Below are 56,423 nucleotides of genomic sequence, written 5' to 3' on the forward strand. Positions count from 1 at the left end.
GTGACGGGATAGGGCGCCGCCGGGCCCGCGCGCAGTAACGTGAACCATCCCGGCCCGGTCCGGCCTCGGGGATGGCGCGTGGCGCAGAATAGGAGCCCGGATGACAACGGCGGTAGTGGTCGGCAGCGGCCCCAACGGGCTGTCCGCGGCCGTCCGCCTTGCGCACGCAGGCCTCGACGTGACGGTGCTGGAAGCCGCCGATCGCCCGGGCGGCGGGACGCGCACCTCCGAACTGACGCTGCCCGGTGTGCTGCACGACGAGTGCTCGGGATTCCACCCGACGGGCGCGGCCTCGCCCTACTTCACCGCACTCGGCCTGGAACGGCACGGGCTGCGGTGGCTGTGGCCGGAGATCGACCTGGCCCACCCGCTCGACGACGGCCGGGCCGCCCTGGCGACACGCGGGCTGCGGCACGCCAATTCACTCGGGACCGACGCGCAGCGGTGGCGGCGCATGTTCACCCCGCTCGCCGCACGATTCGACGACCTCGCCGCCGACGTCCTCCGCCCGATGGCGCACGTGCCGCGGCATCCGGTGACGTTGGGCCGGTTCGGGATCCAGGCGCTCGCCCCCGCCATGTGGCACACGCGGCGGTTCTCCGACGAGCCCGCAGGCGCACTGTTCGCGGGCGTCGCGGCGCACGCCTTCGGACGGCTGGACACTCCGCTGAGCAGTGCCGTCGGCCTGCTGCTCACCGCCGCCGCGCACGCCGTCGGCTGGCCGGTCGCGGAAGGCGGCTCCTCCGCGATCAGCCGGGCTCTCGCAACGGAGCTCGCGGCACACGGCGGGCGGGTGCGCACAGGAATCCGCGTGGAATCGCTCGACGGGCTGCGGGATCTCACCGGCGCCGCCCCGGACGTCGTCCTGCTCGACACGGCTCCGGCCGGGGCGCTCACCATCGCGGGCGACGCGCTGCCGGTCCGCGTGGGCCGCGCACTGCGGCGGTACTCGTACGGGCCCGCCGCGCACAAGGTGGACTTCGCGATCGAGGGCGACATCCCCTGGTCCAACCCCGACTGCGCCCGCGCCGGCACCGTCCACCTCGGCGGCAGTGCTCGGGAGATCGCGGACGTGGAGGCCGCCACTGCGCGTGGGCGGATGCCGCGGCGCCCATTCGTCCTGCTGGGGCAGCAATACGTGGCCGACCCCTCGCGATCGGGCAGCACGGAGTCGGGAGCCGCGATCAACCCTGTCTATGCCTACGCGCACGTGCCGCACGGCTATGACGGCGGCGCAGGCGACGCCACCGAGGCGGTCATCGCCCAGATCGAGCGTTTCGCGCCCGGGTTCCGCGGGCGGATCCTGGCCACTTCGGTACGCGGCCCCGCAGACCTGGAGGCGCACAACAGCAACTACGTCGGCGGGGACATTGCGGCCGGGGCGCAAACGGCTGTGCAGACGGTGTTCCGCCCGCGGCCTGCCCTCCACCCCTACGCGCTCGGGATCCCGGGGGTGTACCTGTGCTCGTCGGCCACTCCGCCCGGCGCCGGCGTGCACGGGATGAGCGGCTACCACGCGGCCGAGGCGGCGCTCGCCTGGCTGCGTCGCCGGTGATCCGGACTCACCGCAGCGCAGAAAGAGCGGGACGGGGGACGCGACCGGCGTGTAACGTGACGCCCGGCACGCGCGGAACGGGGGGACGATGACGCACGCCGACGGGGAACTCGTGGTCACACAAGAGGCCATCGACACCATTGCGGGGGCATACGAACAGGCGGCTGTGGAGCTGCGGGAGCTAGCATTCCGCTTCAAGCAAAACTACGGCCGAACTCCCTGGGGCACACTGCCGTCGATACTGCAGCTTCAGAAGCTGTACGAGGAGCTTGCGATCGGCGAGACCGACTCGGCGGTGATCAGGTTCCAGGAGTTCGCCGATGAAGCCGACGCACTCGCGGCGTGGGTCCGCGAGAGCGGCGCCGCCATCCTCGACGCGGACCATCACACTGCCGCCGCCATCGCGCAGTCCGGGCCGGAGCGATGAAGCGGATTGGAGCCGCAGCGGCCATGGTCCTGCTAAGCGGACTCGTGGCCGGGTGCTCCGCAGCCGAATCGGCGGATGCGCAGGCGCTGACTGCGAATGAGGACGCTTACCCAGAGCCCGGCTTCTTCGACCCATGCGACGATGAGATGACCGCCTGGTTCGCCGAACGCGGATACCGGCACCCCGAGTACATTGAGCCCATCCTCGACGAGATCGGCAGCAACTGCAGCTACCGATCGAAGGCGGATACATTCGCACTCATGTCCCGCGGGTCGACTCCGGGAGACGGGATCGACCGGAGACTCCACCACCTTCTGGGCAAATCTGGACCCGTCTTCCAGACCACGCTCGCCGGCTACCCCATCGACATCGAGATCATCGCGTCTGGCCGGCAACGCCAGGACTGCCACGTAGTCGCCACCGTCGGATACGGCTATCTCGAAGTCACTGGCGGCCCCCGCAGCCCATTGCCGGACTCCTTCCCCCGCGACTGCGACGCCGCGCAGACTTTCACCACGATGCTGCTGCGCCACATGGACCAAGTCTGGTCCGGGTGACCGCCACGCCATCACACCCCGAACCGCGGCCGCCTCTTCTGCATCGCCGCCGCGACACCCTCGGCGGCGTCGGCGCTGTCTAGCAGCTCGATCTGCCCTTCGCGCTCGCGGTCCAGCGCCGCGTCCAGCCGGTCCAGTGCGGTCGCCGCTAGGGCTTTCTTGGTCAGTCCCAGCGCCCTGCGCGGGCCGGCCGCCAGCCGCTCGGCTGCGTGCTCGACATACGCGCTGAGTTCCGCGTCGGGCACCGTCCGCGTCACCAGCCCGCAAGCGAAGGCCTCCGCCGCCGGCAGCCGTTCGCCCAGCATCGCCATCTCGGCCGCCCGCGCCCGGCCGATCGCACCGGTCACCAGGGCGCTGGCCCCGCCGTCGGGCATCAGTCCGATGGTGATGAACGGCAGCAGGAAGTACGCGCTCTCCGCGGCGTAGATCAGGTCCGCCGCGCAGGCCAGGCCCACAGCGAAGCCAGCCGCGGGGCCGTTCACCGCGGCGATCACCGGCACTGGCGCGGACACCACGGCGCGGATCAACGCATTCGCCGCGTCCATCATCGCCTTCGGGTCACCGTCGAGAGTGGACAGGTCGGCGCCGGTGCAGAAGGCACGGCCCTCCCCCGTGAGGACGACGACGCGCACCGTGGGGTCGCCGGTGCGCCGCAGCGCCGCGCTCAGCTCCGCAATCACGTCCGAGTCCAGGGCGTTGAGGCGTTCCGGACGGCACAGGGTGATCCGCAGGATCCCGTCCGCGCCCAGCTCGGATCGCACACCGCCCGGGCCGACGGGGAACTCCCGCCCCGGACGATCCCCCGTCATCGGTGCACCACCTGGCCCGAGCCCCACTGCGTGCGCAGCTCGCGTTTGAGGATCTTGCCGGTGGCCGTACGAGGCAGCGCGTCGATGAACACGACCTTGCGCGGACATTTGAAGTGCGCGAGCCGTTCTCGCACCCAGGCGATCAGTTCCGACTCCGCCACGGCGGCCCCCGGCTTGAGCACTGCCACGGCGGTGACCGACTCGCCCCACTTGTCGTCGGGAGTGCCGATCACGGCGACCTCCGCGATCGCGTCATGCCGGTAGAGCACCTGCTCCACCTCGGCGGGGTAGACGTTCTCGCCGCCGGTGATGACCATGTCCTTCTTGCGGTCGACGATGTGGAAGTAGCCGTCCTCGTCCTCCCGTGCCAGATCACCGGAGAAGAACCACCCGTCCCGCAGCGCCGTGGCGGTGGCCTCCGGCTTCTGCCAGTAGCCGACGAAGATGCTCGGCCCACGCAACAGCAGTTCGCCCACCTCTCCCGCCGGCACGTCGCGCCCGTCCTCGTCGGCCACGCGCATCTGCACGTGCGTCACCGGCTTGCCGATGGAGCCGGCGTGGGCGATCACGTCGTCGGCTGACAGCACCGAGGCGACCGGCGCCGTCTCCGTCAGCCCGAAGCCCTCGGTGAACACCATCCCCTGCGCACGCAGCTTCTCGATGAGCGTCACCGGGCAAGGTGCACCGCCGGAGATGGTGTAGCGCAACGACTCCAGACCTCGCCCGCTGATTCCCGCGCCGGCGATCGCCGCCCACATCGCGGGCACGCAGAACGCGACCGTCGGCCTGAACTGCTCCACCGCGTCGAGCCAGCCTGCGGGGGAGAACGATTCGACGATCACCGCACTCCCGCCCAGGTACATCAGCGGCAGCGTGAAGATGCCGAACGCGCCGATGTGGAACATGGGCGCCGCCGTGAGCGAGACGTCTTGCGGGGTCAGCCCCAGGTCGACGCCCACGCTGTTGATCGCATTCCACAGGTGGTTGCCGTGGGTGAGCATGGTGCCCTTGGGAAAGCCGGTGGTCCCGGAGGTGTACATCAGCGACGCGACGCCATCGTGCGCCACGTCGACTTCGACGCGGGCCGGGTCGCCCGAGGCGACGAGCTCCTCGTAGGCAGAGGCGGTACCTGTGGATCGCGTGGCCGCCGAGGGGATCTCGATCAGCTCACGCACGTACGAGCCGTGCGCCGCCTCGCGGACGGTGCCGATCACCTGCTCGGATGCGAAGGCGACGCACGCGGCCGAGTCGTCGAGGATGTACCGGATCTCGGGGGCCGACAGGCGGAAGTTGACCGGCACGGCGATCGCCCCGAGCTTCGCCGCCGCGAACGCCACCTCCAGCAGGTGCGGGCTGTTGAACAGGACGAACGCGACCCGATCGCCCGGGCGCACACCCTTCGAGCGCAGCGCGTCGGCGAGCGCGTTCGTGCGCCGGTCCAGTTCCCCGTAGGGGTACCGGGCCCCCGTGTCGCCGTCGATCAGCGCGACACGGTTCGGGGTGCGCCGCGCGTGGATCGTGAGCCAATTGCCGATTCCGTGGTCCATCAACATCCCATCACCGAAGGTGCGCCCGACCCGCCGGCACACAGCGACCGGCGGCGTGATGCGGCCCACAGTATGCACGGCCCGGAACGAAAGCAAGCGTGAGTGCTTGTTTCGGGGTTGACGCCCCCGGGGCGACACAGGGGGCGCGGGCGACATCGGCGGCGCGGCGGCACACCCAGGACCGGGTATCGCCCCTCACCATTGCGCATCGGCGTGATCTGCCTTACAGTCTCATATGCAAGCAATTACTTGCATTGCTATTGCGGCAGCACACGCGGCGCACGGCGCCCCGATGAAGGGATCGAATCCATGTCGCAACTCAAAAAGACCATCGGCCCGATGGCCCTGGTGGCGGTCGGCGCCGCCGGGATCATCGGCTCGAGCTTCCTCTACCTGACCAGCGACTTCTTCGCCGAGTTCGGACTGGGCGGCACCGTGTTCGGCATGATCCTGGCGACAGTGTTCGCCGGGTGCGTGGCGCTCGCCATCAGCGAGCTCACTTCGTCATTCCCCCGGGCGGGCGGCGAGCTGGTCTTCAGCTACGTCGCGTTCAACCGCGGCACCGGGTTCATCGTCGGCTGGCTGCTCATCGGCATCTTCACCGGCATCGTCGCCTTCTACGTGACGGCCGCCGGATTCCTGGTGAGCACCGTGGCGCCGGGCATGAACTCGATACCGCTCTACAGCATCGGCGGCAAGACCGTGTTCCTGCCGGTGCTGGCGCTGGGCATCGTGCTCATGCTGTTCATGCTGGCGATCAACTGGTTCGGCGCCAGCCTGAGCTTCCGCCTGCAGCTGGTGCTGTTCCTCGCCATGGTCGTCATCGGCATCGTCGTCGTGGCCGTGGGCTTCGGAGCCGGATCCATCGACAACTTCTGGCCCATGTTCGACGCGTCCCTCGCCGACGGTTCTTCCCCGCTGTCGCAATCGGTGAGCTTCATCCTGCCGGCGCTCGGGTTCCTCACCGGGTTCAGCATCGTCGCCGTCATGGCCGAGGAGGCGGCGGTCCCGGCGGGGCGCATCGGCAAGATCGTGGTCGTCGCCGTGATGATCGCCGGCGCCTTCTACACCGTCATCTTCGCCGCGACCGGCTTCGTCCTGCCCTGGCAGGAGACGGCGGGGCTCGACAGCGGCACCATCGACGCATTCAAGGTGGCAGGGTTCCCCGTGATCTCCTGGGCGGCGTTCAGCATCGGCGTCATCGGCATCCTCACCACATTCATCGCCGTCTTCTCGTCCGTGTCGCGCCTGATCTTCTCGCTCGCCCGCGTGGGACTGCTGCCGCGGATCCTCTCGCGCGTCGACGAGAAGACGGGCGCCCCGCGGCCCGCACTGATCTTCACCGCGCTGGTGGGCCTGGGGCTCGGGTGGATCGGGCCTGGCGGACTCGTCTGGTTCCTCGACATCGGCGGCGTCAACGTGTCGCTGGTGTGGATCTTCACCGTCGGCGCCTTCTATCGCATGCGGTACAAGTACCCCCACCTGGAGCGTCCGTACCGGGTGCGGTTCGTGTGGGTCCCGGCCATCGGGGCGATCGTCGGCGCGGCGCTCATCGTCGTCAGCCTGATCCCCGGCACCGGAATGGAGCTGCGCTGGCCCGCCGAATACATCATGCTCGTCGCCTGGTGGGCGCTCGGCGCCGTGCTCTGGTTCGCCGCGCCGCGACGGCAGACCCCGGAGGAGAGCCTGCGCGGGCTGCTCGGCGACCACCACGACCTGCTGGCCGCCGCCGGGCGCGACCGTGCCCCGGTGCCGGCCGTTTCCGACGATTCCGGCCCCGACGCGGGGAACCGGCGCGATCAGCTGGTGGGCGAATCGTGAAGATACGGTTCCAGATACCGCACGACGAGCAGCTTGAGCTCGTCGAGCATGCCGGAATCCGGCGGCTCGGCGGCGAAGGCGGCGTCGACGATCTCGGTGATGGTGCGCACCACCACCGAACCGATCAGCCGGGCGCGTTCCTCGGTGAGCGCGGGATTGTGGGCACGCAGACCGCCGATGATCTTCTCGGTGGCGGACGCCGTCGACTCCTGGTCGATATGCCGCAGCTCCGTATCGCCCATGACGGCCTTGCGGATCGCCACTGCGGCACGCGTCTCCACGCGGAAGCGGGCGAGGCGGTCGATCACCTCCGCGAACCACTCGCGCCAGTCGGCGCCGGCCAGGTTCGGTGCCACCGCGGAGACGTAGGCGGCGCGCTCGTCCTCGAACCGCTGCGCCAGCTGCGCGACGATCGCCGTCTTGTCCGGGAAGTACGCGTAGAGGGTGGACACGTTCACCCCTGCCGCCTTCGCCACCGCATTGGTGTTGACGGCGTCCATGCCTCCCGCAACGAGGAGATCCGCGGTCGCATCCAGGATCGACGCCACGGTGCGCTTGGCGCGCTTCTGCGTGGGCACCCGCACCGGGGGCCGCTGCGCGGTGCCGGCCTCGCTGGTCATGCCGCTCCCTCCGCGCGTCCGTCCGTTCCGGGCCCAGCGTATCCACACGGATCGCCCGCGCGCACGGAAGGCGCGCGGCCATGACGGGCGCGCTCGCCGGACTCGTCGTCGTGGACCTGTCCCAATACATCGCGGGCCCGTACGCGACGATGCTCATGGCGGACGCCGGCGCCACCGTCATCAAGGTGGAGCCGCCCCGCGGCGACGCCACCCGCATGCTGGAGCCGCAGGTGCCGCGGGCGGACGGCGACGGCACCGTGAGCGCGTTCTACCTGCGGATGAACCGCGGCAAGCGCAGCGTCGCCCTCGACCTCAAGACGGACGACGGCCGGGACGCGCTCGCCGGACTGCTCGCCCGCGCCGACGTGCTGGTGGAGAACTACCGGGCCGGGGTGCTCGACGGGCTCGGCTTCGGCGCGGAGGAGCTCCGGGCGCTCAACCCGCGGTTGGTGTACTGCTCGGTGAGCGGCTTCGGCCACACGCCGTCGCCGCAGCGGGACCGCCCGTCCTACAACACCGTCGCCGAGTACGAGACGGGCGTGTGGCATCCCGGCGGCCCCGGCGGCCTGCCCGGACCGGTGGGCCCGCCCGTCGGCGACATGGTGCCCGCCCTGCACGCCCTCGCAGGCCTGCTCATGGCGCTGTACCGCAGGTCGGTCACCGGCGAGGGCGCGCACGTGGACATCGCCATGCACGATTCGATGCTCTCCCTCAACGAGCTGCGCAGCAGCACCGCGGTGTTCACCGGCTCCGACCGGCACCCCGACGGCCGCGAATACTTCTGCCCCTACGGGGTGTTTGCGGTGCGTGACGGGCACATCAGCCTGGACGTGACCACCGACCGGCAATGGCGCGGCTTCTGCGCGGCGATCGGGCACCCCGGGCTCGCCGATCGAGACGGCATGGACACCGGCCCGCGCCGCGCCGCCCAGTATGACGAGCACATCCGCGGGCCGCTGGAACACTGGCTCGCGGAGCGCACCCGCGACGAGGCGGCCGCGCGGTTCATCGCGCACGGGGTCCCCGTCGCCGTGCTGCGCACGTCCCGCGAGGCGCTGTTGTCCGCGCAGGCGGCCGCGCGCGGCATGCGCCTCAGCGTCGGCGAGGGCCCGGCCGTCGGGGGCTGCGAGGCCCCCGGGGACGGCGTCACCGTCACCGTCCCCGGATCACCGGTGCGCATCGGCGCGCTGCGGGCGCCCGCGGCCGATGCCCCGACCGCCCCGACTGGCTGCGGCACGGCCCCGCCGCTCGGCGCGGACGCCCGCACGGTCCTTACCCGCTACGCCGGCCTCGACCCCGACGCCGTCGACCGACTCTGCGCCGCCGGCGCAGCCGAAGGAGCACAGCAATGCCGTTGACCAGCGAGATGGCGGGCCTGCGCGGGCCCGCTGCCACCGACACCGTGGAGGACCGGTGGGTGATGAACTACGCCGCCTCGACAGGCGACACCAACCCGGTGTACTTCGACAACCGCGGCGCCGCAGCGCTTCCCGCGCATCCCGCCTACCTGTCGCACCTCGAGTGGGATGCCATCGCCCTGCTGCACGAGAAGCACCTGGGCGCACTCACCCCCGAGGAGCGGGTGCGCGGCGTGCACTCGTTCAACGCCACCCGCCTGCACCGGGCGGTGCGCGCCGGCGACACGCTCTCGTCGTCGGCGCAGGTGGTGGGCGTGGAGAAGCGGCGGGCCGGCGGGCGCATGACGCTGCGCATCGACACAGTCGACGCCGCCGGCGCCCCGGTCGCCACCTCGCACACCACCACCGTGTTCCTCGGCGTCGACGCGCAGGGCGAGACCGCTTCCGCGCCGACGGCGCTCGACACCGGCGGTTCCGCCGCTGCGCCGGCCGCGCCCGTGCGCACCGAAGACATCACCATCGGGCCGCTCGCGCCCTACGTGTTCTCGGAGTGCGCGCGCGACTACGGCGTCATCCACACCGACATCCGCGTGGCCACCGAGGCCGGGTTCCCGGGCCTGATCCTGCACGGCACCGGCACCATCGCGTACGCGCTGTCCGCGCTGACCAACGGCGAGGCGGGCGGCGACCCCACGCGCGTGCACGGGTTCCAGGCCCGGCTCACCGGAATGGTGCTGTGCCCATCGGTGATGACGCTGCGCGTGTTCGGCACGCAGGACGACGCCCCGCACGCCGATGCGGATTCTCCCGCCGCTTGCGATTCTCCCCGCACCATCCGCTTCGACGTGCTCGCCGACACCGGCGAGCGGGCGATATCCGACGGGGTCCTGCTGCTGGGGGCAGGGCGATGAACGCGGCCGGCGCCGGGCCGGTCCCCGGAACCGAGTACTTCGTCAGCGACTGGTTCACGCTCGACCGCGAGCACCTGGAGCAGTTCGCCTGGTCCACCTACCTCGATCCCGCGCACGTGGACCTGACCGTGAGCCGCAACAACCCGCTGGGCGCCGACCTGGTGGACGGGTTCTGGCAGCTCAGCGCGCTGCTGTACTTCCACTTCAAGTACGGCGTCCGCGGCGACGACGGCGAGTACGGCTTCAACTACGGGCTCGACCGCGTGCGCTTCCCCGCCCCGCTGACGCTGGGCCGGCGCATCCGCGTGCGCGCCGTCGTCGTCGACACCGCAAAGCGCCCCGACGGACTGCTCGTCACCACCCGCAACACCATGGAGATCGAAGGACAGGAGCGGCCGTGCATGGTCGCCGACCTGCTCCTGCTGCGCGTCTCCCCCGACACCGACGGAGAGGCCTCATGAGCGTTCAGCGCTGCGGCACGGTTCCGCATTTCGACACCATCCCCGAGTATCTGCGCCACTGGGCCGCCGCCACGCCCGACGCGCCGGCCGTGGTGCACGACGGCACCGTCGCCACCTACGCCGAGCTCGCCCGCAGCGTCGACGACGTGGCCCGCGCGCTCCTCGCGGCGGGTGTGCGCACCGGCGACAGGGTGGCCGTACTCTCGCACCCCACGCCGCACTACTGGCTCACTTTCCTCGGATCGCTGTCCATCGGCGCGGTGTGGCTGGGGCTCAACCCCAAGTACCGGCTGCCCGAGCTGCAGTACAACGTGGGCGACAGCCGCCCGACGCTGCTGTTCGGCATCGACGCGTCCGGGAGTACCGACCACCTGCCGGTGCTCCTCGCTCTCGCGGACGAGGCCGGGGTCGGCCGCCCGGTGATCCTCGGCGACGCGGCCCACGACGGCACCACCGCGTGGGCCGACTTCCTCGCGGCCGGCGCGGACGTCACGGACGGGGAACTCGCCGCCGCGCGGGGCGCCGTCACCGCGGACTCCCCCGGGCTCATCGTCTACACCTCCGGCAGCACCGGCCGGCCCAAGGGCGCGGTGCTGGGGCAGGGAGGGTTGGCCCGCAGCTTCGAGATCCAGGCGCTGCGCGCGCCCGTCGCCCCGATGCGGGTGGTGGCGAACCTGCCGATCAACCACATCGGCGGCGTCGGCGACCTGTGCTGCACGCCGCTCGTGCAGGGCGGCACCATCGTCTTCCAGGAGCAGTTCGATGCGGGCGCCATGCTCGCGGCGGTGGAGGACCACGGCGTCAACGCGTTCCTGCAGGTGCCCACCACACTCAAGCTCCTCACCGAGCACCCCGCCTTCGCCACCACGGATCTCTCGGGCCTCAAGTACGTCAGCTGGGGCGGCGGGCCGCTGTCCCTCGCGGTCGTGCGCCGCTTCCGGGAGCTCGGCGTGCACCTGGGCACCACCTACGGGATGACGGAGATCACCGGGTCCGTCTCCTACACCGCACCGGACGCCGGCGACGAGGAGCTCGCCGGCACGGTGGGCAAGCCCGTCGACGAGATCGACTTCCTGCTCGCCGACGCGCAGGGCCGCCCCGTGCCCGCGGGCGAGACCGGCGAGGTCCTGGTCCGCCATCCCGGGCTGCTGCTCGAGTACTTCGGCAATCCCGCGGCCACCGCCGAGGCCTTCACCGCGGACGGCTACTTCCGCACCGGCGACGTCGGATACCTGCGGCCCGACGGCAACCTGTGCCTGGTGGCCCGCACCAAGGAGATCTTCAAATCCGGCGGGTACAACACCTACCCGCGCGAGATCGAGCTGGTCCTCGAGGAACATCCCGCCGTGCGCCTGGCCGCCGTGGTGCCCGCGGCGCACCCGACGTTCCAGGAGGTGGGCGTCGCCTACCTCGAGACGGTGGACGCCGACGGGCACGGGACGCCCGTGGACCCAGACGAGCTCACCGACTGGTGCCGAGCGCGGCTGGCCAACTACAAGGTGCCCAAGCGGATCATCGCCGTGGACGCGCTGCCGCTGCTGCCGGTGGGCAAGGTCGACAAGATGGCGCTGCGCCGGCGGGCCGCCGAGGAGGTGGCGCCGCAGTTCGCATGAGTCCCCGGCTATCCCCGCCCCGCCGGCCCGTCCTGGATCCGCGCAAACGGCCGCGCCTCCTCCACCGCGTAGGCGATCTCGAGAAGCCGCGTCTCCGATCCCAGCGGGCCGGCGATCTGGATGCCGATCGGCGTGCCCTGCGAGCTGATCGCAAACGGCAGCGAGACGGCCGGATCCCCGGTGGCGTTCTGCAGGGGCGTGAACCCCACCCAGGCCAGCAGCCGCTCCATCGCGGTCTCGAACGGCAGTGTGGGGTCGATGTGCCCGATCCGCGGAGTCAGATGGCTCACCGTCGGCGTGAGCACCAGGTCGTAGTCGGCGTAGAGCTCCCGCGAGCGGCGGGCGGAGGCGCGTAGCCGGGCGATCGCCGCGGGCAGCCGGTGGGCGTGGCGCAACGTGTATCCGGCGAACCCGCGGGTGAGCGACTCGGTGCGGCGCCAGTCGAACGACCGGTCGAAGGTGCTCTTACCGGTGGCGTTCATGTAGAGGAACAGCAGCCCGTAGTAGGTCTTGAAGTCCTCTTCGAAGCTCGCCGGCACCGGCGCCGCGATCTCCTCGACGCGGTGCCCCATCGACTCGAGCAGCCGCGCCGCCTCCCGCACCGAGGCGGCCGTCTCGACGTCGGTGGGCGTGAACGGCGACTCGACCACCATCGCGACACGCAGCCGCATCTCGCCGGCGCGACTCACGTCGCCCACCGGCGGCAGGCTGTGCACGGGATGCAGGCGCTCGACCTCCCGCAGGTAGGCGGCGGAGTCGCGCACCGTGCGGGTGAGCACCCCGTCGGCCACCACCCTGACGGGCATGCGGCCGAACAGCGCGTCCTGCGGCACGCGCCCGCGGCTCGGCTTGAGCCCGACCAGCCCGCACGCGGCGGCGGGGATGCGGATCGACCCGCCGCCGTCGTTGCCGTGCGCGAAAGGCACCACGCCCGCCGCCACCAGCGCCGCCGACCCGGCCGACGACGCACCCGAGGAATAGTCGGTGCACCAGGGATTGCGCACGATCCTGCCCGGCGATTCGGCGCTGGCGGAGATCCCGAACTCGGACAGCTGTGTCTTGCCCAGACACACCGGCCCGAGCCGGCGGAACGACGCGGCGAACTCCCCGTCCGCCGACGCCGGCTGTGCGCGGAACGCCGACGAACCCTCCTGCGTGGGCAGGCCCACCACGTCCACGTTGTCCTTGATGAACGTCGGCACGCCCGAAAAGAACCCGCCCGCAGGCGATGACGCGGCCCGCCGGGCACGGTCGAAGTCGGCGCAGGCGATCGCACCCAGCGCCGGGTCGACGGACTCCGCCCGGCGGATCGCCGCCTCCACCGCCTCGGCCGCCGACGCCCGCCCGCCGCGGATCGCCTCGGCCACGCCGGTGGCATCGAGCTCCCCCAGCGCATCGTCGGCGAATGCATGGACGCGGTGGACGGGTGTCTGGGTATCGGTCATGACGTCACGTTAGCGGAGACCAGGCGGCAGTGGACGCCCTACGCGCGGCGGCCGCCTGGCGAGGTCTGCGCCCCGGTCGACGGCCGGCGCCGGGGTTGACCTTCGAGCCGGTCGAAGCCTGACAATGCTCGGGTGGATGAACGGGAGTTGATGCCGATCGGCGCGTTCGCGGAACTCGCAGGGCTGACCGCGAGCGCGTTGCGCTTCTACGACGATGCCGGCGTACTCGGTCCCGAGCGGGTCGACCCGCTGACGGGATACCGGTTCTACCACCGGTCGCAGCTGGCGCGGGCCACGCATCTGCGCCTGTTGCGCGAGATCCGGATGCCGCTGCGCACGATCGGGCGGCTGTTCGCCGGCAGTACCGCGGAGGCCGCGCGGCTCATCGACGAGCAGGCGGCCGCGGTCGCCGCGGAGGCCGCCGGGATCCAGCGGGCCGCGGCGACGCTCAAGGCCTCGCTCGGCCAGGCCTCCCGCATCACCCTGTGCGCACTTCCCGGCCCCGTTTTCGCGGCCGCCGTCGATCAGGTCCTGGCCACCACCATCGACGACCCCGCACACCCGGTGCTGGCCGGGGTACGCCTGGAAGCACGCCACGATGCCGTCTCGCTGACCGCGACCGACCGCTTCCGCCTCACCACGCGGACTCTCGTGCCCGGCGGGCCGTCGACCGCGTCGTGGGCGGGGACCCTGGCCGGAGACGACCTCCGGGCCGCCGCATCGCGGCTCCGGCGCAGCCCCATCGTGACGATGGAGGCCGGCGAGCGGACCCTGAGCCTGCGCACGTCCGACCACGCCACGGCCGACTGCCGCCTGCTCACCGGGGAGTTTCCCGACCACAGACTCATGGTGGCGGCCCTGCCCCCGGTGACGCATCGCGTCACAACCGAGACGCGGCAGATACATGCCGCGCTGGCACAGGCACCGGAGCGGATCGGGCTCCGCTTGGTGGACGGCACCCCGAGCCTGCTGCTGCCCGGTGCCGTCCTGCCGCTCGACGCCACCGCGACGGGCCCCGATCTCACGGTGTGGTTCGAGCTGACCACGCTGTACCCCGCGGTGAGCTGCGCACTCGGCGCCGACCTGATGCTCGACCTCCGCGGAGCCGACCAGCCGACCACCATCCGCTCGGCGGACGACGGCGATCTCACCGCTGTCGTCATGCCCTGCCGACCGAGCCCCACCTGACCGACGACTACAAGGACCAGACGCCTCTCATGACCAACGCCGCCACAACCGACCCCACGATGCACGCGATCAGCAATGCCGTACTCCTCGGTCGCGAAGGCGACACCGAGTCGGCCCGACGCGGCCTGATCGCCGTCTGGGACCGCATCGGGCCCGCGGGCGACCCGTTCCACCGCTGCACACTCGCGCATTACCTGGCCGACCTGTACGGCGACGCCGCGGAATCGCTCATCTGGAACGTTCGTGCCCTCGATGCCGCCGACGCCCTCACCAACGACCGCGCCCGGCAACACCATCCCGGCCTGGAGGTCGCGGGGTTCTATCCAAGCCTGCACCTCAACATCGCCGACGACCTCCGCCGCCTGGGCACGTTCGCCGCCGCCAGCGAGCACATCGACAGAGCCAAGCGGCACACGCACGCACTGCCCGACGATGCCTACGGCACCCTCATCCGCACGGCCATCGCCGAGGTGCACCAGGCCATCGACAGCCGCGACACCGCCCGCCGCGCGTCGGCGCCCGGCGCCTAGCCCGCCTCGACGAACGGCCCGTATGCGCCGAAGGCATGCGCTCCGAACCGCTCGGCCATGAGCGCGTGCGCCTCGGGACCGGGGTGCAGGTTATCGGCCAGTGGGTGCCGCACTTCGTCCTCCGCGCCGAACAGCTCCAGCCCGTCGAGGTAGTGGATGTGCGGGTCGTCCCCACTGCGCTGCGCCACGATCCGCTCCGTCTCCTCGCGGATGGTGCGCAGCGTGAGCTTGCCGGCGCGCGCCTCGGCCGGATTGCCCGTGGCCCGGTACCGCATGACCCCGTCGCCGAAATCGATCGCCGCGGGCCCGGGGGTGTCCTCGTGCATGGCGCAGTGAGGCGACGAGACGAGCAGCAGTGGCGTGTCCGGGTGCCCCTCGCGGATCGTGTCGAGGAACCCGTGCAGAAGCGGGGTGAACGCGCGCATCCGCATCACATCGGCGTTGACGAGGTTGATGCCCACCTCGAGGCTGATCAGATCGGCCGGCCGATCCCGCATCACGCGCGCCACGAACGGGTCGAGCATCGCGCTGCCGCTGAATCCGAGGTTGGTCACATCCAGCCCCGCATCGAGTGCCACACGCGCGATCCAGGTGCCAGTGGGGCTGGCCGCGTTCGAGCCCTGACTGATCGAGCTGCCGTAGTTGAGCCACCGGCGGCCGCGCGAGGCGGCCAGGGGCGCCACCGGCCCGTCAGTGCGCAGCTCGCCGAGCTCGACCCGCTCATAGTGCGGCAGCCAGATCTCGACGTTCTTCTCCCCCGCAGGCAGCCCATCGACGCGAACAGTCTGCGTGGGCCCCTGCTCCGTCTCCACGGCCCCGGTGGCGGCGTCGACGAGCACCGCGGTGCCGCCCTCCGCCTCCACCTGCGCCATCAGCTCTCCGCCGACCAGCAGGTCAAACCGCCCGGCGGGCCGCGGCGCCACGCCCCGGAACGCCATGTGGGTGCGGTGGGCGGTGAGCTCGATCCTGGTCGCCGTGGTGCGGAACGCCAGGCGCACCCCGGCCGGCTGCGCCTGGGCGGAGAGCAGCTGCGGGTCCGCGCGCCGACGCGCCCACGCCGGCAGCCGGCACGGCACCACGCCGCGCTCCCCCTGCTCCGTGTCCAGTGCGCCGTGCAGCAGGTCGGCCGTGACGGGCGTGCGACGCAGTGGGGTCGACGAGTCCATTCCCCCGATGGTAGTCGCCGTGCCCGTCGGCTCAGGCTGTACACGGCTCCCGCGCGCACGGCCGCAGCACAGCGATGGTCCGACACCGAGGGGCACGCGCCGCCACCACACGCACCCACATCCGCACCAGGAGGAGCCGCACGGTCACGAGCCGCGCGAGGGTCACCGTCCACGCGATGCCCGCCCCGGCCGACGACGTGGAGCGCGCCGACGATGTCGAGATCGTCATCCCCGTGCATGGCGGCGTCGACGAGTTCGCCCGGTGCCTCGCCTCGGTGGCGGACGAGGGGCTGCCCGTCACCGTCGTCGACGACGCCACCCCCGAACCCGACGCCGCGCGCCTCAAGAAACTATGCGCCGACCACGGTGCACGGCTGATCGTGCACGAGGTCAACGGCGGCCCGGGCACGGCCCGCAACACTGGATTCGCCGCCACCACCGCGCCATTCGTAGCTTTCATCGGCTCCGACGTCGTGGCTACGCCGATGTGGGCGTCGCGCCTGCGGCGGATCTTCGACGACTCCGTCGTGGGAACCGCCGGCCCGCGCGTGCGCCCCGACATGCAGGGCGGCTTGGGCATCGAGCGGTACGAGGAGACCCGCTCCGAGCTCGACATGGGCGCGCACCTCAACCGCGTCGTCTACCGCGTGTCGGTGGGATGGCTGCCCGCTGCGTCGGCGATGGTGCGCCGCGCCGCCGTCACCGACCCGCCGTTCGAGCCGGGCATGCGCATCGGCGAGGACGTCGACTTGCTCTGGCGCATGGACGAGGCCGGCTGGGACGTCCACTATGTCACCGACCTCGTCCACCACCACCGCACCCGCATCTCGCTCGCCGAGTTAAGCGCGCGCCGTGCCGGGTATGGCTCGTCGGCCGCCCAGCTCAAGGCCCGGCATCCGGACCGGCTCATGCCGGCGCGGTCGTCCGCCTCGGGGCTCGCGCTCATGGCGGCGCTGGCGAGCCGGCGGCGCCCGATGCGCTGGGCGGGGCCAGCGATCGCCAGCTACGAGCTGGCTCGGCAACGCCGGCTGCTCGTTCCCTAAGTGCCGGGCACCGTCGTCGCCGAGATTACCGCGCTGACGCTGTGGACCGACGCCTTCTGAGTGGGCCACTTGCTGCGCCGCGACTGGTGGCCGGTGGGGCGGCAGTGCTGGCATCGACACCCCTGGCATCGACACCCCAGTCCCGCACGGCTCGCGTGGTGGCGGCGATGCTGGCCGAGCCGGTGCGCGACCACCTGTTCGGCACCACCCGGCTTGACCCGGTGCGCAGCCTGGCGCTGCGCGCTCGACGACGCCTCCTACGGCACGGGCGCCATCCGCAACGCGCTGCGCCTGCGGGTGTTGAACGTAACTGCGCCGCGGGTGACGTGGCCGGGGTGGCCGCGGCGGGACCGCGGCTGACGGCCCCGCCGCGGCCGGTCAGCCCACCCACGCGGTGTCGAGCAGGATGATCCCGTCATTGCTCGGCACCGCGCCGTGCACGTCGGGTGCCCACGGCACGAAGTTCGGTCCGGTTGCCCACGGCACGAACGGGACGTCGTCGTGGATCTTCTGCGCGATCCGGGTGAACGCCGCCTGCTTGGCGTCGTCGCCCACCGCGTGCTGCGCGTCGGCGAGCAATCTGTCCATGCCGGCGTCCCGATAGCCGACGACGTTGTTGGGCGAACGGCTCTCCAGCGCCGCCGTCAGCCGCAGCTCTGCCACCGGGTCGGGGACGCTGTACGAGCCGTAGGCGATGTCGTAGTCGAAGTCCGCATACAGCCTCTTGACCAGGTCGGTGACGGTGGCGACGTAGTCCACCCGCACGTCGATCCCCACGGCGCCCAGCATCGCCTGCATCGCCGTCGCCGTCGCCTGCGAGACCGGATCGTTGAGGCTCACGTAGGTCAATGTGGTGTCGGTGCCGCCAGCGGCCGCCTGCTGCACCAGCCGGCGCGCCTGCTCGGGGTCGTGCACCGGTGCGGCCGCATCGCCGTGCCACCGCGACCACTGCGGAAACACCTCTGCGGTGGCCAGCCCCGCACCGGCATAGGCCCGCTCCACAAGCGCGGAGGGGTCGAGCGCGGCTGCGATCGCCCTGCGGAGCGCCGGGTCGGCGCCCGGATGCCCGTCCCTGTTGTTGATCTGCAGCACGTCGTTGAGGCTGAGCGGCTCGTAGTAGCCGGGGAAGCTCCCGGTCGCGGCGCCGATGACCTCCGGATCGCGCAGGAAGGCCATGTCGATGTCGCCCGACCGCAGCGCGTCCGTCTTGGGCTTGTCGCCGGAGATGTCGACGAACCGCACCGTGTCGAGCGGCGGGCGCCCGCGCCAGTAGTCGTCGCGTGCGCTGACGGTGAGCGAGACGCCCGGGGTGAAATCGCGGACGGCGAACGGCCCGGCGCCGAGCGGCCGGAAGCCCGCCGGATCCGCATAGCCGGCGGGCGCGATGATCATCCCGTAGCCGAACGTGAACAGGGCCGGGAAGCCCGTCCACGGCGCCGACAGCCGGAAGACCACCTCGTCGTCGCCGGTGCGGTCCATTCCCACCACCGTGCGGGTGAACTGATCGCTATTGGCGCCGTGTGCACGGGTGTACCGCCGGATGCTGCCGATCACCGCATCGGCGTCGAGCGCGCTGCCGTCCGAGAAGCGGACGCCGGGGCGCAGGCGCAACGTCCACGACAAGTGGTCGCCCGATTCGGTGAACGATTCGGCCAGCTGCGGCCGGTAGTCCCCCGCCGCGGCGTCGTAGCGCAGCAGCGTGTCGTAGACGGCGGCCAGCTCCGTGCTGCCCGTGGATCCGATGGGGCGCGACTTCGCCGGGTCCAGGTTGGCGCGCATCGAGTACCCGGCGAAGGTCAGCGTTCCGCCCTGCACCGGCGATCCCGTGGCCGGGGTGGCGCCGATGACGCCCGCGACGGTGCGCAGCCCCTCGAGGCCCGGGCGCGCGTTGTCCCCTCCGCCGGACGAGGCGCACGCCGCGAGCAGCCCGCACACGCCGGCCGCGGCCGCGAGGCGCGCGGCGATGCGCCGCATCCCGCCGCGTTTCACGCGAGCACGATCCGCTGCAGGTCCTCGCCCACCTCGGCGCGGCCGAGGTACCCGGCCTGCGCCCAGGCGCGCCAGGTCGGCGAGTCGATCGTACCGTGCGAGATGTCGCCGATGTGCGAGAGCACCAGGCGGCGTGCGGCGCACCGCTCGGCGATGGCGCCCACCTTCTGCACCTCGACATGCGATTCAAGCATGTGCGAGCGCATCGCCGGCGGCATGTTGCTGCCCTCGACGTTGATCGCCTCGTGCACCAGCAGGTCGGTGCCCTGCGCAAGCCGTGGGATGTTGTCGGTGTAGGTCGTGTCGCCGGAGAACACCACCGACCCGTAGTCCGTGTCGAAACGGAAGGCGAACGCCGGATAGCACACGCCGTGCGGCACGAGGATCGCGCTCACCTGCACCCGGTCGTCCTCATACACCACGAAGGGGTCCATGTCCGGGGCTGTGGCCTGGAAGTTTGCCCCCACTTCCGGGACGGCGATGTCGCGTGCATCCACCAGCGTCCGCACGTCCGCGACCCCGCTGTCGCGTAGGAAGATGTTTGAGGTGTAGGCGTAGGCATCGTGCAGGTCGCGCGTCATCTGCGCGGTCCCCGGCGTCGGATCGGAGCCGATCGTGGGCACCTGTGCCCCACCGAAGGCCGGCGGCAGCCCGCCCGCCGATCCGGGGCCGTACACCTTCACCGTCCGCGTGATGTGGTCGTCGAACCGGTTCGGCATGTTCCCGCCGAGCATGAAGAAGTTGTAATAGTCAGTGATGTGGTCCGCGTGCAGGTGGGTCAGGAAAATCGCCTCGATTGCGTCGAGGCGCAGCCCGGACCGCACGTACTGGGTGCAGGACCCGCGCCCGCAGTCGACCACGTATACGCGGCCGTCGACCACCACCGCGCTAGCGATCCCCGACCTGTCGGGCAGGATCGGCGGGCCGGCCATCGTGCCCAGCAGCACCACGGAGAACCGGCCGTCGTCACCGGAGGGCGCGGTCCTGCCCAGCGAACCGAGCGAGGCCGATCCCACCGGCGCCGCCGCCGCGCCTCCCGCGCTCCACATCCCCAGGCCGAGTGCGGCGCCAGCCGCACCGGCCCGGCCCAGCAATGCCCGCCGCGACATCCCCTGCCGGGCACCGCCGCCACATCCACCGCACATGTCCACTCCTCCGTCGATCGTCTATCGGCCCACTCGTGCCCAGGCCGTATTCCTGGGTCCTGCCCCGGCGGCGCCGGCGCGGGCTCACCGTGTCGGCGGTGCGGGCCGCGCAGCGTGCGCCACTGCCACGCGCCGGTCAGTCTCCGCCGCCAGGTATTCCTCCAGCGGAAGCCGCTCCGCGTCGGCGAGATTGCGTTTCATGGCGGCCACCGCCGCCGGCGGCGCGGCGGCGATGCGTCGCGCCATCTCCGCCGCCGCGTCGTCGAGGCCCCCCGCCGGCACCACCGTGTCGACAAGCCCGGCCCGGTGCGCGTCCGCAGCGTCGACCTTGCCGGGGAACAGGAACAGCCCGCGTGCACGGCCGGCGCCCGCCAGTCGGGTGGCGAACCACATCGCGCCCAGCTCGCCGGGCATTCCGTGCGCGAGGAACCCGGTGTTGAACCGCGCCCGCTCGTCGACCACCCGCAGGTCGGCGGCCAGCGCCAGCGCGAGGCCGGCTCCGGCGCACCCTCCGTTGACGGCGGCGATCACCGGCTGCGGCATCCGCCGCATTGTGCGGATCAGGCCGACCGCACGGTCGAGCTGTGCGCGCAGCGCCGCGCGGCCGGCCTCCCACGGCCGCGACTCTGCTCCGGCCCCGTCGGGCGTGCCGCCGACGTTGAAGAAGCGCCCAGATCCCGTGAGGATCACCGCGCGCACGAGCGGGTCCGCCTCCACTGCCTCCAGTGCCTCCCTGAGCTCGGCGACCTGACCGGCGGTGAAGGAGTTGCGTCGGTCGGGCCGGACGAACCGGATCACGGCGATACCGTCGCTGATGCGGGTCTCGACTTCGGCCGGCGCCTCGCCAGCGCCCGCGCTCATGCAGTCCGGGCCGCCGCCGCGGCGGCGGCGATCTCGTCGAGCCGGTCGAGCATCGGCATACGATCTTGGCCGATCAGGTCGTCGAAGCACTCGGCGATGCCCTCGACGCTCCACGCCTTTTGCGCGTAGGCGGCCCTGATCTCGCGCGGCTGCGCCCACAGCGCGATCTTGCGGCCCGCCACCGTGTACACCTGGCCGGTCACGTGCTGCGCCCGGTCCGAGAGCAGATGCACCACCATCGGCGTCACGTCCTCGGCGGACCCGATCGCGCCCACGTCGAACGGGATCGACTCGGACATGCGGGTGCGGGCGACGGGGGCTACCGCGTTGGCCGTGACCCCGTACTTGTGCAGGCCGAGCGCCGCGCTGCGCACCAGCGACACCACGCCGCCCTTGGCCGCGCTGTAGTTGGCCTGCGCGATACTGCCCGCGAACGCCCCCGACGCGAAGCCGATCAACCGGCCCGCCCGCTGACGCCGCATCACTTCCGCCGCCGCCCGGAACACGGTGAACGTGCCCTTAAGGTGGGTTGCGACCACCGGGTCCCACTCCTCCTCGGACATGTTGAAAAGCATCCGTTCGCGCAGGATGCCCGCGGTGGCGACCACGCCGTCGATGCGCCCGAACCGCTCCACCGCGGTGTCGACGATCCGCCGGCCGCCGGCCATCGACGTCACGCTGTCGGCCACCGCCACCGCGGTCCCGCCGGCAGCCGTGATCTCTTCGACGACGGCGTCGGCCACCGCGCTGTCCGGGTCGGCCCCGTCCACCGCCACCCCGTAGTCGTTGATCACCACCGCGGCGCCCGCCTCCGCGCACGCCCGCGCCACTGCGCGGCCGATGCCGCCGCCGGCGCCGGTTACCGCGATCACTTTGCCTTCCAAAATCTCTGCCATTGTTCTTGCCTTTCGCACCGCCGTCCGGTGCACTGGGTCAATCGAGTCGTTCGATGATCGTGACGTTGGCCAGCCCGCCGCCCTCGCACATCGTCTGAAGCCCATAACGGCCACCGGTGCGCTCGAGTTCATGCAGCAGGGTCGTCATCAGTCGCCCGCCGGTTGCGCCGAGCGGATGCCCCAAAGCGATCGCGCCGCCGTTGACGTTCGTCCGCTCCGGGTCGATGCCGAGTTCGCGCTGCCAGGCCATGACCACGGGCGCGAACGCCTCGTTGGCCTCGAACAGGTCGATGTCGTCCACCGACAGCCCGGCGAGGTCGAGTGCCCGGCGGGTTGCGGGGATCGGCGCTGTGAGGATCATCGTCGGGTCGGCCCCGCGGCACGACAGGTGCACGATCCGCGCGCGGGGGCGCAGCCCGTGCTCGCGTACGGCCCGTTCGGAGGCGATGAGCAGTGCTGATGCTCCGTCGCAGTTCTGGCTGGCCACGGCGGCCGTGACCAGCCCGCGCTCGGTGAGCGCCCGCAGCCCGGCCATCTTCTCCAGGCTCGTGTCGGCGCGGGGGCAGGTGTCGACGGCCTCCGTGTCCATCGGCACGATCTCGCGTGCGAAGCGGCCCTCCGCGATGGCCGTGAGCGCCCGGCGGTGGCTCTCTAGGGCGAACCGTTCCATATCTTCGCGCGAGATCCCCCACTTCAGGGCGATCCGCTCGGCAGCGTCGAACTGCGAGAGCGGGCGCGGCCCGTACCGCTCACGCCACCCGCTCGAGCCTATGATCGGCTCTCCGTATGCCTCGTCGACGTGCGCCGCGGCGGAAATCGGCACCGTGCTCATGTTCTGCACACCGCCTGCGACGACGAGATCGGCGGTGCCGGAGAGCACCGCCTGCGAGGCGAAGTGCACTGCCTGTTGCGACGAGCCGCACTGCCGGTCGATGGTCACCGCCGGCACCTCCTCGGACAGACCTGCCGCCAGCCACGCGGTGCGCGCGATGTTGAAGGCCTGCGAGCCGAGCGTGTCGAGGCAGCCGAAGATCACGTCGTCGATCAGCGCCGAATCCAGCGTCGACCGGCCGATCAGGCTGTGGAGCACGTGCGCACCCATGTCCGCGGGGTGGATGTCAGCCAGTCCGCCGCCACGCCGGGTGACCGGGGTGCGCAGGGCGTCGATGATGTAAGCGGCGTTCATCACGCATCGCCCCCTCTGCCGGCCGTGCGCACCGTGTAGGACACAGGCACCCCGTTGAAGCCCTGTACGAACTCGGCGTACTTGCGGGTGCAGCGATCCCGGTCGACCGTGTAGGAGTCGACGGCCGCGAAGAATTCCTCGAGCAGTACCGTGCCCAGCCGCAGGGCCACGCTTTCTCCCAGGCATTTGTACTGCCCGTGCCCGAACAGCAGGCTGCGTGCAGGCTCGCGGTGGATGTCATAGCGGTCGGCGTCGGGGTACTCGTCTTCGTCGCGGCCGGCCGAACCCCACATCATGATCACCTGCTGGCCGGGCAGCAGCGTGCGGCCGCACACCTCGACCTCGTTGAGTACCTCGCGGCACAGAATGTCGGTGGGATGGTCGTACCGGATCGTCTCGATGAACGCCGGCTGCAGCAGCGACGGATCGGCACGCACCGCATCAAGCTGATCGGGATGCTGCGCCAAGTTATAGAGGGTGGCGGCGACGCTGATTTCGGTCGTCTCGGAGCCGGTGATGATGAGGGTGTACAGGTCGCCCAGGATCTCCTCATCCGACAGCGGCTCGCCCTGCGCCCGCCCCTCGACGAGCCGGGCGAGGTCGCCGTGCGCGCCGTCCGGGTCCTTTCGCGCCGAATCCACCAGCTCCTGCAGATACGTGAACACCTCCGCGCCCGCGGCGGCGTTGGCCTCGGAGGTGCCCCGCTGCCCCGGCTCGCGGTGAAAGAACTGCTCGGCGCGGTGGCGGATCCGCTCCGCATCCTCGTCCGGCAGCCCCACCTTGTACCCCGCGTAGCGTGCGGCCACCCGGTTGGCGTAGTCGGCGAACACGTCCATGGTGCCGTCCCCCTGCGCAACCAGGGAGGCTATCGTCTCGCGCGCGAGCGTGCGCATGTATTCGGTGTCGCGCTCGGCGGCGGCGCGGTCGTAGCCGCTGTTGAGAATCCGGCGGATCGCGGTGTGCCGCCGCGGCGTCGCCTGGGTGAAGTTGGGGATGCCCGGTTCGCCGAGGAGCGACGAGATGGGTGCCATGCCGTGGTGCTCAGTGGTGAAGTTGCGTCCGTCGCGGGCGACCTGCCAGACGGCCTCGAAGCGGGCGAGCGCCCAGGCGTTGTATTGCGGAAGATAGTGCAGTGGCCCCGCCTTGCGCAGGGCCGCGTAGGCGGGCCGCGGGTCGACCATCGATTCCGGTGCATACGGGTCGTAGTCGACGCCCGCCGTGGCCTCCGATACCGCTGTGTCCATGATGTCCTCGATCCGGGTCAATATCCAAGGGAGACGTCGACGACGTCTTCTAGCTGTCGGCCCGCCGCATAGCGGCGGTAGTTGCCGGTGAAGGAGTCGACGATCGACTCCCAGACGCCGCGTCCGCTCCACGACGAGTGCGGGCTGAACCGCACGCGCGGGTGCCGGTAATACCAGTGGCCCGCCGGCAGCGGTTCGGTTGGTGCCACGTCCAACGACGCCAACCCCAGTGCCCCGCTGTCGAGCGCGGCCTTGAGGTCGTCGTCGACGACAAGCCCCGAGCGCGCGACGTTGATCAGGTGCGCACCGGGCTTCATACGCCGCAGAAATCCGGCGTCGACGATGCCGGCCGTGTCGGCGGTGAGCGGTGCGGCGAGCACCACGTGGTCGGCGCCGTCGACGAGCTCGGCCGTGTCGCGGACGACCTGCACGCCCGCTACCGGGCTGGGCGCGCCACTGCGCCGCAGCGCCCGCACGTGCGCCCCGAATGGCAGTGCACGCTCGGCCAGCGCAATCCCGGTCGCGCCCAGCCCGAGGATCGCGACCGTGGCGCCGTCGAGGCTGCCGAGCTCCGCCCCGCCCCACCGCTCAGGAGGTGCGGTCACCCAGCTCTGCGGCAGATTCTTCTCGGCCGTGAGGATCTGGGCCATCACCCACTCGGCAATCGGCACCGAGGTGGCGCCGCGGCTCACGGTCAGCGGCCGTCCGTCCAGGATGCCCAGTGAGAATGTGTCGATCCCCGTGCCCACGGTGTGCACCCACCGCACGCCGCGGGCCAGCACGGCGTCGAGATTGGGCGCGACCTGCGCCGGCGTGAGCAGCACCTCGCCGCCCGCTGCGGGGTCGATCGGCCCGTCCTGTGGTATCGGTGTCACCTCGACGTCGAGCCCCTCCGCCCGCATCGTCTCGCGGAAGCGTGGCAGGTCGCCGACGTGGCTGAGCACCCGGGGCGCGGCGGTCACTGCCCCGCCACCGACTCGGCCAGCGATTCGCTGGTCAGCCCGTGATGCCCCCAGGAGTCGCCGCCGGTGAATTCGTTGGCCACCCAGGTGTCCTCGTCGATCAGCACCGGGTCGCAGCCGATCTCCACCTCGAATCCGGCGGGGCTGCGCATGTAGAACGACAGCATCCGATCGTTCTTGTGTCGTCCGAGCGAGGCCGTGATGTCCAGGCCCGCCGCCGTGGCGCGGTCGAAGGCCTCGCCCACCTGGTCGACGGTCTCCACCTCGAAGGCGATGTGGTGCGTGCCCGACACCGGGCCCACCGCGCTCAACGCGATGGTGTGGTGCCGGGGCGTGCAGTGCAGGAAGTGGATGGCCATGTCCGGGCCGAAGTTCATGAAGTCCGACGTGCGGAACCCCAGCACGTCCTTGTAGAAAGCCAGCGCGCCCGGCAGATCGCGCACCATCAGCACCGCGTGCCCCAGCCCGCCGTCGGTGACGAACCGGTGCCCGCCCACCGGCGGCCGAAACGGGAAGTCGACGACCGGACCCCAGAAGATCTCCAGCCGGGTGCCCTCGGGGTCGTCGAACCACACCATCGCCTGCGCCCCGCGCTCGCGCAGCTCCTCGGGGGTGGCTGCGGTGAGCGCCACACCCGCCTCCACGAGCGATGTCACCACCTCGTCGAAGGCGGCCTCGCCCGGCACCTCGAAGCCGACGAAGCCGACGCCCGCGGTGGCGGCCTCCCGCACGGCGATCCGCCATTGGCGTTCGTCGGCCGTGAAGTACGAGGCGTCCGGGTCGCCCGCCGTGCGTGCGACGGGCTCGAGTCCCACGACCTCGGCCGCGAAGCGGTCCCACGCCTGCCGGTCGGGCACGTTCAGCCCGATGTAACCGATACCACGAAGGTTCATCGTGTACTCCTTGCCAGGTCAGTCGAGCAGTTCGGGCTGCTCGCGTGTGATTTCGGTGAAGTAGCTCTGGAAGCCGAGCCAGCCGGCGTAGGGCGTGCCGGTCTGCCGGTTGGTATGCCGGGCCATTTCCGTGTCGAGCACGGAGTACGGCCAGCCGGTGGACTCGAGGCGCATCTGGGCCTGGCACATCTGCTCGAAGAGGATGAACCAGAAGACGGCCTCGTCGACGGTGCCGCCGACGGTCATGTGCCCGTGGTTCTCGTGGACCACCACGTTGATCCGCTCGGCATTGCCGGCGTGCTCGGCGAAGGCCGCACCCAGCGTGTCGCCGACTTCGGTGTCGAAAACGACCCCTTCGAAGCCACGCGCCAGGCGCTGCGACTCGAAGAACGCGCAGGCGTCCTGGCTGGTGGGCTCGACGAGCCGGCCGGTGGCCGACCACGGCCGGCCCCACGGCGAGTGCGAATGGCACGCGGCGTTGACGCCGGGGTTGTGCCGGTGGATGCGCGAGTGGATGGCGAAGGCGGCCGCGTTGACCATCCTGTCGCCCTCGATGACGGTGCCGTGCTCGTCAACCAGCAGCAGGTCGGACACCCGCATCGCACTGAACGGCACGGCCAGGGGGTTGACCCAAAAGCAGTCCGTGTGTTCCGGGTCGCGCACCGTGATGTGACCGGTGATGCCCGTGGTCAGGCCGAGGCGGGCCAGGATCCGGAAGGACGCGGCGAGCCTCTCCTGGCGATGGCGGCGTTCCTGCGACGGATCGGCGAACTCCGGCGGCGACAGGCGTTCCATCGTTTCTGCGACAGCGGACGACTCCTGCGTCGACATGGGTGGATGGCTGGACATGAAGCCCCTCCCTCGGTGGGTCGGATCGGCGGATTGACTGATATTGAAACGCGACGTTTCGTAACGTAGCATCAGGATGTGATCCGCACAACATCCGATTTCCACCGTGATCGGCGACGCACCGTCGGCGCCGCCGGCGAAGGGAGAACCATGACCGTCCAGTCCGCCGAGGTCGGCATCGTCACCGCCGACGACGCACTGCCCGCCTTCTATCGGTGCGTCTTCGGTCTGACCGAACATCCGCCGAGGTCCTACCCCGCGGGCGTGGTCCACAGGCTCGGCCGCAGTGACGACGTGCTGGTCAAGATCATGGTTCCGGCCGCTCCCCCGACTCAGGCACCGCAGACGCCCGCGCAGTTCTGGGACCGCGCGGGCCTCGCCTACTGCACCCTGTGGGTCGACGCGCTCGACGACGTGGTGCGGCGCTGCGGCGACCACGGCGGCACCGTGGCGGCGGAGCCGGTCGAAATACGCCCCGGGGTGCGCACCGCACTGCTCCGCGACCCCGACGGCAACACCCTCGAGGTCATGGAGGGCGGCCGGTGAGTGCGCCGCCGGCCGCGACGTTCTGGGCGCTCGTCGAAAAGCGCGCCGCGGCGACGCCCGACGCGGTGCTCCTCGTCGACGACGACGGACACACCATGACGTGCGCGGGCTACCGCGAGGCGGTGCTCCGGGCCGCCGCCGGGCTGCACGCCGAGGGGGCGCGTCCCGGCAACACGCTCGCCTGGCAGCTGCCCTCGTGGATCGGGGCGATGGTGCTGATGGGCGCGTGCGCACGCCTCGGCGTGCCGCAGATGCCCGTGCTGCCGATCCACCGCGACAGGGAGCTCCGGCTGCTGCTCGGCGCCGCACAGGCACGCCTGTGGTGCCTGCCCTCCTCCTGGCGGGGCACCGACTACGCCGCTCTGGCCGACCGAGTGCGCGGCCGCGTCCCACGTGTGCGGACACTGTTCTGCGATCGCGCGCTGCCGCAGGGCGATCCTCGTACCCTGCCGCCGGCCCCCGGGTCGGCCGAGCACATGCGGTGGCTCTTCCCCACGTCCGGCACCACCGGCGACCCCAAGATCGCCGTCCACACCGATGCCACACTCATCGCGGGGGCGGTGGCGCTGTGCGATTCGCAGGGCTTCCGCCCGAGTGACCGCTACGGCATCGCCTTCCCCGTCACGCACATCGGCGGGGCCACCAACCTCGCCGCGGCATTGCACAGAGGCTTCTCGTTAGCGCTGGTCGAAGCGTTCGAACCCGCGCGGACCGCGGCGACCTTCCGCCGCCTCGGCGTCACGATCGCCGGCGGGGGTCCGGCGTTCTACACCGGTTTCCTCGCCGCCCAGCGCCGCACGCCCGGTCGCTTGATTCTGCCCGTGCTGCGTTTCATGACCGGGGGCGGGGCTCCGATGCCGCCCGAGCTGCACGTGCAGGTGCGCGACGAGATCGGCGGGGCGGGCTGCGCCCACGGTTACGGCATGACCGAGTCGTGCATCGTCGCGATGAACCGCCCCGACGACACCGACGAGCATCTCATGCACACGGTGGGCCGCCCCTGCGGCGGCATCGAGGTCCGCGCGACCGGGACCGGCGGCACGCAGAACGATGGCGAAGTGCACATCCGCGGCGCGGCTGTGTTCCTCGGCTACCTCGGCGAGTCCACGCCGGCACTCGACGCCGACGGCTGGTTCGCCACCGGCGACCTGGGCCGTATCGACGACGACGGACACCTGCGCATCACCGGCCGGATTAAGGACATCATCATCCGCAAGGGCGAGAACATCCACGCCGGCGAGCTCGAGCAGGTGCTGCGCGAGCATCCCGCGGTCGCCGATGCGGCGGTGATCGGCCTGCCCGACGCCGAGCGCGGCGAACTGGTGTGCGCGGTACTCGTCACCGAGCCGGGGCGCACGGTGGACGCCGCCGCGATCACTGCGCACTGCGCTGCCGCCGGGCTGATGCGGCAGAAGTTCCCCGAACAGGTGATCACCGTGGCCGAACTGCCCCGCAACAGCGCCGGCAAGACTCGCAAGGACGACCTGCGCCGCCGCTACTCGGCCGCGCCGGCGGCGATCGGGGCGACCGATGCCAGGTGACCTCGCGGGCCGCTGCGCCATCGTCGGGACCGGCCAGACCCCGTACACCCGCGGCACGGACCGCAGCACGCTGCAGCTGCAGCTCGATGCCGCAGAGCGCGCGATCGCCGACGCAGGCCTCACCCCCGCCGACATCGACGCGGTGATGCCCAACGCCATGTCCGAGCGCATCGCCGAGGACTTCATCGTCGAGCTCGGCCTGCCGGACGTCGCCTACACCAGCACCCATCACACCGGCGGAGCCTCGGTTCTGTCGGCGGTGCAGAGCGCCTGCCTGGCCGTCGCGGCCGGAGTGTCCCGGCATGCGCTGGTGGTGGCGGGCCGGCGCGGATACAGCGCACAGCGCGTCTCCACCTCGCAGGCCCGCCCTGAGCGCGTCACCGCGACGGTCGGCGAGTTCGAGAAGCCCTACGGCGCCATCGTGGCCGCGCAGTGGTTCGCGCAGTCCGCGCAGCGGCACATGCACCTGTACGGCACCACCGAGGAGCAGCTCGGGCACGTGGCCGTCGGCTGCCGCCGGCACGCCAACCTCAACCCGCGCGCCTACATGCACGGCCGCGGGATGACCCTCGAGGACCACCGCCGGTCACGCATGATCACCACCCCGTTTCGCCTCTTCGACTGCTCGCTCGAGACCGATGGCGCCGCCGCGGTGGTGATCACCTCGGTCGAGCGCGCCGCAGACCTGCCTCACCGCCCGGTGCTCGTAAGGGGCATCGCCGAAGGCCACGGTGATCCGCCCACCTCGATCACGCAGAAGCACGACATCACCGTCCTCGATGGCCTGCGCAGCGCCGGGCGGCGCGCCTTCCGCATGGCCGGGCTACGCCCCGCCGACATCGACTGTGCGCAGCTCTACGACGCGTTCACCTGGTTCGTCATCGCCAGCCTCGAGGCGCTGGGATTCTGCGGCCCCGGCGAAGGCGGGCCGTTCGTCGAAGACGGCCGCATCGGCCCGGGCGGGGCCCTGCCGGTGAACACCCACGGCGGGCTGCTCTCCGAGGCGCACGTCTCGGGCATGAATCACCTGGTCGAGGCGGTCCACCAGCTGCGCGGTACCGCGGAGCCGCAACGCCTCGTTCCCGGCTGCGAGCACGCGCTGGTGAGCAATGAGGGCGACTTTTTCGAGGGATCGGTCGCCATTCTCGAGCGGGGCGGACGGTGATCGGGACGGCGGTGCAGGGACGTCCCCTGCCCGAGCCCTCGCCCCTCACCGCCGGTTTCTGGGAAGCCGCGGCCGACGGCCGCCTCGTCCTGCAGCGTTGCGACGCCTGCGGGCGCCATCGGCACTACCCGCAGCACCGCTGCCCGCACTGCCGTGAGGCCGCGTGGCGGTGGGCGGCGGCGAACGGGCGCGGCCGCATCCACAGCTTCACCGTTACCCACCACGCATTCCACCCCGCCTGGACTGGCCGCACGCCCTACGTGGTGGCGACCGTGCAGCTCGACGAGGGCGTGCGGGTGGTGACCGACATGGACGAAGACCCCGCCATCGTCCGCATCGACGCGCCCGTTGAGGTGTTCTTCGAGGACACGGGCGGGGGCCGTGCGCTTCCGCGATTCCGCATCGCGGGACGCCCGGCATCGGCGCCGGCAGACCGCGACGGCCGACCCGCTGCGCGACGCGGAGCGGCGGATACGCACACGACGACGGAGGGAAACACATGACCGGGTACGCATTCGACGACATCGGGTGCGAGGTCGACGACGGGGTCGCCGTCGTCACCCTCGCACGGCCCGGTTCGCACAATGCTCTCAACACGCGCATGCGCTCCGGGCTGCACCGGCTGTGGCGGGCGATGCGGTCCGACCCGGCGGTGCGCTGCATCGTCCTCACAGGCGAGGGGTCGGCCGCGTTCTCCAGCGGCATCGACCGCACCGAGATCCTGCAGGACGACGAGGAATTCGATCCGTTTTCCTACGACGACCTGGCCGCCGAGATCGGCCCCAAGACCAACGGACTGTGGAAGCCAGTCATCGCCGCGGTCAACGGTATGGCCTGCGGCGGTGCGTTCTACCTGCTCGGCGAGGCCGACTTCCTCATCGCCGCCGACCATGCCACGTTCTTCGATCCGCATGTGAGCTACGGGATGGCAGCCGTGTACGAGCCGATGTTCCTCAGCGGCCGGATGGCCTTCGGCGACCTGATGCGCCTTTCGCTGATGGGCCTCGACGAGCGCATGTCTGCGGAGACCGCCCGCGCCACCGGCCTGGTGTCCGAGGTGGTGGCGGGGTCCGACCTGATGACGACGGCGATGCGCGCCGCGCGATCCATCGCCGCCCACCCCGCGCCACCGGTGCAGGCCACGGTGCGGGCGCTGTGGTCGGCGCGCCGCCTCGGTCTGCAGGGCGCCGTCGACATGGGCACCGTGCTGCTGGCCTCGGGAACCCGCCGCGAGCACCTCGACGCCGGCCAGGAGCGCTTCCGCGCCGCCGCACGCCCCCGCCCCCGCCCCCGCACCCGATAGGAAGGAACAACCCGATATGGACTTCGCATTCTCCGACGAGGAACGCGCCTTCGATGCGGAGGTCGCCCAGTTCCTGGCGGACGAGCACACGCGGGAGGAAGCCGCGGAAGTGTTCGCACCGCACAGGGAAGCCGATGCCCAGTTGGCCGACACCTCCGCACGCAAGGCGTTCCTGCGCCGCCTGGCCGAGCGCGGTTGGCTCGGCATGTCCTGGCCGCGCGAGTACGGCGGCGCCGACCAGGCCGGCATGTACGAATACCTGCTCAACGAGCGGCTAGCCCGGGCCGGAGCGCCGCTGATCGGCAAGGGCGTGGGCATCATAGGCAAGACGCTCATCCGGCATGGCTCCGAGGAGCTGCGCCGCCGGTTCCTGCCCGCCATCCTCGCGGGAACGATCGACTTCGCGCTCGGATATTCCGAGCCCGATGCCGGCTCCGACCTCGCATCCCTGTCGCTGCGCGCCCGCCGCGCGCCGGGCGGGTGGCGTCTCGACGGCCAGAAGCGCTTCAGTACCTCGGCCCACTTCGCCGACTGGTACTGGGTGGCCGCCCGCACCGACCCCGACGCGCCCAAGCACGAGGGCATCACGCTGTTCCTCATTCCCCTGTCCGCCCCGGGGCTCACGGTCCTTGAGCAGAAGACGATGGGCGACGAACGCACGAACGAGGTGTTCTTCGACGACGTGTTCGTGCCGGACGACGCCGTGGTGGGCGAAGTCGACAACGGCTGGCGCTACGTCACCGAGGCGATCGACTACGAGCGTTTCACCATCTACACGGTCGGGATGCTCGAGTCGAAGATGGAGCGCATCCTCGCCTGGGCGCGCACCGCCACCGTGCATGGTCGGCCAGCCTACGAAGACCCGGCCGTCCGCGCCGGCATCGCGGAGCTTGCCACCGATCTGGAGGCGGCGCGCATGCTCACCCTCCGCGTCATCGACACGGCCTCGCGAGGCGAGGTGCCCTCCACGGAGGCGTCGATGTGCAAGCTCACCCTAACCCGCCTGCACCAAAAGATGGCGGACTGGATGCTCGACCGGTGCGGCCCCACCGTCGTCCTGCGCAGCGGCGACCCCGGCGCGCAGGACCACGGCTTCTGGGAGCATTCCTACCGGTTCACCGTCCTCGAGACGATCGGTGGCGGGGCCTCGGAGATCCAGAAGAACATCCTTGCCCGCCGCGCGTTGGGTCTGCCGGTCCGGTGAGCCCCCGAAACGACACGTTGCGGCCGCTGCTCACGCACCACGTCACGCGCACGGCACAGTGGGCCGTCGACCCGTTTTCGATCGCGCAATGGTGCTCGGCCGTAGAGGATGCCAATCCGCTGCACCACGGCGATCCCGCCACGATGATCGCACCATCGGCGATGGCCGGGGTCTGGACGCAGGAGCCGGTGTGGCGACCCGACGGCACGCCCGGGCGGGCGATGGAATTGCATCACCGGCTCAAAGAGTTACTCGGCCTGCCCACCGCCGTGGTCCGCGACATCACCCACCGCTACGGTCGGCCGGTGCGCGTCGGGGACCTGCTCACCGCCACCCATCGCATCACCGAGGTGGGCCCGCCACGGCGCAGCCGTGCGGGGCTCGGGCGCGACTGGACGGTGCACGTGCAGCACACCGACCAGTACGGCCGGACCGCCGCCGAAGAGGACTGGCGATTCCACGGGTACCGCCCGGACGCCGCGGACGCGGACGCCGGGCACCTGCGAAGAAGCGGCGCCCACGGCCACGCGGACGACGCCCGGCCGGCGGCGTCCATCGCTCCGCTCGCCGTCTCCGTCGATGCGCGCCGCATCGTCATGGCCGCCGCCGCCAGCCGCGACTGGACCCGGTTCCACCACGACCGTGAGGCCGCCGTGGCCGCCGGGATGCCAGACATCATCCTGAACACGCCCGGGCACACGGCGCTGATCAGCAGATGGCTCGTCGAGAACGCGGTGCCCGGCGGACGGATCCTGCGGCTGACACTGCGGCTGCGCCGACCGGTCGTGCCCGGCGCGGCGGTGGAGATAGGCGGCGAGGCGACCGGCACGACCCCCGCGCCCGGGGGCTGCCGCGTCACGTACGTCCGCTTCACCGAGCGGGCCGCCGGCTCCGTCACCGCCGTCGGCAGCGCCGCCATCGCCGGCCCGGCGTCCTCCGGACGCGGCGATCCGTGGCGCATTCCGCCACACGCCTGGCAGAACCTGCCCGACCACCCAGACACCGAGGAGTGAGCCCTGATGGATCTGACCTTCACCGACGAACAGGCGATGCTGGCCGACACCGTGCGCCGCATGTGCCAGGAGCACGCCGGGTCCGACGCGATACGCGCCACCGAGGCGGACGGTGCACCGTTCCCGCCGGACCTGTGGCGGCACCTGGCCGCCGCCGGGCTGCTGGGCCTCGGCATCGGCGGCGAATTCGGCGGCGCCGGAGCGGGACTGCTCGAATGGACGCTCCTGGCCGAGGAATTGGGCCGGGCCGCCGCCCCACTGACCCCGATACTCTCCGGTGTGCTCGCCGCGCGCATCCTCGAACGGGCCGGCTCCCCGGAGCAGCGCGCGCAGTGGCTGCCCCGCCTCGCGGAGGGCACCGCGCTGGTGTCGGTGGCCTGGCTCGAGCCCGGCGGCGACTACACCCCCGAGCGCATCGCACTGTCGGCGCGGCGGTGCGGCGAGCGGGTCCGGCTGCAGGGGGCCAAGACGCTGGTTCCCTTCGCCGCCGAGGCCGACGCAATCCTCGTGCCCACCCGCGAGGAGCCCTCCGGCCGGATCGGGCTGTTCCTCGTGCCCAACGGTGACGGGGTGCGGTGCTCCCCGCAACGCACTCTGGCCGGCGAGCCGCTCCACTTCGTCGATTTCGACCTCGAGCTGCCCGCCGATGCGCGCATCGGGGAGCCGGGCGACGCGTGGGAGACCCTGCAGCAAGCCATGGCGCCGACGGCCATCGTGCTGGCCGCCTATGCCGCGGGCGGCGCGCGCAGGGTGCTCGAGATGGCCACCGCTTACGCGACGGAGCGGCACCAGTTCGGCCGTCCCATCGGGGCGAATCAGGGGATCTCCCACCCATTGGCCGACACCCTCGCTGCCGTCGAGGCTGCCCGCACGCTCATGCACCAGGCCGCCTGGTGCCACGACGCGGGTCGCGATCACCTGATGCAGGCGATGATGGCCAAGCAGCGCTGCTGCGCCGTGTTCCGCGCCGCGTCGATGACCGCGCACCAGGTTTACGGGGGCATCGGCTTCACGCTGGATGTGGACGTGCAGCTGTTCTCGCGGCGCGCCAAGCAGCTGCAGCTGACGTGGTGGGACGACGCATTCCTGTCGGCCACGCTCGGCGGGCTCCTGCTCGACGACGGGCCGGGGCTTCTGCCGGCGCTCGTCGAGCGGTGAGGCGGCCGGTTCAGCCCGCGCCGTGCCGCCCTCCGTCGGAACCATAGCCGCGGACGACTGTCGCCACCACGCAGTCGATGAACTGCGCAGTGGGGACGTCGGGGCCGAAGAACGCCCGGTTCACCACCGGCCCCAACGCCAGGTAAACCAGCGCCTCCACGTCGGTGCTTGCGGGCAGCTCGCCGCGAACGACAGCGCGTCCGATCACCGCCGTCACCGGCTCCAGCCGGCCGCCGATGTAGTCGCGCACCACCGGGTCGCGTCGCGCGGACGAATCGGCGGCGAAGTGCGCGAGCACCTTTCCCAGTGGGGAGTTCGCCAGCACCTCCGTCAGCTGCACCAGCAGGCCGTGCAAGTCGTCGGCGAACCGCCCGGTGTCCGGGTCTTCCAGCTTCGGCAGCTCCTCGATCGCGTCCAGGATCAGTGCCGTCCGTGACGACCACCACCGGTAGATCGTCGACTTGCCGACCCCCGCCTCCAACGCGATCGAGGCGATCGTGATGCCGCTGGGCGGATGTTCGGCCAGCATGGCGAGCGTCGAGTCGAGGATGGCCTTGCGCGAGCTTTCACTTCGCGGCCGGCCGGTGTGCGGATGCGTCCGGCGTGTCACACTCGGCCGGTCGGTGTCGTCATTCATCGTGCATTCGATGATATGCCAATGACCCGGGACGACACTGCATGTCGTGTCTTGTACCCGACCTGCGACACGAACCGCCCACAATACTCCAGCGCGCCCGTATCAGCGAGGACGCCGAAGCACTTCCCGACTTCCGCCCACACCCCCTCGACGTCGTCCAGCGGCCACCCCGATGTGCTGGCGCAGCAGGCGCAGCTGGACTTCCTTCACCTCACGACGTGGGAGATCCACGACGCGCTGTGGAAGGCCGAGGTGGTCCAAGTCGCGAAGGGCCAAGTCCGCCCGCGCCGCCCTCGTTCCGCACAACCGGGGACCTGGCCACGCTGACGACGGGCGCGCACACCACCGCCAGAGCATTCGCTGCCCGGACCGCGCGTGCGGGCAGCGCTTCCCGGTTCAAGTCGCATCATCATTTCCCACATGTCGGCATTGACGCCGCCGGTGGCGGAAAGCCGCACGCCGCCGCCGGCAACCTCCGCCCCGAACCATCGCAGCAGGTCGGCAACGTGAGGACCGCGGCCACTGAGGAACTCGTGTGGCTCCGCAGCCGGTTCCCGATGCCGGTCGGACAGCGCGCCCAGGCCGGAATCCGGCGCGGGACGAGGCCGCGCTCCCCCTGCTCCGTGTCCAGTGCTCCGTGCAGCAGGTCGGCCGTGACGGGCGTGCGGCGCAGCGGCGTCGACGAGTCCATTTCCACGATGGCAGACACCGCCGCGCGTGCATTACCGCGCCGCGCGCGCCTTGCCGCGACATGCCGGGACAACGCGCGCGCCTGTGGACATAGCGCGCGCGGCACGGGCGGATGAGCGCGCGGAGAGCGCACCGCTCGGGCGGACAACACGCGCTCGGTGCAGAGAGTCTCCCCCCAGATCTGCGGGCGGCTCCCCGCGCTATCCGCGCTCCTCCGCCACCGCTTCCCGCACCGCCGGCGCCACATCGTTTGCAAAGGCGCGCACCGTGTCCGGGGTGTCGGCGGCCAGGATGAACGTGCCGATCCCGTACTGCAACGCCAGATCCGCCAGCTGCTCGACCCACTGCGCCGGGCGCCCCTGCAGCAGCCCGCCGCCGTCGCCGAAGCTTCCCCCGATGTTGTAGATCCGCCGCACCTGCCCCGGCCGGCGGCCCGCGTCGGTCGCCGCCGCGTCGAGCGCCGCGGACAAGGTCCCCAGCCGCGACGGGTCGGCGTATCCCATGCTCGGCACCCATGCGTCGGCCAGCGCCCCGGTCACGCGCAGCATCCGCGGGCCGTAGGCGCCGACCCAGATGGGGATGTCATGCGCGGGTGCCGGCCCGGCCTTCAGGCCCCGCACCGGGTAGTACTCGCCGTCACGGAAGACAGTGCCGCCCGCCCAGAAGTCCCGCATGACGCCGATCGCCTCGATCAGCGCGTCCACGGCCTGGCCCGGCGTGCGCCGCTGCCCGCCGGCCGCCTCGATCGCGTCCCAGAACGCGCCCGACCCCATGCCCAGCTCGACACGGCCAGACGTGACCCGGTCCAACGTGGCGGCCGCCTTGGCCAGCACCACCGGCGGCCGCAGAGGCAGGCTCGCCACGTTCGTCGCCAGCTTGATGCTGCTGGTGCGGGCGCCGAGCACCGACAGGAGGGTCCACGTGTCCAGGTGCCGCCGCTGATACGGGTGATCCTGGAACGACACCACGTCCAGACCCAGCTCCTCGGCCAGCGCGACGAGCGCGAGGACATCGTCGAGCCTGTCCGCGTCCGGGGTGGGAAACACTCCGAACTCCAGCGCGTGACCGTAATCCGGCATGCCGGCGAGTCTATCGACCGGCCACCGCGACGGGGCGCATTCGCCGGGTTGCACCAGCCCGAATGTCCCCGCCGCACGCTTCACCGCGGCGGCGCGGCGAGGTAGAACAGTCCCATCGCGACGCACACCGCCAACGTCAGATACGGCGTCACCAGGCCCAGGCCCCCTGCCACCAGGTAGGCGGGCGGCGCCGCCGCGGCACGCCGCAGGATGGTGCGCCGCTCCGCACCCGTCAGCGGCTCGCGCAACAGGCGCCGGCGGTGCGTCAGAACGTGGAACTGCAACGCCAGGAACACCGCCGACGTCACGAGGAACGATCCGGCGTAGACGACTGCCGCCAGGCGCCCGCCGTCCTCCTCGACGAGGTAGCTCGACAGCAGCGCGGTCGTGAACGGCAACACCACGATGCACAGCAGGAGCAGCAGGTTCAGCACCAGCACCGAATGATCCACGTCCCGTAGCCGCCGCAGCATCGTGTGATGGTTGATCCACAGGATGCCGATCGCGACGAAGGAGATCACGTAGGCCAGATAGTTCGGCCACAGTGCGGCCAGCCGGTGCCCCAATCCGCCCGTGCCACCGGGTTCCGGCACGCGCAGGTCCAGCACCAGCAGCGTGATGGCGACCGCCATGACACCGTCGGAGAACGCCTCGACGCGGCCCTTGCCGAATGCTCCCGCACACCCGCCCGTTCGACGCGGTGCACCACGTCCGTCCATCCGCACTCCCCGGGAGCGTCCGGCCCGCCGCTCGTCACCCGCCGAAGTTCACGATCGCCCCGTTCAGTGGCAACTGATCCGTCCTGGCCTGCGGGGAACCGTTGTGTTGCGCGAAGAACTCCCCGGTCAGGTAGTCATCGGCCGCGAGGATCGCCGCGGGCGCGACGTATCCGGCGTAGTCGAACGAGTCGAGCACGTAGGGCACTCCGTCGCTGCCGTCGAGGTTGGGCCCGTCCATCAGCTGGAAGTGCAGGTGCGGGGCGTTGGAGTTGCCGGTGTTGCCGAGCAGGCCGATCACCTGCCCCTTGGTCACCTTGTCGCCCGGCTTCACCGTCAGCGACCTTTTCTGCAGATGCGCATACATCGCCCACGTGCCGCCGCCGAGGTCCTGGATGACGTGGTTGCCGTCCACGTTCTCGATGGTCAGTTTCGCGGCCAGCGCCGGTACCGCCGCGGGCAGAATGCCGGGCGCGTTGGCCTGCACGTCGTCGAGCACCGAGGTGACGGTGCCGTCGGCCACGGCGTGCACCTCCTGACCGTAGTCCTGGTAGCTTTCGTTCCTGGTCTTGTCGCCGACGTAGAAGCGGCCGTGATCGTCGGTCCGCATCCAATCGATGGCGAACCGCTGGCTTCCCCACAGTCCGCCGTCGAACGGCATCAGCGAATCCACGTGCGGGAATCCGACCCCGCAGCAGCCGTTCTGCGCGACCCAGTTGTTCCCCCGTACCGGCGGGGAGATCACGCGCGCCGTGCGTGCCGACACTTCTTTGGGGGCCACCGTGTAGCTGACCGGCGCCGGTGTCGCGGAGGCCGGGTTCGCCGAGGCGAGCGCGGTGATCCGGTGCAGCACCCGCTCAGGCACGTCCGCCACGTCGTCCGTAGCGAAGTCGACCAGCAGCGACCCCGATTCGCCCGATGGGATGACGGTGTCCTTCGCCGGGGCGGAGGGAAGCAAGCGTAGCCGGTTGCAGTCGCCGTAGCCGCACGACGGATCGACGAGTGCTGCGCCGGAGAACGACGCGAGCACGCGCTTCGTGTCCGCCGCATCGACGATGTCGACGCTCTGCAGGGTGGCCGACGCCGGCCCCGCGTTGGTGAGCTGCAGCGCGTACGCCACGTGCGCCTTCCCGTCGCTGCCCATGAACGGGAACGTGGGCGAACCGAGGTTCTGCACTGTCAGCGCGGTGTATCCGGCGGACGCCGTGGCCGGCGACTCCTCCGACACCGCCGTCACATCACCGCCTGACGCGGCGCCGGCCGACTGCCCGGCACTGTCCGCCCTTCCAGCACCGCCCTCAGCGTCCCCGCCGCTGGAACAGCCCGCCGCGACCAGCAGCGTCAGGGCGAGGGCCGCCAGGATCACGGTCCGCGGACGGCACGGTCGCAGGCTCGACGCAGACCATCGCGTCGCAGGCCATCGCGTCACAGGCTTCGGGGTCCAGCTCATGCCACCGAGCGTGCGCGCTCGCGCACCCGTTCGGAATGGACCCAAGTCGCGCTTCTGCCGCCGATCCGGGTCGTCGCGAACTGGAGACGTAGGCCCATGGCCGCGCCGGCCCGGCGGGACGACAGTGGAGTGGCAGACCCGGGGGTAAGGAGCGCGCATGGCCCAGCAAATCGGCTCGATCGACGTGTTCCGCGATCCCGAGAACCTGATCGAATCGCCCTGCGGGATCATCGCGGCAGGTGACGACGTGTGGTTCACGAGCATCGCCAACGACCGCGTAGGACGTGTGCGCCCGGCCGGCGGCGTCCGATTGCCCGGCTCCGGAGCCGTCCGCATCGAAACCTTCGCCGACCCGCACGGGCGGATGCGGCTGCCGGCCAACCTGTTCCCCGACGCGGACGGCCGCATCCGCGTCACCTGCCTGGGATCGGACAGCGTGGCTGCCATCGACCCGCACGCCGCCGATCCTGCCTCCACCATCACGGCTATTCGCCACCCGGACCTGCGCGGCCCGGTCGCGATCAAGTCGGCCCCCACCGGACTGCTCTGGTTCAGCCTGCGCGGGGCCGACGCGATCGGGTCGCTGGACCCGCGCGCCCCCGACCCTGCCGCCACGGTGGCGACGGTGCGATCCGGACTCATCGCCGACCCGTCCGCGCTGTTCGTCGACGCTCACGGACTGGTGTGGTGGGTCAACGCGGCGACCGCCACCATCGGCCGACTCGACCCGTCTGCCCGCCGCCCGGTCGACACCGTCGCCCGCTTCGGACCATGGCCGCGGTACGGCGCGCCGCGGGCATGGGCGCCGGGCGCCTCGGACGACACAGGAGAGTTGTGGGTCACCACGCAGAACGAGCCGGGTCTGTTGCGGATCGCGCCGACCGCACGCGGCGCGGCGCCCGGCCCCCTGGCGGCCACCTGGTACACCGACCCGCCGCTGCGCACACCGGACGGAGTGTGGACGGCACCGGACGGGACGGTCTGGCTGGCGGACACCGACGGGGACGCACTCGTCCGCTTCACCCCGGCCACAGGCCGCTGGGAGCGGTTCACCGCGCCGGGCGTCGAAGGGCCGTTCGACATCAAACCCGGCCCCGAACCGGCGTACCTGTGGTTCACGAACAAGCGCGGCGGTTCCATCGGCCGGATTCGCGTGGTGGGAGGTGGCGACGGCACGAGGTGATCACGGAAACACATGCCCGTGGCGGTGTGCGAGCCCCACATGATGCAGGAAAAGCCCTGACCAGCCGGCCCGCGCGTTCTACGCTGGTCGCATGACAGAGCACGGCGGATGACCCCGCCGCCCGGATGTGCACGCGGAACCGATGAGCGGACCGGGACGGGCCCGACTGCGCTCGCTGGACCGGGCCCTCCTGCTGGCCGCCGGCAGCGCGCTCGCCCTGGGCTGCCTGCAGCTGGCCCTCACACTGCCCGGATCGGAAGACCTGTGGTGGGCGCACCTGGTGCTCGTGTTCACCTTCTGGGTCTACGCCGCCGCCGGACTGCTGGCCTGGCATCGCCGCCCCGGCAACAGCATGGGCATGCTCGTCACGTTCGGAGGTGCCGCAGTACTGGCGGGCAGCCTCGGCAACACGTCGGTGCCGGCCCTTGTCGCCGTCGGCTCCATCACCGCCACGGTGGTGCTGGCCGTGACCGTGCACCTGCTGCTCGCCTTCCCGTCCGGCCGGGTGCACGGCCGCACGGCGCGCACCGTGGCCGCCGCGGGCTACGGGGTGGCCCTGATACTGCAGGCGCCGCTGTACCTGTTCAACCCCGACGCCGCCTCCCTGCTGTTCGTCGCCGACCGGCCGGGACTGCTCGACGCGGGGGCGTGGGTGCAGCGGACGGCGGGCGGCGTGGTCGTCGTGGCGGCCGCGCTCATCCTCGCGCGCCGCATCGTGCACGCCCGCCCCGGGCGCCGACGCGTCCTGCTCCCGCTGTTCGCGTACGGGATGCTCGCGCTGCTGTCCGTCCCGTTGCGGCCGACCGTGCTCGACCCCGCGCTCGGCGGCGTCACCGCCGCCGTCGTCCAGTTCCTGATCATCGCGGGTGTGCCGGTGGCGTTCGTGCTCGCCATGCTGTGCGGCGGGTTCGCACGCGAGGGCGAATTGGAGGAGCTGGCCGTGCGGCTCGGCGACGCCGGGGGCGCGCCCGGCCGGATCCCCCGACTCCTCGGCCGGGTGCTCGGCGACGCGTCGATAGACGTCCTGTTCTGGATGCCCGAGCAATCGGCCTGGGTCGACTCCGCGGGCGTCCCGGCCGTCCTGCCGCTGCCGCAGGACAGGGCCGGCGTCGAGGTGACCATCGGCGGAGAACGGATCGGGGCGATCCTGTACGACGACGACCTGATCGCCGACCCGGAAACGGTGCAGGCCGCCGGCCGGGTGATGGCGCTGGCCATCGAGCGCGAACGACTCCGGGCCCGTCTTCTGGCACAACGCGGCGCGCTGATCGCCTCGCGTGCGCGCATCGTCACGGCCGCGGACCGCGAGCGCCGCCTCATCGCCCGCGACCTGCACGATGGCTTGCAGGTCGGCCTGGTGCTCCTCGCGCTCGAGGCCCAGCGTGTCGCGTCCGCGGCCCCCGACGGGACCGTGCGATGCCGAGTGCTGGAGCTGCGCCGCGGCATCGACGAGACGGCGGCCGAGCTGCGCACGTTCGTACACCGGCTGATGCCGCCCGCACTGATCGAACGCGGGCTGTGCGCGGCGGCCGAAGACCTGGTGGACCGGATGCCGCTGCCGACGGTGCTGCACGCCGAGCTGCAAGGAGGACCGCTGCCGTCCGGCGTCGAAAGCACCGCGTATTTCCTCATCGCGGAGGGGCTGGCGAACGCCCTCAAGCATGCCCGGGCCGCACGGATGTCGGTGCGGATCGGCCGCGACGGCGATCTGCTCACCGTCGAGGTGCACGACGACGGCATCGGCGGCGCCTCGGTGCACAGCGGCCACGGGCTGCGTGGCCTTGCCGACAGGGTCCACGCGCTCGGCGGAGAACTCCGCGTGGACAGCGCCTCGGCGTGCGGCACGCACCTGCGGGCGGAGCTGCCATGCGCGTCGTGATCGGCGAGGACGACCTGCTGCTGCGCCAGGGCATGACGGCGGTGCTCGCGGACGACGGCTTCGACGTGACCGCGGCGGTGGGCGACGCCGACGCGCTGCTCACCGCGGTGGAACTGCATCGCCCCGAGCTGGTGGTGACGGACATCCGCATGCCGCCCGGCGACGCCGACGACGGTCTTGTCGCGGCGCTGCGCATCCGCACGCTCCACCCGGGCACCGCGGTCGTGGTCCTGTCCCAGTACGTGCAGCGCCGCTACGCCACCGAGTTGCTCTCCGGCACTCCTGCCCGGGTGGGCTATCTGCTCAAGCAGCGCATCTCCGATCTGGACTCGTTCCTGAGCGCCCTGCACGCAGTCGTCGACGGGGGCACGGCGATCGACCCGGAGGTGATCGAGGTGATGGTCCACCGCGCCCGCATGGTGGACGGCCGGGTGGCGCACCTGACGCCCCGGCAGCGGGAGGTCCTCGCCCTGATTGCGGAGGGACGCAGCAACTCCTGGATCGCGCAGCACTTGGTGATCTCGGAGAAGGCCGTGGTGCAGCACACCTCGCACATCTACGACGCGCTCGGCATCCCCGTGGACGCGAACGACCACCGGCGGGTGCTGGCCGTGGTCCGGTACCTCTCCGGGTAGCCGCCTCCGCGCTCGCCGCCGGGTGGCGGATTTCCGGCGGCGGGCACCGTCGGCGCGGTACGGGACTTGGGTCTATGGCCCGCGGAGCGGGCCGCGATGACACTGATGCCATGCGATCTGCGCGCATCGTCGACACCCGTCCGCCGGCAGCGGACTATGCGGCCAACGGAGAGGACACCGGACCATGAGCCCCCACACCGCTCGCCGCCGCAACCAGTTGTTCGACAGCGCATTCCACGACAGGTTCGGGCAGTGGCCGGTGGGGTGCATCCCCGCCGGCGGAGCCGACATGGGGGACGTCGTCGCCGTCGCGAACGCGGTGGGTGACGGCGACGACTCCGCCTTCTACGACGCGTTCGTCGCGTCCGGCGATGCGCATGCCGCCGACGCGCAGAGCCTGCTGACCGCAGGCCGGCGTCGCAGTGCGCGCGCCCGCTTCCTGCGGGCGAGCTGCATGTACGCCGCCGCCTACCACCCGATCTACGGCACCCCCGTCGACCCGCGTCTACCCGCGGCATTCGACAAGCAGATGGACGCGTTCCGCGCGGCGATGGAACTGTCGGACCCGCCCGTGCGTCCCGTGGGCATTCCGTTCGAGGACGGCGCACTGCCCGGCTATCTGGTTCCCGCGACAGGCCGTGCCGACGAGGTGCGTCCGCTGCTGATTCTGACCAACGGGTTCGACGCGACGATCACCGACATGTACTTCGCATCGGGCGTGGCGGCCCTCGAACGCGGCTACCACGTGCTCCTGTTCGACGGACCCGGCCAGGGCGCCATGCTGTACCACCGCGGGGTGCCGTTGCGCCCCGACTGGGAAACCGTCATCGCCGCCGTGGTCGACCATGCGACGACGGTTCCGATCGTCGACCGTTCCCGCATCGCGCTGAGCGGGTGGAGCCTGGGCGGATACCTCGCGCCCCGGGCCGCCTCCGGCGAGCCGCGACTGGCCGCGTGCATCGCGGACCCCGGCCAGTGGGACATCGCCGATGCGATCCGCCGCTTCCTCGCCGCCCTGGAGGTACCCGACGCCGACACCGTCGCCTTCGACAGCCTCGACGACGCGACGCTCACCCGGCTCGCCACCGCGATCGAGTCGGACAGAGAGATGCGCTGGCAGATCGTCCAGCGCGGATACTGGACGACCGGGGCGGCAGACCTGCGCGGGTTCCTCCGCACGCTGGCCGGATTCACGCTCAAAGGCAGAGTGGGAGGCATCCGCTGCCCCACCCTGCTCACCGCCGCGGAGAACGATCCGCTCGCCGCGGACACGCCCACCTTCTTCGACGCGCTGACCTGCCCGAAGACCCTGCTGCGGTTCACCGCCGCCGAGGGTGCCGGCGAACACACCGAGGTGATCAACCGGTCGCTGTACAACCAACGGGCGCTCGACTGGCTCGACGAGACACTGCGGGCCGGGTGAGCGACATCGGCATCCGGAGACCGCACGGCGGCGGGTGCCCACTCGGTGCACGAGCCTCTTCAGACCATCGGTGATGATCGCGACGATCACGGCACCCGGCCGCTCTTCTCGATCTCCGATGCGAGCGCATGACCGTCATCCGTCATGACGCAACGCCTCTCGACCGAATGTCACGCCGAGAAGGATCCCCGCCATTCGCGGATGACACCGACGGCGTCGTCGAGGTGCGATTCGAGGAGGAAGTGGCCGCCGTCGAAGAGCTCGATGCGTGCGTGCGGCGCGTCGTTGCGGAATGCCTCCGCCCCGGCCGGGCCGAAGATCTCGTCGTTCGCACCCCAGATCGCCAGGACGGGAACGCCGGAGGTGCGGAGCCATTCCTGAAACTCCGGGTAGAGCGCGCGGTTGGTGTGGTAGTCGCCGAACAGCGCCAGCTGGGCCAGGTCGTTGCCCGGGCGGCCGAGGAGTGCGAGGTCGTGTTCCCAAGCGTCGGGATCGACGAGCGTCGGGTCGGGCACCCCGTGGAGGTACTGCCACTCGACCGCCTGCCTTTCCATCGCCGGACGGAGTGCGGCCTCGTTCTCCGGTGAGGGATTCCGTCCGTAGGCCCAGATCGGCGCCCAGAAGTCGGCGACGAAACCCTCCTCGTAGGCGTTCCCGTTCTGCGAGATGACGCCGTCCACGGAGCTCGGTTCTCCGAGGGCGAGGCGCCAGGCGATGGGGGCCCCGTAGTCATGGGTGTAGACCGTGAACCGCTTCACGTCGACCGCGTCGAGGAATGCGCGCGTGATCCGGGCGAGTTCATCGAAGGTGTAGTGGAACTCCCCCACGGACGGGGCGCTCGAGCGTCCGAATCCGATGTGGTCGGGGGCGATCACACGGTAGCGGTCGGCGAGCGCGGGCATGAGGTGGCGGAACATGTGCGAACTGGTGGGGTACCCGTGCAGCAGCACGATGACCGGCGCATTCGCCGGCCCTGCTTCGCGGTAGAAGACATCGAGCCCTTCGATCCGGATCGTACGGTGATGCACCACAGGCATGTTTAACCCCTTAATCGTTGTTTGCCGGTTACTGCGACGGTAGCATGGCCACGGAGGAGGTCGACGGATGATTGCGGACGAGGCGCTGTTGCTCGAGGTGCTCAACAGCGCGCCCCGGCACGGCGAGGCCATCGCGGAAAAGCTCACCGGCGTAGAAGGCGCGACGATCGCCCGCCGGCTCGGCGGCACGGGCACCGAGCAGGAGGTGCGGCTGCTTCGCCGGACGCGGGATGCGATTCAGGCTCTCGTGCGCGGGCACGACGAAGCCACGGCGGCGCTGCAAGAGCTCATGGACAGCACGATCCTCACGCCCGACGTGACACCCGCGGGCATCCGATGGGGCCTCGACGCTCCCGCCGACATGGTGCCCGCGGCGCGCATCGCGCAGGCATGGTCGACGGTGTCGGAGGCGCGCCCGGGCCGGCTCAAGGCGTGCGCGAACGAGGAGTGCAACCTGTTCCTCATCGACCGTACGCGGCCCGGCACGGCGAAATGGTGCTCGATGGCGGTGTGCGGCAACCGGATGAAGGCACGTGCCCACGCCTCCCGTGCGCGAGCCGCCGCCCCGCAAAGAGCCGGGGACTCCCCGGATCGCTCCGGCGATGCCGGCGATGGAGGCCGACGGGGTATCCCCCGGGCGTCGCCATGAATCGTCACTCGACGGATTCGGCCATCCGGAGAGTCAGCCCGTCAGCCCGCGCCCGGTCACAAGGGGCAGATCGAGCGCTGTGACGATGCCGGGCTTCGCGTTCACGACCGCTTCCACCGCGTTGACCAGGCGCATCGCGGTCATGATCATGCCGGAGTCGTTGTGGTCGCCGTGTTCCCCGTGGTGGTGGAGGTCGACGGTCATCGACGGCTGTCCCGTCAGCTCGACCCGGTAGCACCCGTCTCCGTGCGCGGGCCGCGGCCAGTCCGGCGCCTGTCCGGGCGCCGTGCGGGTGATGTGCTCGAGAACCACCTTTTCCTCGCCGCCCACGGTGCCGACCACCTCGAAACGCAGGGCGGCCGCCGTGCCCTCGGCGATCCGGCAGCACACGGTGTCGAACCCCTGCTCGGCGGGCAGCCGCTCGTAGCGTTCCACCAGCGGCTCGTCCAGCGTGAGCCCCAGGCCCGCCGCGATCTGGCGGACCACTGATCCCCACCCCAGCGCCAGCACGCCCGGCTGCAGCAGGAACGGAGTCTCCTCCAACCGGCGGCCGAATCCGAACAGCCCGGTCATCGTCATCGCCTGGTCATAGGTGCTGTAGTCGGCGATCTCCGTGCACCGGACCCGGTCGATCCGCTGCGACAGGCTCGTCATCACGAGCGGCAGCACATCATTGGCGAAACCCGGGTCGATGCCGTTGACGTGCAGGCTCGCCCCGCCCCGTACGCCGGCCGCGTGGATGCGCTCCGCCTCCTCATCCGGCAGCACGCCCCACGGGTACTGCAGCAACACCGGGCCCGAGGACACGACGTTGATGCCGCTCTCCAGAAAGAACACCAGATCCTGCACGGCCTCGAAAATCCGGTCGTCGGTCATCGCGGTGTGCACGATGCAATCCGGCCGCAGGGCCACCAGCGCGTCCCCGTCGGAGGTCGCCCGCACGCCGAGCTCTCGGCCCAACCCGGCAAGCTCGCCCGCGTCCCTGCCCGCCTTGTCCGGGTTCGAGACCCACACGCCGACGAGTTCCAGTTCCGGTCGCGCGTCGATGCCCGCTATCGCATGCCGCCCCACCGTTCCCGTGGACCACTCCACCACCCGCAATGCCATGGCATCCTCCCTGCGTCGCTCGATCCGTCACCTCGCAGTAGACCAGGCGCGCATTTCCTCGGTAGCCGCAATCGACACGACCGCGGCGCCTCCGCCGGCGACGAGCGGGACCGGGATCCCGCGTCTGTCCCGCGGGGCGGGAGGTCGTCGCCGAAGGCTAGGAATTGCGGAACCATTCGCGTCGTCTCCGCTTCCGGCAGGACCGCAGGTCACGTCCATGCCCACCGGCGTCGCCGCATGTCACTCCGCCGGAGATACCGGACACGTTCTCTTCCGCGTTCCCGAGCTTCGCGCAACGGCCTGCGCCCGCTCGCCCCGGCCCGTCGCCGGACCCCGCACCCCGATCAGTCGATGGTGAACACGAAGCTCGAGTGCGGATACCCGGCCTGCACGAACGAGGCGACGTTCAGCGGCTGCTGCCAGCTGGTGCCCGCCGTGCCCGTATTCGTCGCGTAACCGTCGGCGACGAGCGTCAGATCGCCGCGCGGCGCCATCGAGGTGCCCGCAAGGTGGTAGCTCAGGTTCGCCGACACCCCATTGCCTCCGCCGACCCCCTCCACGGTGATCCGCTCGCTGCTGTGCGGGTTGATCTGCGTGAGCGGCGCCTCCACCCACTGCCCGTCCCGGGCGAAGCCGCCGTCGTAGAACATCGTCGCATCGGTGTTGTTGTTGACCGTGATGACGGCGGTCGCGGGGGGAGGCCGCGTGTCCCCCTATCGGCGGACACGCGGCCGTCGGCCGGCGTCTCCGTATTCGATGCGGTGCCGGAGGCTCTCGAGCACCGCGTCAGCGAAGCGCCCGATGTACCCGTGCACCAGCCTGGCCGCCAGCCACCCGGTGAACACGCCGTCGATACGGAAGTCGAAGTGCAGCCGGATCGCCGAAAAGTCGCCGTCGGCCACCGCCTCGAACCGTGCGTGGTGGTGGAATCCGCTCTCCGAGCGCCACGCCAGCACACCGTCGCCGGCCTGCCCGATGCGCACCCGCCCGCCCACGTACATCGTCCCCAGGAGGATGAACACTTCCCACTGCTCGGCACCGTCGCCCGCGTCCTCGACGCGCGCCGTGCGGCCCAGGTCCGCGATCACGGCCATGACCTCGTCGGGACGCGCCAGCACTGCGGACGACGCGGACAACGGCCGGTGCACCGTCACCGAGCGGGTCATGGACGACATCAGCTCACCACCGGGATGACGCTCTTGGCGGCCAGTCTCGACAGCGCCACCTGCATCACCGACGTCACGTACTCGTAGGCGTCGTCCCAGTCGGGATCGTCCCCGTAGCGCTCGTGCAGGTCGATGGGCTCGAGCACCTGGATGCGGATCTTCGCCGGCAGCGGGATGTGCGGCAGGTCGGCGGGCAGCAGCCCCCAGGGCACGCTCAGGCTGATCGGCACCGATTTGACGCGGAGCAGCTTGTCGAACCGCAGCAGCTGCGCCGTCCGGCGGCCGTCGTTGAACACGTAGAACGTCTCCTGGCCGCCGGTCGCCACCACCGGCACGATCTTGACGCCGTTCGCGTGGGCGAGGCGCAGGAACCCCTTGCGCCCGTCGAACACGATGCGGTTGCGGTCCCGCCACGGGCGCAGCGCCTCCACGTCGCCGCCCGGATAGACCAGCACGTTGGCGCCGCCGCGCAGCAACTCCGCCGCGGTATCCATGTCCGCCTGCACCATCCCGAACTTGCGGGCGAAGTCGCCCACCACCGGCATGCGGGTGACGATCTTGTGCGCCAATCCCACCAGCGGCCGCCCCTCCACGGTGAAGAATGTGTGATAGCCGAGGAGGAACACGAACGTGTCCGGAATGTCGGCGCCGCCGCTGTGATTGCCCACGAACAGCACCGGCTCGTCGGGGACGTTGTCGAAACCGTCCACCTCGGCCCGGAAATACAGGCGCGCGGCCAGCCAGAAGCGCGGCAGCATCTCCCGGATGAACTCGGGGTCCCGCCCCTCCAGCCCGCCCGGCCCCGGCGTGAGCGCGCGGCGCACCGCCGCCGCCGGCTTTCCCAGCAGCGCCGTCCATCCGCCCATCACTGCCCCGTTTCCAGTGTCCGTACCGATCCGTCACTCCTATCGTCACAGATCCGGCCGCGTTCAGCCTATCGAGGTGGGCCCCCGCGCGCCGACAGTCCGCCGCCTGCCGCCCCCGGGCCCCGCCCCGGCGCGCGGTCGCCGGGGCCGACGACGATCATGGGCGCCATGCCTCCGATGGATTCCGAGCGGGCGCTGCACGCGCTGGCGCCGTTCACCTCCGACCCGATGGCGTGGACGCACCTGTCGGCCAGCGAACTCGTGCACCACCGTGCGGCCGTGCAGCCCGACGACGCGGCCTACCTCTCCCCCGCGGGCACCACCACCTGGGCCGAGTACGACGCGCTGGCCGACGCGGTCCGCGACGCCGCTGCGACGCTGCCAGGGCCCGCCACCGCGCTGGTCTTCCTGCCGGACACCGCCGAGTTCCACGCCGCGATCGTCGGCCTGTACCGGGCGGGAGTGCTCGCGGCCGCCACCGGCGCGCGCTCCGGCACGGCCGAACTGGCCCACATCGCCTCCGCATCGGACGCCACCGTCCTCGTCACCGCGCCCGAGATGCGCGGGGCGACCGCGCACGCACTGGCCGACGCTGTGCGTGCACGTGGGGCGAATATCGCGCACACCCTCCTCGTCGAACCGGGACGCGTCACCGTCGACGGTGCGACCCCGGGCCGTCCCGCTGTTCCGGAGAGGGCGTTCTCCGTCGATGACGTGTCCTATCTCAACGCCACCTCCGGCACGACCGGTCTGCCCAAGCTCGTCACCCACACGCAGCGGCGCTGGACGACGTTCGCGGCGATCGCCTGCCGGGGCGCGGACCTGGCGCCCGACGAGGTCGTCGCGTCGTTCGTGCCCGCGCCCTACGGGTTCGGCCTATGGACCGCGCATTTCCTGCCGGCGCTGCTCGGGCGGCCGGCGGTGGTGCTCGACCGTTTCGACGCCACCGCCGCCGTGCGGCTCCTCGCCGAGCACCGCGCGACCCTCCTGGGCGCGGTGAGCACCCAGTTCCGGATGATGTTGCAGGCCGACCCGGACGGGCTCGCCCGGCTCGACGGACTGCGCGTGATGTACACGGGCGGCGAAGCGGTGCCCCGTACGGAGGCGGAGCGCTTCGAGGCGCTCACCGGCGCCAAGGTTCTCCAGTTCTACGGGTCCAACGAGGCGGGCGGGGTCAGCGCCACGACGGTGTTCGACGACGACGAGACGCGGCTGGGCACCGGCGGGCACGTCCTCGACGAGATGCGCCTGCGCCTCGTCGACGCCGGGCGCGAGGTGCGCGGACCGGGCGTCCGGCGCGGGCAGCCCGCGGTGCGCGGACCGTTGGCGTCTCCCGGGTACTTCCGCGACGAGGCCGCCGATGCGGAGCTGTTCACCGACGACGGCTGGTTGCTGCTGGGCGACGTCGTCGAAGTGGACGAGGAGAACCGGCTCCGGGTGGTGGGCCGGGTGGCGGACGTGATCATCCGCGGGGGCAAGAACATTTCGGCCGCCGAGGTGGAGGACCTGGTGCGCGAGCACCCGTCGGTGTCGATGGTCGCTGCGGTCGGCGTGCCGGACACCGTGTTCGGGGAGCGGCTGTGCGTGGTCGTCGCACTCGAGGCCGGGGCCGCGCTGTCGCTGGGCGCACTCACCGCGTGGCTGCAGGAGCGGGGCGTCACCCGCGAGTACCTGCCCGAGAAGCTCGTCGTCACCGACGCGATGCCGATGGCCGCGGGCGGCAAGATCGCCAAGGCACGGGTGCGCGAGCTGGCGGTGCGCGAGCCGAATTGAGCACTGACCGAGGACACGCCCAGGCGGGCCGGCACGCCGGGTGAGGCCACGAATCCGGTCCCGGCATGTCTTCTTCGACGCTCTGGACTGCGGAAGGATTCGCGTCGGCCGCCGCCAACAACGTGCACTGCAGCGTTGCGCGCAGGCCTCCGAGCCCATTCTGTTGTCGTGCGATGTCGCGCGTCCTGCCGCGTGGCCCGGAGTGCACGATTCCTTCCGCAATGCAGAGCCTCCCCGGCGCACTGCCGGAGGCCGCGGCGTCGCCGATGTCAGCCGAGCCGGATCGGCTCGCCGTACTCGATGGTCCCGTCGGCGTGCACCTCGTAGCTCTGCAGACCGCCCGGCATCCGCGCCTGGTCGCGGTCCTGCGACACCGCCACCTTGTTCACGGCGTTGCGCGAGATGTCCAGCACCAGCTCCACTGCCTCGGCCGGGCTGAAGTGCTCGCGCACGTTCGCCAGCATTCCTGCCGGCAGGTATGCGGGCTGCCAGATCATGGCGTCCGTCAGCTCCAGCGCGATCCGCCGCCGGGGAGTGAACGCGGCGTGCTCGTAGTCGTCGATCGCGTCGAACAGGCTCTCGTCCGCCCCTGCCGCCATCGCGGATGCCGAGCGGAGTGACTTGCACATCCGGCACTCGTGCTGGCGGGCCCCGCGCAGGCGCACCAGCTCGGTGAGGACCGGGTCCAGCAGCGGCAAGCGCGCCACGGCGCCGACATACTCGCCGACGGTGGGCCAGAGGCCGTCCACTTCGTCGACATCGGCAGGCCACTCCCCCGCGCCGTAGAACAGCTCCGCCAGCGTCCGGCGCACGCGCGGCACCCAGTCGGCCGCATACACAGCGAGGGCGAACTCACCGGCCCGGCCGCCGAGCACCGCCTCGAGATCCGCGCGCTGCGCGGCGGTGACCGCCGACACGTCGAGGCTGAACTGCTCGGCGAACGCCGCGGCGGCCGGTTCCGCCGTGGGCGTCGAGACCGACGCGAGAGGTTCGAGACCGAGCGCTCCGGCGCAAGTCACGCGGGCCAGCGCCGTCAATCCGGCCATGCGGGGCACCACGCCGCAGGCCAGCCGGTCGAGCACCGCGGCGGCCTCCGGCGCGACGTCGACGAGCACCTCGCGCGCGGTCCGTTCCCATTCCGACGACATCTCCGGCGCCTCCTCGATCGTTCGACATGTCCAGCTTCCTGGGCAGCGCAGGCGGAGGAAACGTGCCGTCCCGCCAGGCGGCAGTGAGGCCTGCCGGCGCGCCGACGGGTGATTCCGCGCCGTGGATCAGTTCTGCAGCGGCTGCAGGGCGGCAGTGACCCGGGAGAGCTCGTCGAACATCTGCTTGGCCGCGCCCAGCTGGACCTCGTTGGGCTCGAAGGCGCCATCGACGAACTGGTCGAACACCATGGGCGCCACGATCCCCTCCAGCACCGGCACCATGCGCAGCGGCAGCACCACCAGCTTGGCGTGCTCCACCGACCGCAGGCCGCCGGAGACACCGCCGTACGAGGCGAAGGCCACCGGCTTGTAATTCCACTCCGTGGACACCAGGTCCAGCGCGTTCTTCAGCGGCGCCGGCATGCCGAAGTTGTACTCGGGGGTGACGATGACGAACGCCTGGCATCCGGCGATCCGCTCGCTCCACGCCTTGGTCGCGTCGTTGACGTACCGGCCGGTGCGCGGATGGTGCGGCTCGGAGGTCGTCATCGGCAGCGCGACCTCGGCGAGGTCGATGACGTCCACGTCGAACCCGCCGTGCTCACGCGCCTGCGCGGCGATCCACTCGCCCAGCATGTGCCCCACGCGCGTCTCCCGCACGCTCGCGATGATGATGCCCAGCTTCGGCGCCCCGGCGTTGCCCATGTGCAGACCTTCCGATCGAGAAGACGGCCCGGCGGCGGTGCGCCGAGCACGATTGTTTCCTACGCAAAGACTAACGGGCGGGCGGTACCGGTTCATCCCGCGCCGGGCGTGTTCCGCACCACCTGCCGCATCCGCCATGAGGCGTGCCAGGCCAGGCCCACCGGAAGACGCGGCAGGCACGGCACCGCGTGCCGAGCACGCCCCTCGGCTACCGTCGGTCGCACGCACACCCCGCACATCCCCGCAGGAGCAGCCTCATGCCCGCCCCGACCTTCGTCCTCACCGAGGAGTTCGAGCAGGCGCTCGACCTGCTCCGCTCGGGCGGCAACCTGTTCCTCACCGGCAAGGCGGGCACGGGCAAGTCGACGCTCGTCCGGCGGTTCCTCGCCGAGACCGAGCGCCGCGTGCTCGTGGCCGCTCCCACCGGCATCGCGGCCCTCAACGTCGGCGGATATACGATCCACCGCGTGTTCGGTTTCCGCGCCGGTACCACCGTGGCCGACGTCGAGGGCGGCGCCTACCGTCCGGGCCGCTTCGCCAAGGCCCTCTCCGAGCTGCAGACCCTCATCATCGACGAGGCGTCCATGGTGCGGGCGGACCTGTTCGACATGCTCGCCGCCGCGCTGGGCCGCTTCGGCCCGGACCCGTCCGCCCCGTTCGGCGGCGTGCAGATCGTGCTCGTCGGCGACCTGTTCCAGCTGCCGCCCGTGGTCACCGAAGCCGAGGCCGCGTACTTCGAGACCCGTTACGCCACCCCGTACTTCTTCTCCGCCGACGCGTACCGCGGCGCGGAGTTCCCCACCGTCGACCTCACGCGGGTGTTCCGCCAGTCGGGCGATCCGCGTATGGCCACCATCCTCAATGCGATCCGCGAGGGCACGCTCGTCTCCCGTTCACGAGCTGAGCTCAACGCGCGCACCGTTCCCGGGTTCGTGCCGCCCGACGACGAGTTCTGGCTGACCCTGACCACCACCAACCGCATGGCCACCTCACGCAACCGCACCCGCCTCGAGCGGCTCGCGGGCGACGAGTTCACCCACCACGCCGAGCGGATCGGCGAGCTCGACCGCTTCGAGGCGCCCACCGACGACGTGCTGCACTTCAAGGTGGGCGCACAGATCATGATGCTCACCAACGACCCGTCGGACCGGTGGGTCAACGGCACCATCGGACGCATCGTCGACGCCGAGTGGTCCGAACGCGGCTGCGTCGTCGCCGTGCAGTTCCCGGGCGGCGACGTGGCGGAGGTCGAGGCCTACCGCTGGGAGGTCACCCGCCCCGTGCTCGACGGCGGCGGGCTGCGCCACGAGGTCATCGGCTCGTTCACGCAGCTTCCGTTCAAGCTGGCCTGGGCGATCACGATCCACAAGAGCCAGGGCCAGACGCTCGACCGCCTCGTCGTCGACCTCACCGGCGGTACCTTCGCCACCGGCCAGCTGTACGTGGCGCTGAGCCGGTGCACGTCGATGGACGGGCTGGTGCTCACCCGCCCGGTGCTGCCGAAGGACCTCAAGACCGATCGGCGCATCCTGCGGTTCCTGCGCGCCGCCACCGCCCCCGACGCCGCGGCGCGGTACTGCGCGATCGCCGCGCTCACCGTCGGCGACGATGGAGCCCGCAGCAAGCCGCGCCCCGTCGAGCTGGCGGTGGCCTTCGAGGACGGCACCTCCGTCAGCTCCGTGATCAACCCGCAGCGCGACCTGGCCGATGCCCGCCGCGCCTACGGGATCAGCGTGTCCGACGTGCTGCTGGCCCCGACCCTGCGCGAGGCGTGGGCGATGATCCTGCCGCTGCTCGACGGCCGCACCCCCGTCGGAGTCGGCGTCGACAAGTCGCTCGGCCATATCGACTTCGAGCTCAAGCGGCTCGGCAGCGCGATGCCGATGCCGCTCGGCGTCGACGTGCCCGCCGGACGGCTGTCGGCCGGGGAACGGACGGCCCTCCGTTCGGCGTCCGCGGTGCAGCGCGCGCAGGCGGCGTTGCGGGCGCGCGACCGGCTCGACGCGCAGGATCCCGGGGCGGGCGCGTTCGACACCGACGCAGCGGACGAGCTTGCCAGCGCCGACGCGGGCGGCGCTGTCGGCTACCTGCTCACCCGTACGCCCGACGAGCCGACGCCGGCATCGGCTCTGCTACCCCAGTTCTCGGCGATGTTGGCCGTCGGACGCAGCGTCGGCGCGGTGCTGCTGGGTCGCGGCGGCGCAGGCGCCGACCGGGTTGCGGGAGACAGCCCCGACCCCGAGATCCTGCGCGAGGCGCGGGTGCTCGTGGCAGAGCAGGTGCGCGCGGCGGCCGCGCGTGTGCCCCTCACTGCGGAGGCACTGGACCGGCTGCACACGCTGGAGACGGTGCTGGGCGCGGATCTCACCAAGGGACTGGCCGCACTCGAGGCCGATTCCGCGGCCGGCGTGCTGGCCCCCGGCACGAGGGTGTGCTTCACCGGCGACGCCGTCGGCGCGGACGGACGGTTCGTCTCGCGCGACGAGATGTTCTCGCTCGCCGAGGCACGCGGGCTCACCCCGGTGAAGAACGTGTCCAAGACCAGGTGCGACGCGCTCGTCACCGCGGAGATCGGCTCGCAATCCGGCAAGGCGCGCAAGGCCCGCGAGTGGGGCAAGTCGGTGGTCTCCGCCGACGAGTTCCTCGCGTGGGCGCGCGGCTGAGGGGATCCGGCTCGGGGCCGGAATACGGCATCGGGGCCGGAATCTGTGCTGCGGCCGGGGTCCGCACGGGCGGTCACCGAGCCCGGGCGAGCAGCGGGGCGCCGAACCATCCCCAGTAGATGCGGTGACACCGGATCCGCCGGCCGGACAGGTCCATGACCTCGGCGATATCCACCTGGTCACCGTCGGGCGTCCGCCGCGGGTACTCCCACATGAGCCGGCCGCCGCCGAAAAGGAACCGGCCGCTGCGGTGGAAGCGCACGAGCTCCTCCGGCCGGCCGCGGGTGCCGCGCGCGAAGAACTCCCGCAGCCGTTCGTGCCCCACGAGCACGCCACTGTCGGTGTCCATGATGCGCGGCACCAGCGGGCTCTCGAACACCGCGTCGGGCAGGTAGAGCGCGAGGAGTCCGTCGATGTCGTGGGCGCGGGTGCGCCGGTCCCATTCATCGTGGATGAACCGCGCGTCGTCGGAGGTGGTTTCTGCCGTGCCTGTGCTCATGGTCGCCACGGTAGGCCCGGGACACGTCGGTGGCGGCCGACATGTTCCCGCAGTTCAATGGGTACATGTCCACCGCACGACCACTGTCCGCCCCCCGCACGCCCGACCTGTC

53 protein-coding genes (1 of these 53 running past the window's edge) are annotated in these 56,423 nt (G+C 71.4%); 27 read left to right on the plus strand and 26 right to left on the minus strand.

What is annotated here, in order from left to right; genetic code table 11:
- Positions 1-100 precede the first annotated feature (100 nt).
- The 3 genes from H4F70_RS11175 to H4F70_RS11185 all read left to right on the plus strand — a co-directional run bounded on the left by H4F70_RS11175 (position 101) and on the right by H4F70_RS11185 (position 2,539).
- Positions 101-1,555, plus strand: coding sequence for a phytoene desaturase family protein (locus tag H4F70_RS11175; protein WP_182357250.1), 1,455 nt, complete (start codon positions 101-103; stop codon positions 1,553-1,555).
- Between the two features lie 88 nt (positions 1,556-1,643).
- Positions 1,644-1,982: a hypothetical protein gene (locus tag H4F70_RS11180; protein WP_182357251.1), complete on the plus strand. Its 339-nt coding sequence runs from the start codon at positions 1,644-1,646 to the stop codon at positions 1,980-1,982.
- Entirely contained in the window at positions 1,979-2,539 is a 561-nt protein-coding gene (locus tag H4F70_RS11185) for a DUF3558 domain-containing protein (RefSeq protein WP_182357252.1), read from the plus strand. The genes H4F70_RS11180 and H4F70_RS11185 overlap by 4 nt, the downstream gene beginning before the upstream one ends.
- A gap of 11 nt (positions 2,540-2,550) precedes the next feature.
- Here the strand turns inward: H4F70_RS11185 and H4F70_RS11190 are convergent, their stop codons facing one another.
- Entirely contained in the window at positions 2,551-3,348 is a 798-nt protein-coding gene (locus tag H4F70_RS11190; RefSeq protein ID WP_182357253.1) for an enoyl-CoA hydratase, read from the minus strand.
- On the minus strand, positions 3,345-4,895 hold the full coding sequence (locus tag H4F70_RS11195; RefSeq protein ID WP_182360346.1) for an acyl-CoA synthetase: 1,551 nt from the start codon (positions 4,893-4,895) through the stop codon (positions 3,345-3,347). Before H4F70_RS11195 ends, H4F70_RS11190 begins: the two co-directional genes overlap by 4 nt.
- A 309-nt stretch (positions 4,896-5,204) precedes the next feature.
- Here H4F70_RS11195 and H4F70_RS11200 point away from each other — a divergent pair, with 309 nt between their 5' ends.
- On the plus strand, positions 5,205-6,716 hold the full coding sequence (locus H4F70_RS11200) for an APC family permease (protein WP_182357254.1): 1,512 nt from the start codon (positions 5,205-5,207) through the stop codon (positions 6,714-6,716).
- Here the strand turns inward: H4F70_RS11200 and H4F70_RS11205 are convergent.
- Positions 6,695-7,336, minus strand: a complete 642-nt coding sequence (locus H4F70_RS11205; RefSeq protein WP_182347819.1) for a TetR/AcrR family transcriptional regulator — start codon at positions 7,334-7,336, stop codon at positions 6,695-6,697. The genes H4F70_RS11200 and H4F70_RS11205 overlap by 22 nt on opposite strands.
- Before the next feature lie 80 nt (positions 7,337-7,416).
- Here H4F70_RS11205 and H4F70_RS11210 point away from each other — a divergent pair, with 80 nt between their 5' ends.
- From H4F70_RS11210 to H4F70_RS11225, 4 genes are read left to right on the plus strand one after another with little or no spacing between them, the layout of a single operon-like run.
- Positions 7,417-8,694, plus strand: a complete 1,278-nt coding sequence (locus tag H4F70_RS11210; RefSeq protein ID WP_182357255.1) for a CaiB/BaiF CoA transferase family protein — start codon at positions 7,417-7,419, stop codon at positions 8,692-8,694.
- A complete protein-coding gene (locus H4F70_RS11215) occupies positions 8,685-9,605 on the plus strand; it encodes a MaoC/PaaZ C-terminal domain-containing protein (RefSeq protein WP_182357256.1) in 921 nt (306 codons plus the stop codon). The genes H4F70_RS11210 and H4F70_RS11215 overlap by 10 nt, the downstream gene beginning before the upstream one ends.
- Positions 9,602-10,066 carry a MaoC/PaaZ C-terminal domain-containing protein gene (locus H4F70_RS11220; RefSeq protein WP_182357257.1) on the plus strand — a complete coding sequence of 155 codons (465 nt, stop codon included), beginning with the start codon at positions 9,602-9,604 and terminating at the stop codon, positions 10,064-10,066. Before H4F70_RS11215 ends, H4F70_RS11220 begins: the two co-directional genes overlap by 4 nt.
- Positions 10,063-11,679, plus strand: a complete 1,617-nt coding sequence (locus H4F70_RS11225) for a class I adenylate-forming enzyme family protein (protein ID WP_182357258.1) — start codon at positions 10,063-10,065, stop codon at positions 11,677-11,679. Before H4F70_RS11220 ends, H4F70_RS11225 begins: the two co-directional genes overlap by 4 nt.
- Positions 11,680-11,687: 8 nt before the next feature.
- On the opposite strand, the gene H4F70_RS11230 is transcribed toward H4F70_RS11225, so the two are convergent.
- On the minus strand, positions 11,688-13,124 hold the full coding sequence (locus H4F70_RS11230; protein ID WP_182357259.1) for an amidase: 1,437 nt from the start codon (positions 13,122-13,124) through the stop codon (positions 11,688-11,690).
- A 132-nt stretch (positions 13,125-13,256) separates the two neighbouring features.
- On the opposite strand from H4F70_RS11230, the gene H4F70_RS11235 reads away from it, so the two are divergent.
- A complete protein-coding gene (locus H4F70_RS11235; protein ID WP_182357260.1) occupies positions 13,257-14,312 on the plus strand; it encodes a DNA polymerase III subunit beta family protein in 1,056 nt (351 codons plus the stop codon).
- A gap of 29 nt (positions 14,313-14,341) precedes the next feature.
- The gene (locus H4F70_RS11240; protein ID WP_182357261.1) at positions 14,342-14,842 is read left to right on the plus strand and encodes a hypothetical protein; all 501 of its coding nucleotides are present in this window, start codon (positions 14,342-14,344) and stop codon (positions 14,840-14,842) included.
- On the opposite strand, the gene H4F70_RS11245 is transcribed toward H4F70_RS11240, so the two are convergent.
- Complete coding sequence (locus tag H4F70_RS11245) at positions 14,839-16,008, minus strand: SGNH/GDSL hydrolase family protein (protein ID WP_182357262.1); 1,170 nt, start codon at positions 16,006-16,008, stop codon at positions 14,839-14,841. The two genes, H4F70_RS11240 and H4F70_RS11245, sit on opposite strands and share 4 nt — an antisense overlap.
- Before the next feature lie 176 nt (positions 16,009-16,184).
- Here H4F70_RS11245 and H4F70_RS11250 point away from each other — a divergent pair, with 176 nt between their 5' ends.
- On the plus strand, positions 16,185-17,051 hold the full coding sequence (locus H4F70_RS11250) for a glycosyltransferase (RefSeq protein ID WP_182357263.1): 867 nt from the start codon (positions 16,185-16,187) through the stop codon (positions 17,049-17,051).
- Positions 17,052-17,429: 378 nt separating this feature from the next.
- Here the strand turns inward: H4F70_RS11250 and H4F70_RS11255 are convergent, their stop codons facing one another.
- The 9 genes from H4F70_RS11255 to H4F70_RS11295 all read right to left on the minus strand — a co-directional run bounded on the left by H4F70_RS11255 (position 17,430) and on the right by H4F70_RS11295 (position 27,316).
- Positions 17,430-19,040, minus strand: a complete 1,611-nt coding sequence (locus tag H4F70_RS11255) for an ABC transporter substrate-binding protein (protein WP_182357264.1) — start codon at positions 19,038-19,040, stop codon at positions 17,430-17,432.
- Positions 19,037-20,185 carry an MBL fold metallo-hydrolase gene (locus H4F70_RS11260; RefSeq protein WP_235681062.1) on the minus strand — a complete coding sequence of 383 codons (1,149 nt, stop codon included), beginning with the start codon at positions 20,183-20,185 and terminating at the stop codon, positions 19,037-19,039. Before H4F70_RS11260 ends, H4F70_RS11255 begins: the two co-directional genes overlap by 4 nt.
- An 84-nt stretch (positions 20,186-20,269) precedes the next feature.
- The gene (locus H4F70_RS11265) at positions 20,270-21,046 is read right to left on the minus strand and encodes an enoyl-CoA hydratase/isomerase family protein (RefSeq protein WP_182357265.1); all 777 of its coding nucleotides are present in this window, start codon (positions 21,044-21,046) and stop codon (positions 20,270-20,272) included.
- Positions 21,043-21,942, minus strand: coding sequence for an SDR family NAD(P)-dependent oxidoreductase (locus H4F70_RS11270; protein ID WP_182357266.1), 900 nt, complete (start codon positions 21,940-21,942; stop codon positions 21,043-21,045). Before H4F70_RS11270 ends, H4F70_RS11265 begins: the two co-directional genes overlap by 4 nt.
- Before the next feature lie 37 nt (positions 21,943-21,979).
- Entirely contained in the window at positions 21,980-23,128 is a 1,149-nt protein-coding gene (locus H4F70_RS11275; RefSeq protein ID WP_182360348.1) for an acetyl-CoA C-acetyltransferase, read from the minus strand.
- Complete coding sequence (locus tag H4F70_RS11280; protein ID WP_182357267.1) at positions 23,128-24,372, minus strand: cytochrome P450; 1,245 nt, start codon at positions 24,370-24,372, stop codon at positions 23,128-23,130. Before H4F70_RS11280 ends, H4F70_RS11275 begins: the two co-directional genes overlap by 1 nt.
- Positions 24,373-24,389: 17 nt before the next feature.
- Positions 24,390-25,334, minus strand: coding sequence for an NAD(P)-dependent oxidoreductase (locus tag H4F70_RS11285; RefSeq protein WP_182357268.1), 945 nt, complete (start codon positions 25,332-25,334; stop codon positions 24,390-24,392).
- Complete coding sequence (locus tag H4F70_RS11290) at positions 25,331-26,227, minus strand: VOC family protein (RefSeq protein ID WP_182357269.1); 897 nt, start codon at positions 26,225-26,227, stop codon at positions 25,331-25,333. Before H4F70_RS11290 ends, H4F70_RS11285 begins: the two co-directional genes overlap by 4 nt.
- Before the next feature lie 18 nt (positions 26,228-26,245).
- Positions 26,246-27,316, minus strand: coding sequence for a class II aldolase/adducin family protein (locus tag H4F70_RS11295; protein WP_235681063.1), 1,071 nt, complete (start codon positions 27,314-27,316; stop codon positions 26,246-26,248).
- A 24-nt stretch (positions 27,317-27,340) separates the two neighbouring features.
- On the opposite strand from H4F70_RS11295, the gene H4F70_RS11300 reads away from it, so the two are divergent.
- The 8 genes from H4F70_RS11300 to H4F70_RS11335 are packed head-to-tail and all read left to right on the plus strand — an operon-like array spanning position 27,341 to position 35,006.
- A complete protein-coding gene (locus tag H4F70_RS11300) occupies positions 27,341-27,622 on the plus strand; it encodes a VOC family protein (protein ID WP_338064854.1) in 282 nt (93 codons plus the stop codon).
- Positions 27,619-29,163: a class I adenylate-forming enzyme family protein gene (locus tag H4F70_RS11305; RefSeq protein ID WP_182357271.1), complete on the plus strand. Its 1,545-nt coding sequence runs from the start codon at positions 27,619-27,621 to the stop codon at positions 29,161-29,163. Before H4F70_RS11300 ends, H4F70_RS11305 begins: the two co-directional genes overlap by 4 nt.
- Positions 29,153-30,328 (plus strand): thiolase C-terminal domain-containing protein, encoded by a 1,176-nt coding sequence (locus H4F70_RS11310; RefSeq protein ID WP_182357272.1) that lies wholly within the window; start codon positions 29,153-29,155, stop codon positions 30,326-30,328. Before H4F70_RS11305 ends, H4F70_RS11310 begins: the two co-directional genes overlap by 11 nt.
- An 11-nt stretch (positions 30,329-30,339) precedes the next feature.
- Positions 30,340-30,831, plus strand: coding sequence for a Zn-ribbon domain-containing OB-fold protein (locus H4F70_RS11315; RefSeq protein ID WP_182357273.1), 492 nt, complete (start codon positions 30,340-30,342; stop codon positions 30,829-30,831).
- Entirely contained in the window at positions 30,828-31,631 is an 804-nt protein-coding gene (locus H4F70_RS11320) for an enoyl-CoA hydratase/isomerase family protein (protein WP_182357274.1), read from the plus strand. The genes H4F70_RS11315 and H4F70_RS11320 overlap by 4 nt, the downstream gene beginning before the upstream one ends.
- A gap of 16 nt (positions 31,632-31,647) precedes the next feature.
- Positions 31,648-32,835, plus strand: a complete 1,188-nt coding sequence (locus tag H4F70_RS11325; protein WP_182357275.1) for an acyl-CoA dehydrogenase family protein — start codon at positions 31,648-31,650, stop codon at positions 32,833-32,835.
- On the plus strand, positions 32,832-33,848 hold the full coding sequence (locus H4F70_RS11330; protein ID WP_182357276.1) for a hotdog family protein: 1,017 nt from the start codon (positions 32,832-32,834) through the stop codon (positions 33,846-33,848). The genes H4F70_RS11325 and H4F70_RS11330 overlap by 4 nt, the downstream gene beginning before the upstream one ends.
- A 6-nt stretch (positions 33,849-33,854) precedes the next feature.
- Positions 33,855-35,006: an acyl-CoA dehydrogenase family protein gene (locus H4F70_RS11335; RefSeq protein ID WP_182357277.1), complete on the plus strand. Its 1,152-nt coding sequence runs from the start codon at positions 33,855-33,857 to the stop codon at positions 35,004-35,006.
- Between the two features lie 10 nt (positions 35,007-35,016).
- Here H4F70_RS11335 and H4F70_RS11340 read toward each other — a convergent pair whose 3' ends face one another.
- The 4 genes from H4F70_RS11340 to H4F70_RS20915 all read right to left on the minus strand — a co-directional run bounded on the left by H4F70_RS11340 (position 35,017) and on the right by H4F70_RS20915 (position 39,578).
- Complete coding sequence (locus H4F70_RS11340; RefSeq protein ID WP_182357278.1) at positions 35,017-35,643, minus strand: TetR/AcrR family transcriptional regulator; 627 nt, start codon at positions 35,641-35,643, stop codon at positions 35,017-35,019.
- Between the two features lie 890 nt (positions 35,644-36,533).
- Entirely contained in the window at positions 36,534-37,412 is an 879-nt protein-coding gene (locus H4F70_RS11345) for an LLM class flavin-dependent oxidoreductase (RefSeq protein WP_182357279.1), read from the minus strand.
- An 80-nt stretch (positions 37,413-37,492) separates the two neighbouring features.
- Entirely contained in the window at positions 37,493-38,131 is a 639-nt protein-coding gene (locus H4F70_RS11350) for a TMEM175 family protein (protein WP_182357280.1), read from the minus strand.
- A 34-nt stretch (positions 38,132-38,165) separates the two neighbouring features.
- A complete protein-coding gene (locus H4F70_RS20915; RefSeq protein WP_276529687.1) occupies positions 38,166-39,578 on the minus strand; it encodes a M23 family metallopeptidase in 1,413 nt (470 codons plus the stop codon).
- A gap of 157 nt (positions 39,579-39,735) precedes the next feature.
- On the opposite strand from H4F70_RS20915, the gene H4F70_RS11360 reads away from it, so the two are divergent.
- The 4 genes from H4F70_RS11360 (at position 39,736) to H4F70_RS11375 (ending at position 44,698) form a co-directional block, all read left to right on the plus strand.
- Positions 39,736-40,761, plus strand: coding sequence for a Vgb family protein (locus H4F70_RS11360; protein WP_182357281.1), 1,026 nt, complete (start codon positions 39,736-39,738; stop codon positions 40,759-40,761).
- Between the two features lie 142 nt (positions 40,762-40,903).
- Positions 40,904-42,640: a sensor histidine kinase gene (locus H4F70_RS11365; RefSeq protein WP_182357282.1), complete on the plus strand. Its 1,737-nt coding sequence runs from the start codon at positions 40,904-40,906 to the stop codon at positions 42,638-42,640.
- Positions 42,628-43,275, plus strand: a complete 648-nt coding sequence (locus H4F70_RS11370) for a response regulator (RefSeq protein WP_182357283.1) — start codon at positions 42,628-42,630, stop codon at positions 43,273-43,275. Before H4F70_RS11365 ends, H4F70_RS11370 begins: the two co-directional genes overlap by 13 nt.
- Before the next feature lie 184 nt (positions 43,276-43,459).
- On the plus strand, positions 43,460-44,698 hold the full coding sequence (locus H4F70_RS11375; RefSeq protein ID WP_182357284.1) for an alpha/beta hydrolase family protein: 1,239 nt from the start codon (positions 43,460-43,462) through the stop codon (positions 44,696-44,698).
- A 170-nt stretch (positions 44,699-44,868) separates the two neighbouring features.
- Here the strand turns inward: H4F70_RS11375 and H4F70_RS11380 are convergent, their stop codons facing one another.
- Positions 44,869-45,735 (minus strand): alpha/beta fold hydrolase, encoded by an 867-nt coding sequence (locus H4F70_RS11380; protein WP_182357285.1) that lies wholly within the window; start codon positions 45,733-45,735, stop codon positions 44,869-44,871.
- 67 nt (positions 45,736-45,802) lie between these two features.
- Here H4F70_RS11380 and H4F70_RS11385 point away from each other — a divergent pair, with 67 nt between their 5' ends.
- A complete protein-coding gene (locus H4F70_RS11385; RefSeq protein ID WP_182357286.1) occupies positions 45,803-46,384 on the plus strand; it encodes a CGNR zinc finger domain-containing protein in 582 nt (193 codons plus the stop codon).
- 33 nt (positions 46,385-46,417) lie between these two features.
- On the opposite strand, the gene H4F70_RS11390 is transcribed toward H4F70_RS11385, so the two are convergent.
- The 4 genes from H4F70_RS11390 to H4F70_RS11405 form a co-directional block, all read right to left on the minus strand.
- Entirely contained in the window at positions 46,418-47,491 is a 1,074-nt protein-coding gene (locus tag H4F70_RS11390; RefSeq protein WP_182357287.1) for an NAD(P)H-dependent amine dehydrogenase family protein, read from the minus strand.
- Positions 47,492-47,835: 344 nt separating this feature from the next.
- Positions 47,836-48,141: a hypothetical protein gene (locus H4F70_RS11395; RefSeq protein WP_182357288.1), complete on the minus strand. Its 306-nt coding sequence runs from the start codon at positions 48,139-48,141 to the stop codon at positions 47,836-47,838.
- Between the two features lie 63 nt (positions 48,142-48,204).
- Positions 48,205-48,666 (minus strand): SRPBCC family protein, encoded by a 462-nt coding sequence (locus tag H4F70_RS11400; protein ID WP_182357289.1) that lies wholly within the window; start codon positions 48,664-48,666, stop codon positions 48,205-48,207.
- Positions 48,666-49,523 (minus strand): lysophospholipid acyltransferase family protein, encoded by an 858-nt coding sequence (locus H4F70_RS11405; protein ID WP_182357290.1) that lies wholly within the window; start codon positions 49,521-49,523, stop codon positions 48,666-48,668. Before H4F70_RS11405 ends, H4F70_RS11400 begins: the two co-directional genes overlap by 1 nt.
- Before the next feature lie 168 nt (positions 49,524-49,691).
- Here H4F70_RS11405 and H4F70_RS11410 point away from each other — a divergent pair, with 168 nt between their 5' ends.
- Positions 49,692-51,296: a class I adenylate-forming enzyme family protein gene (locus H4F70_RS11410; protein WP_235681064.1), complete on the plus strand. Its 1,605-nt coding sequence runs from the start codon at positions 49,692-49,694 to the stop codon at positions 51,294-51,296.
- Positions 51,297-51,565: 269 nt separating this feature from the next.
- On the opposite strand, the gene H4F70_RS11415 is transcribed toward H4F70_RS11410, so the two are convergent.
- Together H4F70_RS11415 and H4F70_RS11420 are read right to left on the minus strand one after the other, a co-directional pair.
- The gene (locus tag H4F70_RS11415) at positions 51,566-52,444 is read right to left on the minus strand and encodes a carboxymuconolactone decarboxylase family protein (protein ID WP_182357291.1); all 879 of its coding nucleotides are present in this window, start codon (positions 52,442-52,444) and stop codon (positions 51,566-51,568) included.
- Between the two features lie 126 nt (positions 52,445-52,570).
- A complete protein-coding gene (locus tag H4F70_RS11420) occupies positions 52,571-53,149 on the minus strand; it encodes an NADPH-dependent FMN reductase (protein WP_182357292.1) in 579 nt (192 codons plus the stop codon).
- Between the two features lie 257 nt (positions 53,150-53,406).
- Here H4F70_RS11420 and H4F70_RS11425 point away from each other — a divergent pair, with 257 nt between their 5' ends.
- Complete coding sequence (locus H4F70_RS11425) at positions 53,407-55,812, plus strand: AAA family ATPase (RefSeq protein WP_182357293.1); 2,406 nt, start codon at positions 53,407-53,409, stop codon at positions 55,810-55,812.
- A 73-nt stretch (positions 55,813-55,885) separates the two neighbouring features.
- Here the strand turns inward: H4F70_RS11425 and H4F70_RS11430 are convergent, their stop codons facing one another.
- A complete protein-coding gene (locus H4F70_RS11430; protein ID WP_182357294.1) occupies positions 55,886-56,311 on the minus strand; it encodes a nuclear transport factor 2 family protein in 426 nt (141 codons plus the stop codon).
- A gap of 65 nt (positions 56,312-56,376) precedes the next feature.
- On the opposite strand from H4F70_RS11430, the gene H4F70_RS11435 reads away from it, so the two are divergent.
- A protein-coding gene (locus H4F70_RS11435; RefSeq protein WP_182357295.1) for an ArsR/SmtB family transcription factor crosses the window boundary here: on the plus strand, positions 56,377-56,423 show its 5' portion. The gene runs 631 nt beyond the window's last position; 47 of the gene's 678 nt are visible here — the first part of the coding sequence; its start codon is at positions 56,377-56,379; its stop codon lies off the right edge, out of view.

The sequence above is a fragment of the Tomitella gaofuii genome (genome assembly GCF_014126825.1).
Taxonomy (GTDB): domain Bacteria; phylum Actinomycetota; class Actinomycetes; order Mycobacteriales; family Mycobacteriaceae; genus Tomitella; species Tomitella gaofuii.

Coding starts and splice junctions, on each gene's coding strand:
- H4F70_RS11210 (WP_182357255.1), top strand. CDS start 7,417: ATGACGGGCGCGCTCGCCGGACTCGTCGTCGTGGACCTGTCCCAATAC.
- H4F70_RS11190 (WP_182357253.1), bottom strand. CDS start 3,348: ATGACGGGGGATCGTCCGGGGCGGGAGTTCCCCGTCGGCCCGGGCGGT.
- H4F70_RS11225 (WP_182357258.1), top strand. CDS start 10,063: ATGAGCGTTCAGCGCTGCGGCACGGTTCCGCATTTCGACACCATCCCC.
- H4F70_RS11420 (WP_182357292.1), bottom strand. CDS start 53,149: ATGGGCAACGCCGGGGCGCCGAAGCTGGGCATCATCATCGCGAGCGTG.
- H4F70_RS11280 (WP_182357267.1), bottom strand. CDS start 24,372: ATGGACACAGCGGTATCGGAGGCCACGGCGGGCGTCGACTACGACCCG.
- H4F70_RS11395 (WP_182357288.1), bottom strand. CDS start 48,141: ATGTTCTACGACGGCGGCTTCGCCCGGGACGGGCAGTGGGTGGAGGCG.
- H4F70_RS11175 (WP_182357250.1), top strand. CDS start 101: ATGACAACGGCGGTAGTGGTCGGCAGCGGCCCCAACGGGCTGTCCGCG.
- H4F70_RS11415 (WP_182357291.1), bottom strand. CDS start 52,444: ATGTCGTCGGAATGGGAACGGACCGCGCGCGAGGTGCTCGTCGACGTC.
- H4F70_RS11345 (WP_182357279.1), bottom strand. CDS start 37,412: ATGCCGGATTACGGTCACGCGCTGGAGTTCGGAGTGTTTCCCACCCCG.
- H4F70_RS11260 (WP_235681062.1), bottom strand. CDS start 20,185: ATGTGCGGTGGATGTGGCGGCGGTGCCCGGCAGGGGATGTCGCGGCGG.
- H4F70_RS11270 (WP_182357266.1), bottom strand. CDS start 21,942: ATGGCAGAGATTTTGGAAGGCAAAGTGATCGCGGTAACCGGCGCCGGC.
- H4F70_RS11245 (WP_182357262.1), bottom strand. CDS start 16,008: ATGGACTCGTCGACCCCACTGCGTCGCACGCCCGTCACGGCCGACCTG.
- H4F70_RS11405 (WP_182357290.1), bottom strand. CDS start 49,523: ATGGGCGGATGGACGGCGCTGCTGGGAAAGCCGGCGGCGGCGGTGCGC.
- H4F70_RS20915 (WP_276529687.1), bottom strand. CDS start 39,578: ATGAGCTGGACCCCGAAGCCTGTGACGCGATGGCCTGCGACGCGATGG.
- H4F70_RS11370 (WP_182357283.1), top strand. CDS start 42,628: ATGCGCGTCGTGATCGGCGAGGACGACCTGCTGCTGCGCCAGGGCATG.
- H4F70_RS11230 (WP_182357259.1), bottom strand. CDS start 13,124: ATGACCGATACCCAGACACCCGTCCACCGCGTCCATGCATTCGCCGAC.
- H4F70_RS11375 (WP_182357284.1), top strand. CDS start 43,460: ATGAGCCCCCACACCGCTCGCCGCCGCAACCAGTTGTTCGACAGCGCA.
- H4F70_RS11275 (WP_182360348.1), bottom strand. CDS start 23,128: ATGAACGCCGCTTACATCATCGACGCCCTGCGCACCCCGGTCACCCGG.
- H4F70_RS11430 (WP_182357294.1), bottom strand. CDS start 56,311: ATGAGCACAGGCACGGCAGAAACCACCTCCGACGACGCGCGGTTCATC.
- H4F70_RS11205 (WP_182347819.1), bottom strand. CDS start 7,336: ATGACCAGCGAGGCCGGCACCGCGCAGCGGCCCCCGGTGCGGGTGCCC.
- H4F70_RS11390 (WP_182357287.1), bottom strand. CDS start 47,491: ATGGCATTGCGGGTGGTGGAGTGGTCCACGGGAACGGTGGGGCGGCAT.
- H4F70_RS11295 (WP_235681063.1), bottom strand. CDS start 27,316: ATGTTCGGTCAGACCGAAGACGCACCGATAGAAGGCGGGCAGTGCGTC.
- H4F70_RS11425 (WP_182357293.1), top strand. CDS start 53,407: ATGCCCGCCCCGACCTTCGTCCTCACCGAGGAGTTCGAGCAGGCGCTC.
- H4F70_RS11185 (WP_182357252.1), top strand. CDS start 1,979: ATGAAGCGGATTGGAGCCGCAGCGGCCATGGTCCTGCTAAGCGGACTC.
- H4F70_RS11220 (WP_182357257.1), top strand. CDS start 9,602: ATGAACGCGGCCGGCGCCGGGCCGGTCCCCGGAACCGAGTACTTCGTC.
- H4F70_RS11335 (WP_182357277.1), top strand. CDS start 33,855: ATGGATCTGACCTTCACCGACGAACAGGCGATGCTGGCCGACACCGTG.
- H4F70_RS11380 (WP_182357285.1), bottom strand. CDS start 45,735: ATGCCTGTGGTGCATCACCGTACGATCCGGATCGAAGGGCTCGATGTC.
- H4F70_RS11215 (WP_182357256.1), top strand. CDS start 8,685: ATGCCGTTGACCAGCGAGATGGCGGGCCTGCGCGGGCCCGCTGCCACC.
- H4F70_RS11310 (WP_182357272.1), top strand. CDS start 29,153: ATGCCAGGTGACCTCGCGGGCCGCTGCGCCATCGTCGGGACCGGCCAG.
- H4F70_RS11250 (WP_182357263.1), top strand. CDS start 16,185: ATGCCCGCCCCGGCCGACGACGTGGAGCGCGCCGACGATGTCGAGATC.
- H4F70_RS11195 (WP_182360346.1), bottom strand. CDS start 4,895: ATGGACCACGGAATCGGCAATTGGCTCACGATCCACGCGCGGCGCACC.
- H4F70_RS11290 (WP_182357269.1), bottom strand. CDS start 26,227: ATGAACCTTCGTGGTATCGGTTACATCGGGCTGAACGTGCCCGACCGG.
- H4F70_RS11265 (WP_182357265.1), bottom strand. CDS start 21,046: ATGAGCGCGGGCGCTGGCGAGGCGCCGGCCGAAGTCGAGACCCGCATC.
- H4F70_RS11400 (WP_182357289.1), bottom strand. CDS start 48,666: ATGTCGTCCATGACCCGCTCGGTGACGGTGCACCGGCCGTTGTCCGCG.
- H4F70_RS11180 (WP_182357251.1), top strand. CDS start 1,644: ATGACGCACGCCGACGGGGAACTCGTGGTCACACAAGAGGCCATCGAC.
- H4F70_RS11240 (WP_182357261.1), top strand. CDS start 14,342: ATGACCAACGCCGCCACAACCGACCCCACGATGCACGCGATCAGCAAT.
- H4F70_RS11365 (WP_182357282.1), top strand. CDS start 40,904: ATGAGCGGACCGGGACGGGCCCGACTGCGCTCGCTGGACCGGGCCCTC.
- H4F70_RS11320 (WP_182357274.1), top strand. CDS start 30,828: ATGACCGGGTACGCATTCGACGACATCGGGTGCGAGGTCGACGACGGG.
- H4F70_RS11385 (WP_182357286.1), top strand. CDS start 45,803: ATGATTGCGGACGAGGCGCTGTTGCTCGAGGTGCTCAACAGCGCGCCC.
- H4F70_RS11410 (WP_235681064.1), top strand. CDS start 49,692: ATGCCTCCGATGGATTCCGAGCGGGCGCTGCACGCGCTGGCGCCGTTC.
- H4F70_RS11200 (WP_182357254.1), top strand. CDS start 5,205: ATGTCGCAACTCAAAAAGACCATCGGCCCGATGGCCCTGGTGGCGGTC.
- H4F70_RS11340 (WP_182357278.1), bottom strand. CDS start 35,643: ATGAATGACGACACCGACCGGCCGAGTGTGACACGCCGGACGCATCCG.
- H4F70_RS11360 (WP_182357281.1), top strand. CDS start 39,736: ATGGCCCAGCAAATCGGCTCGATCGACGTGTTCCGCGATCCCGAGAAC.
- H4F70_RS11350 (WP_182357280.1), bottom strand. CDS start 38,131: ATGGACGGACGTGGTGCACCGCGTCGAACGGGCGGGTGTGCGGGAGCA.
- H4F70_RS11325 (WP_182357275.1), top strand. CDS start 31,648: ATGGACTTCGCATTCTCCGACGAGGAACGCGCCTTCGATGCGGAGGTC.